Origin of the sequence: Geothermobacter hydrogeniphilus (genome assembly GCF_002093115.1) — a bacterium.
GTDB lineage: Bacteria > Desulfobacterota > Desulfuromonadia > Desulfuromonadales > Geothermobacteraceae > Geothermobacter_A > Geothermobacter_A hydrogeniphilus.
This window is the reverse complement of the sequence record NZ_NAAD01000021.1, coordinates 1-54,353: the sequence shown is the minus strand read 5'-3', so window position 1 is coordinate 54,353 and position 54,353 is coordinate 1. Positions and strand designations below refer to the sequence as shown.

Here is a 54,353-nt window from a genome sequence, read left to right as displayed (position 1 = left end):
TCTCACATCTCACATCTCACATCTCACATCTCACATCTCACATCTCACGTCTCACATCTCACATCTCACATCTCACATCTCACGTCTCACGTCTCACGTCTCACGTCTCACGTCTCACGTCTCACGTCTCACGCGTCACCCCAACCCCTGGCTGGCCTGGAAAATCGGCAGCAGGATGGCGAGGACGATGAAACCTACCGCGCCGCCCATCAGCAGGATCATGATCGGCTCCAGCAGCGAGAGCAGGCGACCGATGGCGAGGTCGACCTGGTGCTCGTAGGTGTCGGCGACGCGGAACAGCATCTGTTCCATTTCCCCGCTGCGCTCGCCGACCGCGATCATCTGGACCAGCATGGTCGGAAAAACTTTCAGCCGCTGCAGCGGGACCGCCAGTCCTTCCCCTTCCCGCACCTGGGCGGTGGCGATGGTGACGGCCTGCCGCAGCACCCGGTTGCTGAGCAGGTTGCTGGCGATGTCGAGGGCGCGCAACAGTGGCACGCCGCTCTGCAGCAGGGTGCCGAGAGTGCGGCTGAAACGGGCGGTGGCGATCAGCAGGTTGAGCCGGCCGATCAGCGGCAGCCGCAGCGCCAGCCGGTCGATTCTGGTCCCCCCCTGTTCACTTCGGGCCCAGCGCCGCAGCAGCAGGGCCGCGGCGGCCAGCAGCAGCAGCACCAGCCAGCCGTAACTCTGCAGCAGGCCGCTGACGGCGATCAGCAGGCGGGTCGGCAGCGGCAGGACCTGGTCGAGGTCGGTGAGCATCCGCGTCACCTTCGGCAGCACGTAGCTGACCAGGAAGAAAAGCACTCCGCAGCCGACCAGCGCCATCAGTATCGGGTAGGCCAGCGCCGCGCTGATCTTGCCGCGCAGGCGGGCCTGTTCTTCGAGAAAGTCGGCCAGCCGCTCCAGCACCTGGTCGAGGGTACCGCTGTTTTCGCCGACCTGCACCATGTTGATGAAGATCGGCGGGAACAGCCGCTCCTGCATCGCCAGCGCCTGGTGCAGGGTCTCGCCCTGGACGACCTGGTCGCGGGCACGGTTGAAGGCGGTGGCCAGCTGGGCTTTTTCCAGCTGGCCGGCGACGCTTCCCAGGGCCTCGTCCAGCGCCAGCCCGGCGCCGAGCAGGGTGGCCAGCTGGCGGGTGGCGATGGCCAGCTCCTCGATCGGCACCCCGGAGCGCAGCTGGAAGCTTCTTTGCCAGATGGGCTTGCGCCTGCTCCCCTCGGGGTGGATCTCGGTCGGGTAAATCCCCTGTTGCCGCAGGGCGGCCATGACTGCTCTCCGGCCGCTGCCCTCGTGGGTGCCGCTGATCTTTTTGCCCCTGGCATCGAAGCCGCTGTATTCGTAAGTCGGCATGCGGATGATCCTAGTGTCCCGTGCGGTTAATTCTACCTTCTGATTCTGGCCCTTTTGGCCGTGGTCTGCGTTTCGCTTCCTCGGTTTAACTCAGGCTAGACCTGCGTCAGCGTGCCTTGACCACAACCAAAATGACTCAGAATTCATTGGCACAACTAACCGCACGGGACACTAGCTTTCGTCCTGGGTGACGCGCAGCACCTCTTCCAGCGAAGTCTCCCCGGCCAGCACCTTGTTCAGGCCCGAATGCCTGAGACTGAGCATCCCCGCCCGCTGGGCGGCATGACGGATGCTGGTGGCGTCCTTGCCCTGCATCAGCAGGTCGCGGATATGGTCATCCATGACCAGCAGTTCATAGATTCCGGTGCGGCCGCGGTAGCCGATCTGCAGGCATTCATCGCAGCCGCGCCCCTGGTAGAATTTCACGTTCGGCGGCAGGCTGATGCCGCTGCCGATCTCGGCCAGCACCTCGGGGGTCGGTGTGTAGGCCTGGCGGCAATGGGGGCAGAGCTGCCGTACCAGGCGCTGGGCGAGGATCCCGCTGATCGAGCTGGCGGCGAGAAACGGTTCGATTCCCATTTCGGTCAGCCGGGTGAGGGCGCCGGCGGCGTCGTTGGTGTGCAGGGTCGAGAAGACCATGTGGCCGGTCAGCGCCGATTGCACGGCGATCTCGGCGGTTTCGCCGTCACGGATTTCACCGACCATGATGATGTCCGGATCCTGGCGCAGGATCGAGCGCAGCCCGGCGGCGAAGGTCAGGTCGATCTTCGGGTTGACCTGGATCTGGCTGATGCCGGTGAGCTGGTACTCGATCGGGTCTTCGACGGTGATGATGTTCTTTTCGCGGTTGTTGAGCCGGGTCAGGGCGGCGTAGAGGGTGGTGGTCTTGCCCGAGCCGGTCGGCCCGGTGACCAGGAAGATGCCGTGCGGTTGCGTAATCAGACCGCCGAGCTGCTGCAGCAGTTTCCGGTCCATGCCGATGTCGGCCAGGTCGAGGACGCTGGAACTCTTTTCCAGCAGCCGCAGTACCAGTCGTTCGCCGAAGGCGGTCGGCAGGGAGGAGACGCGCACGTCGAGGTCCTTGCCGGCAATCCGTACCCGGAAGCGACCGTCCTGGGGCAGGCGTTTTTCGGCGATGTCGAGCCCGGCCATGATCTTCAGTCGCGAGATGATGGCGGCATGCGCCCGCTGTGGTGGTCGCAGTACCTCGTAGAGGATGCCGTCGATGCGGTAGCGGACCACCAGTTCGGTTTCGAAAGGTTCGAGATGGATGTCGCTGGCGCGCTCGCGGTAGGCCTTGGTCAGCAGGCTGTTGACGAAGCGGATGATCGGCGCCTCGTCGCTGGTGTCGAGCAGGTCGGCCGGTTCCAGTTGCGGATCGAGGCCGTCATCGCTGCTGCCGATGTCGGGCGCCAGGTTGTCGGTTTTGTCGGCCTGCTGTTCGTAGGCGCGGTTGACGGCGCCGAGGATTTCCTCCTCGGTCGCCAGGCAGATTTCCACCTGGTTGCCGGTCAGGGCGACCAGGTCGTTGACCGCCCTGCCGTTGCCGGGGTCGGCGACGGCGAGCAGCAGTCGCCCCTTGTCCTGCTCAAGGGGAAAGATGCGCTGTTCGCGAACATAGCCGAGCGGCAGGCGGTCGATCAGTTCCCCGACCCCGGTCGGTTCGGGCAGGGTCTCGAAAAAGGGAAGGTTGAACTGTTTCGCCAGGGCCGCGCCGAGGATCTTTCCCGACAGGCCGAAGCGTTCGCTGAGGATGTCGCCGAGCCGGCCGCCCTGGTCGGTCTGCACCTGAAGGGCGGCGGCGATGGTCTCTGCCTCGATGCCGAACTGCTGCTGCAGCAGTTCGCCGAGTCGCGTCCACTGGATCATGGCCGCGGGGTTTCCTCGTCCGCGTCATCGCTGCCGCGGATATTGGTGATCAGGGCGTTGCGCGGCACCGATTTGCGCAGCGCCTCGGTCTGGAATTCCTCACCGGTCATCTGCGCCTTGAGGGTGATGTCGGTCAGGTCCTTGGAGGTGCGGATGATTTTCGGCGTGATGAAGACCAGCAGGTTGGTTTTCTGTTCCGAGGTGCCTTCGGAGCGGAACAGGCGGCCGAGGAAGGGGATGTCGCCGAGCAGCGGAACCTTGGATTCGGTCGCCTGGATATTGGTGCCGATCAGCCCGCCGAGAACGATGGTCTTGCCGTCTTCGGCCAGGACCGTGTTGCGCAGCTGACGCTTGGTGAAGGTCGGTCCGACCTCGGCCGGGTCGCCGATGGCCGGGTTCGCGGGAGCGATATCGGTGATTTCCTGGAAGACATTGAGCCGCACCAGGTTGCCCTCGGTCACCTGGGGGGTGAAACGCAACGTCAGGGCGACGTCCTGACGTTCCACCGCCACCGACTGGGCCAGCCCGGTGCCGCCGGTGTCGGTCAGACGGCTGGTGATGATCGGCACATTGGAGCCGACAATGATCTCTGCTTCTTCGTTGTCGGAGGTCAGCAGCCGTGGCGCCGAGAGGATGTTGACATCGGTGCTGGTTTCGGAGAGCCGGATCAGGGCGGAGAAGGCCGGGATGGTGATCTCGTTGCCGTCCGGGCCGGTGGTGGTGATCGGGCTGAACAGCCCGCCGAGCAGCAGGCCGTTGATGGTCTGGGTCAGCAGGCTCGGCACCTGGCTGCCGGATGCCGGGGAGAGGCTGCCGAAGTTGGCCGTTCCGGAGTTGAGATTGCTGGTGCCGAGGACTACGCTGTTGTTGCCGATCTGGAGCGCGCCCTGCAGCGAGGCGCCGACCTCGCGGGTGGCATCCATCGAGAGTTCAAGAATCAGGGCCTCGACGTAGACCTGTTTGCGCTTGATGTCGAGCTGCTTGATGATCCCCTTGATGGTGGTGTAGGCCTCGGGACTGGCGTTGATCAGCAGGGCGTTGGTCGGCTTGTCGGCGGTGATCGACACCGGTCCCCTGGCGATCGGGTTGCCCCCTTTGCCGCCCTTGGCCGTCGGTTGGGTGCGGGCCTGGGTGCGCATGCCGGTGATGATTTCATTCAGGGTCTTGGCCAGGGTTTCGGCGTCGGCGTTCTCCAGGTAATAGACATTGATATGGGCCCGCTCGTCACCCGATTCGCCGTCCAGTTGGGCGATCAGGCCGCGCAGGGTTTCCATCTCTTCGGCATCGGCGATGGCGATCAGGGCGTTGGTCCGCGGATAGGCGATCACCCGGCTGGCAACCGCGCTGCCGGCGGTCTTGACATTGCGCGCGGCGCGCGCCCGGCGGCCGGTGGCGCCGCCGGCCTGGCCGATAATGCTGTTGGCGATCTTGGCGATCTCTTCGGCGTCGCCGTTCTTGAGGGTGAAGATCTCCATCTGGCCGAGGTTGCCCGGGACATCGAGCTGCTTGATGATCTTGACCAGCCGTTCGATATTGGCGGCGCTGTCGGTGATGACCAGGGTGTTGGACGGGGCGAAGGCGACAATGTTGCTGGTCTTCGGAATCAACGGCGTCAGGATCGTCGAGGCCAGGTCGGAGGCGTTGGCGTAGGTCAGGGTGATCAGCCGGGTGACGTAGGCTTCGTCACTGCGCCGGCTGGTGACCGGCAGGTTCTCCTGCCGGGCGGACTTGATCGGGACGATCTTGTTGACCTTGCCGCTTGGCACCACCGTGTAACCCTTGACCTGCAGCACGCTGAGAAAGAGCTGATAAGCGTCTTTCAGCTTCATGCCGCGGGGAGAGACGATGGTGACCTTGCCGCGGACTTTTTCGTCGTAGAGGAAGTTGCGGCCGGTCAACTCCGACATGGTCTGGATCAGGTCGGTCAGTTCGACATCCTTGAAGTCGAGGGAGATCTGGTCGTCCCGGGGAGCTTTTGTCGGCGCGGCCCACAGGGGGGCAGTCGACAAAAACAGTGACAGCAGGATCAGCAGGGTCGGGAAAAACACCCGCGCCTGCCATTGGTGATATCGGGAAGTGTTCATCATTATCATCGTTTTCATCGCGTCAATCGATTTCGTAGCTGAAGGTCATGGGATTGCCTCGGCGCTCCAGGGAGACATTGATCTGCCTGGCCTGGCGCAGCTGCTGAAAGACCTGCAGGGCCTTTTCCGGGGAATCGAGGGGAACCCCGTTGATTTCGTGGAGAACATCACCGACCCGCAGTCCGATCTGGTTGAAGAGACTGCCGGGTTTGATCATCTTGATCACAAAGCCTTCGGTGCTGCCGTTGACGACGTAGGGTTCGACCCGGGCCTGTTTGAGCAGTTCGCCGATGTTGGAGCGGGCTTTTTCCGCGGCGCTGCGGGGAATCTGCCAGCGATTTTTCCCCAGGGAACGAACCGCGTAGTCCTGTTTGCCGACCGGTCTTCTGTTCCCCGCCCGGACGGCCGCGGTCCTGGCTCGGGGGCGGGAGGGCGCGCTCTTTTTCGGCAGTTCGAGGATCTGCTGCCGGCCACCCGCCAGGGTCAGGGTGACTTTGCTGCGTTCGATTTTCGTCAGCTGCGCCCCCCCGGGCAGCTTGGCGCCGAGCCGGTAGGTTCTGGTTTTGCCGTTGCCGGCCAGGGCCGCCAGTGGTTTGCTGCCGCCGCTGACGGTGCCGACCAGGGTCCAGTTGCCCCCGGCGGAGGTCGTTGCCGTCGGCGTGCCGCGGGTCGGGGTCGAGGGAGCGAAGCTCAGTTTGCCGCCGGCCGAATTGAAGATATTGCGCTGCAGGATCGCCTGGTAGTCATTCAGGACCGGTTTGCGTGCCGGTCGCGTCATGCGGGTCGGCTGCCGAACCGGCTCCGGCGCTCCCGGTTGCAGCAACAGCCCGAGCAGAACCGCACAGAAATAACCTGTCGCGAGGCCGAGCAGAATGCTCAGCAGCAGAAAGATCCCCCTGGTGTTTTTCTGTAGGAACGTCAATATCATCGGTGTCGCCCGCGGGCCACCTAGTCAATGAATCAGGAAAATGTTTTGCCGGACCAGTGAGCTTCGGGACTGAACTCACGGGTTCAGGGTGTTCTAAGAATAGGCGTAAGATGCTGAAAAAGCAAGCTGCTAAGCGCGGTTTTTGATCTGTGCAAATGACGGGTTTCAGCTCCGGCCAGGGTAAAGTCACGGCAAGGGTTGGACTGTTGCCGTCAATGGTTTACAGTGAGCATTCGTGTCGTTTTTTTCGATTCCGTCCTGACCCCGCGGGTTCAGGACTGTTCAAGGAGGATTCATGTCCAGCCCCCGTCTCTACCTGATTGACGGCTCCAGTTATATCTATCGCGCCTATTACGCCATCCGCCACCTGAGCAATTCCAGGGGCATGGCCACCAATGCGGTGTACGGTTTCACTTCGATGCTGCTGAAGATCATTCGTGATGAGCAGCCCGACTACCTGGCGGTGGTTTTCGACAGTCGGGGGCCGACCTTCCGTACCGAGATCTATCCCGAATACAAGGCCAACCGTGCCGCCATGCCGGAGGATCTGGTGCCGCAGATTCCGCTGATCAAGCGGGTGGTGCAGGGTTTCCGCCTGGCCGCCTTCGAAGAGCCCGGTTACGAGGCGGATGATATTATCGCCACCCTGGCGCGCAAAGCCTCGGCGGAGGGCCTGGAGGTGACGGTGGTGACTGGCGACAAGGACCTGATGCAGATCGTCGACGAGCGGGTCAGCCTGCTCGATACCATGAAGGACAAACGTTTCGGTCCGGCGGAGGTGGGCGAGCGTTTCGGCAGTCCGGACAAGGTGGTCGAGGTCCAGGCGCTGGCCGGTGACAGCTCGGACAATGTTCCGGGGGTGCCGGGCATCGGCGAGAAGACGGCGAAGCTGCTGATCGATCAGTTCGGTGATCTTGAGAGTCTGCTCTCCCGGCTCGACCAGATCAGGCAGCCGAAGCGGCGCGCCAATCTCGAACAGTTTGCCGACCAGGCGCGGCTCTCGCGGCGACTGGTCACCCTGGTCGATGACCTGCCGCTGGAACTGGACCGCGAGGTCCTGACTCCCGGTGAGCCCGATCGCGAGCAATTGACCGAGCTGTTCAGGGAATGTGAGTTCCAGCGCCTGCTGGATGAGTTCTCCAGCGACCCGCAGGCGGTTGCCGGCAGTTACCGGGCGGTGCTGAGCGAGGCCGATTTCGAGCAGCTGCTGCAGCGGCTGGAAGCGGCGGAGCGTTTCTGCTTCGATACCGAGACCACCGGCCTCGATCCGCTGCGCGACGAACTGGTCGGTCTCTCCTTTGCCGTCGAAGCCGGGCAGGCCTGGTACCTGCCGCTCGGCCATTACTATCTTGGCGCTCCGCCGCAGCTCGACCGGGAACTGGTGCTGAAGCGCCTGGCGCCGCTGTTCGCCGATCCGGAGAAGGGCAAGATCGCCCAGAACGCCAAGTTCGACGCGTTGGTGCTGCACCATGCCGGGCTGACCCTCGAAGGGCTGGTCTTCGACCCGATGCTTGCCTCCTACCTGGCCCGTCCGGCCGCCAAGTCCCACGGCATGGACGCCATGGCCGCCGAACTGCTCGGCTACCGGCCGATCAAGTTCGAGGAGGTCTGCGGCAAGGGCAAGAACCGGATCAGTTTCGCCGAGGTCGAAATCGAGCGGGCGGTGACCTACGCCGCCGAGGATGCCAACATCACCCTGCGGCTGGCCGAAATCCTGGCACCACTGCTGGAGGAGACCGGGCAGGAAAAGCTCTTCCGCGAGGTCGAACTGCCGCTGGAGCAGCTGCTGACCCGGATGGAGATCACCGGGGTGCGCATCGACGCCGACTTCATGGCCGGGCTGTCGCGGGAGTTCAGCGACAAGCTGCAGGCCCTCGAAAGCGGCATCCACCAGCTGGCCGGCGGCCCCTTCAACGTCGCCTCGCCGAAACAGCTCGGCGAAGTTCTCTTCGAACGCCTCAAGCTGCCGAAGGGAAAGAAGACCAGGACCGGCTGGTCGACCGATGTCGAAGTCCTCAACAAGCTCGCCGAAGACCATGAGATCGCCCGGCTGATTCTCGATTACCGCTCGCTGGCCAAGCTGAAAGGGACCTACACCGACGCCCTGCCGAAGCTGATCCATGAGGAAAGCGGGCGCATCCACACCTCCTTCAACCAGGCGGTGACCGCCACCGGGCGGCTCTCCTCCTCCGATCCGAACCTGCAGAATATTCCGATCCGCAGCGAGGAGGGGCGGCGTATCCGCGAGGGATTCATCCCGGAGCCGGGCTGCCTGATGCTGTCGGCCGACTACTCGCAGGTCGAGCTGCGGCTGCTCGCCCACATGGCCGAGGAAACCACCCTCAAGGAACATTTCTGCAGCGGCGAGGATATCCACCGTCGCACCGCCGCCGAGGTGTTCGGAGTTTTTCCCGAGATGGTCAGCGACGAGATGCGCCGCAGCGCCAAGGCGATCAACTTCGGCGTCATCTACGGCATCAGCGCTTTCGGCCTCGCCAAACAGCTCGGCATCGGTCGCAAGGAGGCGCAGGAGTACATCGACGGCTACTTCGCCCGCTACCCGAAGATCCGCGCCTTCATGGACAAGTGCATCGCCGAGGCCAAAGAGCACAAGTACGTGACGACCCTGCTCGGCCGCCGCTGCGCGGTGCCGGAGATCGACAGCAAAAACGGCGCCATCCGCGGCTACGCCGAGCGCAACGCCATCAACTACCCGGTGCAGGGTTCGGCCGCCGACCTGATCAAGCTGGCGATGCTCAGGGTGCAGCGGCGCATCGACGCTGAAGAACTCTCATCCCGCATGGTACTGCAGGTGCATGACGAACTGGTGTTCGAGGTGCCGGAAGGGGAACTCGAGGAGATGCGGACGCTGGTGAAGGAGGAGATGGAGACGGCGCTGGAGCTTGACCTGCCGCTGGTGGTGGATGTGGGGGTAGGGAAGAACTGGCGAGAGGCGCATTAAAACGGTGTATGTGAGATGTGAGATGTGAGAACAGGCGGAGAAGCACGAGGCGAGAACAAGTTTGTTCGAACCTTGAACCTTGAACCTTGAACCTTGAGCCTTGAGCCTTGAGCCTTGAGCCTTGAGCCTTGAGCCTCGAACCTCGAACCTCGAACCTCGAAGGAGCCCCCCATGCCCGATCCAACCACCACCCGCGATAAATACCAGCGCTTCGTCAGCGAATACAATCGGGGTGTCGACCGCTCAGTGCTGTGCGCCGGTTACGGCATTCCCGAGGAGCGGTTTTCGGCCTTCCTCGACTTCCTGCGCCGCAAGGGGTTCCATCTCCGGCGGCCGGCCCGGGACGGCTTCGCCCCGGCGCACGAGATCGATTTCGAGATCTTCGGTGACGACCTGCAGTTCGTCGAGATCGAGCTCGATCCGGGGGAAACCGCCGTCGCCGAGGCCGGGGCGATGATGTACATGGACGGCGCCATCGAGATGGCGACCATCTTCGGTGACGGCAGCCACGCGTCGGGTGGGGTGATGGAGAAGATCTTCGGCGCGGGGAAAAGGGTGCTGACCGGCGAGAGTCTGTTCATGACCGCCTTCAGCAACCGTGGCATCGGCAAGCAGCGGGTCGCCTTCGGCGCCCCCTATCCGGGCAAGATCGTTCCCCTTGACCTGACGGAGATGGGCGGCGAGATGCTCTGCCAGAAACAGGCTTTTCTCTGCGCCGCCAAGGGAGTGGCGATCGACATCGCCTTCCAGAAGAAGATCGGTGTCGGCCTGTTCGGCGGCGAGGGGTTCATCCTCCAGCGTCTGAAGGGGAACGGGCTGGCTTTCGCCCACGCCGGCGGCATGGTGATCCGCCGCGATCTGTCCCCCGGCGAGACCCTGAAAGTCGATACCGGCTGCCTGGTCGCCCTGCAGCCGCGGGTCAGCTACGACATCGAGTTCGTCGGCGGCATCCGCAATGCCGTGTTCGGCGGTGAGGGGATCTTCTTTGCTGCCGTCACCGGGCCCGGTACGGTCTGGCTGCAGTCGCTGCCCTTCTCCCGTCTGGCCGACCGGGTGATCGCCAGTGCTCCGGCGATGCGCGGCGGCCGCAAAGGTGAGGGGTCGCTGCTGGGGGCACTGGGAGATCTCCTGGACGGGGATAATCGGTAGCAGAGGCGGATTTGTCCGGCGGACTTTTGGGCGGTTGCCTGTGGATTGAGGTTTCCAGGGTCGGCAGGAAAATCTGGAAGGTCGTTCCGACACCGACCTGGCTGTCGACGGTGATCCAGCCATGATGGTCTTTCACGATGCCGTGTACGATCGACAAGCCGAGCCCCGACCCCTTGCCGATTCTCTTGGTGGTGAAGTAAGGGTCGAAGATTCTGTCGAGGATATCCTCCTCGATGCCGTGACCGGTATCCCTGATCTGCAGCCGCATGTACTGTCCCGTGGGAAAACTGCTGCCCTTGGGCAGGTGGTTCCGGGTGACTTCGACGGGAGAGATCTCGATGGACAGGGTGCCGCCTTCGGGCATGGCGTGGCCGGCGTTGATGCAGAGATTCATCAGCACCTGGTGGATCTGGGTTGAGCTGCCGTGGATGATCTTCTCATCCTCATCGATATGCTCTTCGATGGTGATTGTTGCCGGAATGACCTCGCGCAGCAATTCGACGGTTTCCTTCAACACCGGGGACAGGCTCATGGGGGTCAGTTCGGTTTCCTGATTGTTGCTGAAGGTGGAGATCCGTTTGATAAGATCTGCCGCCCGCTCACCCGCCCTGAGGATTTCTTCGATGCTTTTTTTCGCGGTCGGGTTGTCCTTGATACAGGTCAGGGCGACTTCGCTGTAGCCGATGATGGCGGACAGGATATTGTTGAAATCATGGGCGATGCCGCCCGCCAGCAGGCCGAGGGCTTCCATCTTCTGTCCATGCCGCAGCTGTCTGAGCAGTTCGTTGTTTTCGGCCTCCAGGCGTTTTCTGGCACTTATGTCACGGGCGACGCAAAGTCTGTTCCAGTCGTCACTGAAACCGACCACGGAGGTCGAGAGTTCGACCGGGAATTTTTCTCCACCCGGCCTTTCGGCGATGGCTTCGACCGTTTTCCAGCTCCCTCTGCTGCTGTCATCGCGCAGGGCGTTAAAGCCTTCGGTGGCTTTCCGGTCTGTGCCGGAGGGTGAGAACACCGAGTTGAAGGACAGGGGGTGAGCTGTTCCGTCGTTATGGGAAAACAGCCTGGTCGCGGCCGGGTTGCAGAAGGAAATTTCTCCCCGTCTGCTGATCATGAAGATGGCGTCGTCGATGGACGCGGTGATGGCTTCGGAGAGGTTTCCCTGGATCTGCAGTGATTGCCGGGTCTGAAACGGGACCTTGTTCTGCTCGGACAGTACTCCCCTGAGACGCTGTCGTTCCTGCAGGATGGGAAGCCATTTCCAGAATCCCCGGGCGAGGAAGGCGTAGCCGCACAGGTAAGCCGTTTTTTCAAGGAAAGCTTCGGTGGATGTGTCCCCGGCCGTAAGCAGAAAGCTCAGGCGCGTGAAATTGTCCGAGATATCCAGCAGCAGGGCGACCCCGATCAGGAGGGTTCCGGTGACGATGGAACCGAGTCCCGGCTGCCCGTGAAAGGTCGGGTCAGCATTGATCTGCAGAATCTTGTACGCCATGAAGGCAACCATCAGCAGGCTTGCGGATTCCAGGGTCACGTCCAGAAGCATCACACTCCCTCCAAGGTCACGAAATGATTTGCCTATGCCTGTGCTTGAATCAGTGACTTCATTGCCGGCAAACAGCACAAGTCATTGACCCCGCCTGCACTTTCCAAAAATCACCGGCGAACCTGTGGGTGCGGCTCAGATTTTTGAAAATCACATTCAGGTCAAGCCCTTACACTCTTTCATCCGGCCTGAACCCACTGATTCAGGTCTGATTCTACCAGACGGTTCTCAAAAAAGTCTCAAAATCAGTTTTTACTTCTGAAATTCTGTATGAGCTGTGAGAGCCCGTGGTTCTTTTTGCCCTGCGTCCCGTCATGGGGTATCCTGTTCGACGTTATGCGAACGTCTGTCGATAAAAGAATCCGTCCGCTGCGCAACCAGCATGGCATCACCCTGATGATTGTCCTGGTGATGGTGGTGATCATGGGGTTGAGCATGGGGATCGCCGGCTCGACCTGGCGCACCGTGGTGCAGCGGGCCAAGGAGCAGGAGCTGCTGTTTCGCGGGGACCAGTACCGGCGGGCGATCGAGAGCTACTTCAGCGTCAAGCACGGCGGCAAGACCGGGCTGCTGCCCTCCTCCCTCGAAGACCTGCTTAAAGACCCGCGTTTCCCCGGCACCGTCAGGCATATCCGCAAGCTGTACAAGGATCCGATGACCGGAGAGGACTTCGTGATCATTAAAGATAAACGTTCCGGCGGCCGGATCAAGGGAGTGCGCAGCGACAGCAAGCAGGTGCCGTTCAAGAAGGACGGCTTTGCCAAGGAATACGAGAAATTCGCCGATGCCGCCAGCTACCGGGAATGGGAGTTCGTTTTCGAGCCGCCCCGTTCCGGAAACCGCCGGGTGGCCCCCGGCAGGCCCGGCCAGGCCCGGCCGGGGCAGCCGCGAGGGGTACAGGTTCCGCCGCCCTCTTCAGGGGCCGGAACTCCCGGCCTGCCGCCGACCGAGGGCAATTGACAGCTCGGAGGGGTGGTGTTAGATTGACACGCTTGTGACACCGCCCCCTGAGGCTGAGGCCGGGGATCATCCCTTCTTCGAGGAGGCCTTCTTCACATGGAACCGAAACTGCAGCGACTCCTCGAAACCATCCGCCGCCTGCTGCGGCGTGGTGCCACCCAGAATATCTCCCGACTGCTCGGCAAGATTCACCCCGCCGACATCGCTCATCTCTATCGCTATCTCGACCCGAAGGAGCAGCAGGAGCTGTTCAACCTGATCCGTGAACCCGAGGTGGCGGGCGAGGTGCTGGCCGAGCTCGATCACGCCTTCAGCGCCCGGCTGCTGGAACAGCTGACCGGGGTGCAGATCAGCATCATCCTGCAGAACATGCCCTACGACGATGCCGCCGACATCGTCCAGAACCTGCCGGAGGATCTCGCCGCCGAAGTTCTCAACTTGATGAAGGATGAGGATTCGGAGGAGATCGAGGGACTGCTGCAGTACGAGGAGGACAGTGCGGGCGGCATCATGTCGACCGAGATCTTCTCGCTGCGCGAGGATCTGACCGTCAAGGAGGCGATCGGTTCGATCCAGAAGGCCGACGATGTCGAGATGGTCTTCTATCTTTATGTCACCGATGAGCACAACCACCTGGTCGGGGTGCTGTCGCTGCGCCAGCTGCTGACCGTCTCGCCCGCCACCGTGCTGCGCGACGTGATGATCCGCGACGTCATCAGCGTCCGTACCGACATGGACCAGGAGGAGGTCGCGCGGGTAGTCGAGAAGTACAACATCCTCGCCGTGCCGGTTGTCGACGAGAGCAACAAGCTGATGGGTCTGATCACCGTCGACGATGTCATCGACGTCATCCGCGAAGAGGCGACCGAGGATATCTACAAGATGGCCGGCGCCAACGAGGAGGAGCTGCTGCTCGGCAACCAGGCCTTCAAGATCGCCCGGCTGCGGCTGCCGTGGCTGATCACCAACCTCTTCGGCGGGGTCGCGACCGGTTACCTGATGTGGCTGTTCAAGGTCACCATCAAGGATGTCATCGCCCTGATCTCCTTCATCCCGGTCATCACCGGCATGGGCGGCAATGTCGGCGGTCAGTCGGCGACCATCGTTGTGCGCGGCTTCGCCACCGGCAAGATCGACATGACCACCCTGCGCAAGGTGCTCTTCAAGGAAATGCGGGTCGGCATGATCATGGGCGTGGTCTGCGGCCTGACCGTCGGCCTGGTCGCCTGGGGATGGCATCACAATCCCTATCTCGGCATGGTGGTCGGCCTGGCGATGACCGTCGCCATGAGTGTCGCCGCCACCATGGGCGTCCTCGCCCCGACCTTCTTCAAGAAAATCGGCGTCGATCCCGCCATCGCCGCCACCCCCTTCGTCCAGACCGCCAACGATATCACCGGCATCCTGATCTATTTCGCCACCGCGACGATGTTTATCCAGTATCTGAAGTAGGGGGGAGGGGCGGACAACTCTCTTTATGTTTGTTCTCAAAAAAGCTGCACGTGTTTTCTCTTGAGAACATCACAATCCTCAATCCGGACCGGTTCCCCATGCACCCGCAGAAAAGCGACGCCATCATCCTGCAGCATATCGACTACGGTGAGAGCGACCGTATCGTCACCTTCTTCACTCCGGAGCAGGGACTGCTGAAGGGGTTCGCGCGCGGGGCGCGCAAGAGCCGCAAGCGTTTCGGGGCGGCGCTGGAGCCTTTTTCCGGCGTGCGGCTGATTTGGCGGCAGCGGCCCAATTCCTCCCTGCTCAACCTGCAGGAGGCCGAACTGCTCGACCTGCGGGACGGGTTGCGGCGAGACCTGAAGGCGCTGGCGCTGGCCGCCTACGGCTGTGAACTGGTGACGGCGCTGTTCGGCGAGGGGGGCGCGCATCCGGAGGTCTATGCGATGCTGAAGTCTCTGCTCGACCAGCTCGATGTCGACGGCGGCTGCGCCGAGTACCGGCTGCTGCTGGAGCTGCGGCTGCTGCGGCTCTCGGGGCACGAGCCGCACCTGCTGCATTGCGCGGTCTGCGGCGGAGCGCTGCCGGAGCAGGTGCATTTCAGCGCCGAGCAGGGCGGCAGTCTCTGCCCGGTTTGCCGGGTGCCGGGCGCACGACCGGTCTCGCTGGCGACCCTCGGCAGCCTGGCCCGCTGCCGGGAGACACCCGCCGACCGATTCGCCGGTTTCCATCTCGGCGCCACCACCCTCGGCGAGGGGGCGCCGCTCTGTACCGCGGCCCTCGATGCGCAGCTGCCGCGGAGGATCAAAAGCCGGGAATTCCTTGATCGCCTGGAACCCCTGCCGGCGGCGCCGCGGCCGTCCGATGGGGGCGGTCATTCTTGACACCCCCCGGGGCGCGGGTTAGAATGATGCCCCCTTGAAAAACTGTATACAGTATACTATCCGGCGGTCCCGCTGCCGGCAGCACTTGGAGGAGTCGTGACCTTTCAGAATCTGATCCTCGCCCTGCAGAACTACTGGGCGGAACAGGGCTGCATCATCCAGCAGCCCTATGATATGGAAAAGGGCGCCGGAACCTTTCATCCGGCGACCTTTTTGCGTTCCCTGGGCCCCGAACCGTGGAAGGTCGCCTATGTCGAGCCGTCCCGACGGCCGACCGACGGTCGTTACGGCGAAAACCCGAACCGGCTGCAGCACTACTACCAGTTCCAGGTGATTCTCAAGCCGGCCCCGGAGGATATCCAGGAGCTCTACCTCAATTCGCTCAAAAGCTTCGGCCTCAACCCGGCCCAGCATGACATCCGCTTTGTCGAGGATGACTGGGAGTCGCCGACCCTCGGCGCCTGGGGGCTCGGCTGGGAGGTCTGGCTGGACGGCATGGAGATCACCCAGTTCACCTACTTCCAGCAGGTCGGCGGCATCGACCTGAAGCCGGTTTCGGGTGAAATCACCTACGGTATCGAGCGGATCGCCATGTACCTGCAGGGGGTCGACAACGTCTACGACCTCGACTGGGGCGGCGGCCTGAAATACGGTGATGTCCACCACCAGACCGAGGTGGAGTTCTCCCACTACAATTTCGAGCAGGCCGATACGGCGATGCTCTTCACGCTGTTCGACATGTACGAAAAGGAGTGCCTGCGGCTGGCCGAGGCGGAGCTGGTCTTCCCGGCCTACGACTTCGTCCTCAAGTCGTCGCATGCCTTCAACCTGCTCGACGCCCGCGGGGCGATCTCGGTGACCGAGCGCGCCCACTACATCGGCCGGGTGCGCAACCTCTCCCGGGCCTGCGCCGAGTGCTACGTCAAGCAGCGTGAAAAGATGGGTTATCCCCTGCTGAAAAAATAAGTTGGTCGGCATCCAGGGCTCAAGCTGCCGGTCTTCCGGTTTCAGCTCCTGGTTCCTGACTCCTGACTCCCGGAGTTTTCATACATGTCCTCTGAACTTTTTCTTGAAATCGGTACCGAAGAGATCCCGGCCGGATTTCTGAACCCCGCCCGGCGTGATCTTGAACGGCTGTTACGTAAGGAGTTCGCTGCCGCCGGGCTGGCCTGTGGTGCCATCCGCACCTTTGCCACGCCGCGGCGCATCGCCATCGCCGTTGCCGACCTGGCCGCCGAAACCCCGCGCCAGGAGCTGAAACTGACCGGTCCTTCGCTGAAGGTCGCCTTCGATGCCGACGGCAAGCCGACCAGGGCCGCGCTCGGCTTCGCCCGCAGCAACGGGGTCGATGTCTCTGATCTCGGCACCATCGAGACCGACAAGGGCGCCTACGTCGCCATCGACAAGGTGATCGAGGGCAAACCGACCTGCGACCTGCTGCCGGAGATTCTCGAACGCACGGTGACCGGCCTGCCGTTTCGCAAGTCGATGCGCTGGAAGGATCTCGACGTCCGTTTCGCCCGCCCGGTCCACTGGATCGTCGCCCTCTACGACGGCCGGGTGGTGCCTTTTGGTTTCGGCAATCTGACCAGCGGCGATCAGTCGCGCGGTCACCGTTTCATGGCCCCGGAGAGTTTCACCGTCAGCGGCTGCGAGCAGTGGCTGGCCGAACTGGAAAAGCGGTTCGTCATCGCCGACCCGGAGAAACGCCGGGCGCTGATTGCCGACGGCGTTAAGCAGGCCGCCGAGGCGATCGGCGGTGTGGTCAATCTCGATGAGAAACTGCTTGACGAGATCACCTACCTGGTCGAGGATCCGACCCCGGTGGCCGGCGGCTTCGAAGCGGACTACCTGCAGCTGCCGCGAGAACTGCTGGTGACCAGCATGCGCGAGCACCAGCGTTACTTCACCGTCAGCGATGCTGACGGCAGGCTGCTGCCGAATTTCATCACCGTTTCCAACACCCGCGCCGAGGATCTCTCGGTGGTCGCCCGGGGAAATGAGCGGGTGCTGCGCGCGCGGCTCTCGGATGCCATGTTCTTCTGGACCGAGGATCAGAAGGTCAAGCTGGAAACCCGCCTCGAAGCACTGAAGAAGGTGGTCTACCAGCAGAAGCTCGGCACCAGTTACGAGAAGGTGATGCGGTTTACCGCCCTCGCCAGAGGCCTCGCCGAGCAGTTCGAGCCGGAGGCGGTGGCGCAGACCGAGCGCGCCGCGCTGCTGGCCAAGTGCGATCTCGAGACCGGCATGGTCTACGAGTTCCCCGAACTGCAGGGAGTCATGGGTTGCGAATATGCCCGGCTTGAGGGGGAGGATGAGCGGGTCGCGACGGCCATCTACGAGCATTACCTGCCGATCGAGGCGGGCGGCGATCTGCCCACGGACTCTGTCGGCGCCTTTGTCTCCATCGCCGACAAGATCGACACCATCTGCGGCTGTTTCGGCGTCGGCCTGATTCCGACCGGCAGCGCCGACCCCTATGCCCTGCGGCGCAGCGCCATTGGGGTGCTCAACATTCTGCAGGACCGGGGTTACCGCCTGTCCCTCGCCGAGCTGATCGGCCGGGGTGTCGGGCTGCTCGGCGAGAAACTGACCCGTCCTGCGGACGAGGTCGTGAATGACGTGCTGGCGTTCTTCCGCGGCCGCTTCCAGAATATGCAGGGAGAGGTTCCGGCCGACGTGGTTGACGCGGTGCTGGCCGCCGGTTTCGATGATCCGCTCGATGCCTGGGCGCGGATCGAGGCGCTTGCCGCCCTCAAGGGACAGGCGGATTTCGAGCCGCTGGCGGTTGCCTTCAAGCGGGTGGTCAATATCATCAAGGGCGGGACCGAGGCGGCTGTCGACCCGGCCCTGTTCGAATCGCAATGCGAGGGAGATCTGCTGGCGGCGCAGCAACTGGCGGCGCAGCGGGTGGCGGAGCAGGTCGCGAATGGGGATTACGCGGCCGCCCTGCAGACTATCGCCGGGTTGCGACCGGCGGTCGACGCCTTCTTCGACGGCGTCATGGTTATGGCCGAGAACGCGGCGGTCAAGACCAATCGCCTCGCCCTGCTGACCATGGTTGCTGAACTGTTTGCCGGAATTGCCGACTTCGCCCGAATCTCCTGATTCGGGCGTTTGCCTTTAGGGGCATAATCATGAGCCGCCAAGGCACCAAGAGCACCAAGAAAGTCAAAATCGATTTTAACGGAGAGACACAGAGTCACGGAACCGGAGAGAAAAATCCGGAATCGGTTTTAAACCTTGAGCCCTGAAGGTTCCCTCTCTGTCTCTCCGCCTCTGCGTTAATAAAGTCTTTGTTTTGCTTGGTGTCCTTGGCGCCTTGGCGGCCAAAAGAATTTTTCTGATTTTGTCTGTCTGTCATGCAGGCATCTAGTTTGTTTGGGGAAATTTCTCAACCTGGGGCTTTGCCCCGTAACTTCTGGAGGAGTTGTCATGAGTACGAAGTACGTCTATTTCTTCGGCAACGGGGAAGCTGAAGGTCGCGGTGACATGCGCAACCTGCTCGGCGGCAAGGGAGCCAACCTGGCGGAAATGACCAGTATCGGGCTGCCGGTGCCGGCCGGTTTCACCCTCACGACCGAGGTCTGCACCGAATTCTACAAGAACGACCGCGCCTATCCTGCCGGATTGCGTGAGGAAGTGGCCCGCAACCTCGTCAAGGTCGAGGAGCTGATGGGCAAGAAGTTCGGTGACCCGTCCAACCCGCTGCTGGTCTCGGTTCGTTCCGGGGCCCGTGCCTCGATGCCGGGGATGATGGATACCGTCCTCAACCTCGGTCTCAACGACGAAACCGTCAAGGGGATCATCGCCCAGAGCGGCGACGAGCGCTTCGCCTATGATTCCTACCGGCGTTTCATCCAGATGTACAGCAACGTCGTCCTCGGCATGGACGGTGACATCCTCGAACATCTGCTCGAGCAGATGAAGGAGCAGCGCGGCGTCGCCCAGGACACCGACCTGACTGCCGCCGACCTGCGGGAGCTGGTGGCCCGCTTCAAGAACCGGGTCAAGGAGGAGTTGGGACATGACTTCCCGCTTGATCCGCAGGATCAGCTCTGGGGCGCCATCGGCGCGGTCTTTGGCAGCTGGATGAACCCGCGGGCGATCACCTACCGGCGGCTGAACAATATCCCCGCCGAGTGGGGAACCGCGGTCACCGTGCAGTCGATGGTGTTCGGCAACATGGGGGATGACTGCGCCACCGGCGTCGCCTTCACCCGCGATCCCTCCACCGGCGAGAAGATCTTCTACGGCGAGTTCCTGGTCAACGCCCAGGGCGAGGACGTGGTGGCCGGTATCCGCACCCCGCAGCCGATCAACAGGGACGGCGGCGACAGCGAGCTGCCGTCGATGGAAGAGGTGCTGCCGGAATGCTACGCGCAGCTGGTGAAGATCAAGAATATCCTCGAATCCCACTACCGCGACATGCAGGATATCGAGTTCACTATCGAAAAACACAAGCTCTACATGCTGCAGACCCGCAGCGGCAAGCGGACGGCCAGGGCGGCGGTCAAGATCGCCGTCGACATGGTCAACGAAGGGCTGATCAGCCAGCAGGAAGCGATTATGCGGGTCGAGCCGGAACAGCTCGATCAGCTGCTGCACCCGACCCTCGATCCGGCCGCGCCGCGCGAGGTGATCGCCAAAGGGTTGCCGGCCTCTCCCGGGGCCGCCTGCGGTGAGATCGTCTTCACCGCCGACGAAGCCGAGGAGGCGGCGAAGGGCGGGCACAAGGTGATCCTGGTACGGGTCGAGACCAGCCCCGAGGATATCCACGGCATGAACGCCGCCCAGGGGATCCTCACCGCCCGCGGCGGCATGACCTCGCACGCCGCGGTGGTGGCGCGCGGCATGGGCAAGTGCTGTGTCTCCGGTTGCGGCGACATCAAGGTCGACTACCGGGCCGAGACCCTGACCACGCTCAGCGGCCTGACCCTGAAAAAGGGCGAGCTGATCACCCTCGACGGCTCCACCGGCGAGGTGATGAAGGGCAAGGTGCCGACCGTTGACCCGGAGCTGACCGGGGATTTCTCGCAGCTGATGGAATGGGTCGACAACACCCGCCGCCTGCGGGTGCGCACCAACGCCGACACGCCCCATGACGCCCGGGTGGCGCGCGCCTTCGGTGCCGAGGGGATCGGCCTCTGCCGGACCGAGCACATGTTCTTCGAGGCTGAGCGGATCATGGCGGTACGCGAGATGATCCTTGCCGCCGATCTTGACGGTCGGCAGCGGGCGCTGGAGAAGATCATGCCGATGCAGAAGGGGGATTTCATCGGCCTGTTCCGGGAGATGAAAGGCCTGCCGGTCACCATTCGCCTGCTCGACCCGCCGCTGCACGAGTTTTTGCCGCAGACCGACGCCGAGATTGATGAACTGGCGGCCGAGATGCGGGTGTCCGCTGCCACCCTGAAGACCAAGGTGGAGTCCCTGCATGAGTTCAACCCGATGCTCGGCCACCGTGGCTGCCGGTTGGCGGTGACCTTTCCCGAGATCTACGATATGCAGGTGCGGGCGATCATGGAGGCGGCCTGCGAACTGATCAAAAATGAAGGTTTCTCGATCGTTCCCGAGATCATGATTCCGCTGGTCGGCGAAGTGAAGGAACTGGCCATCCTGCGCGCCAACGCGGTGCGGGTTGCCGACGCGGTGATCGCCGAGTACGGGGTCGAGGTCGAGTACCTGATCGGCACCATGATCGAGCTGCCGCGGGCGGCCCTGACCGCCGACGTGATCGCCGGGGAAGCGGATTTCTTTTCCTTCGGCACCAACGACCTGACCCAGACCACCTACGGCCTGTCGCGTGATGACTCGGGACGCTTCCTGCCCTTCTACATCGAGCAGGAGATCTATGCCACCGACCCCTTTGTCGCGCTTGACCAGGAGGGGGTCGGCCAGCTGGTGAAAATGGGCTGCGAAAAAGGCCGCCAGGCCCGGCCGGATATCAAGCTCGGCATCTGCGGCGAGCATGGCGGCGAGCCTTCCAGCGTCATCTTCTGCCACAATATCGGCCTCGACTATGTCTCCTGTTCCCCCTACCGGGTGCCGATCGCCCGGCTGGCGGCGGCACAGGGGGTGCTGCTGGAATCCTGATTCGGCGGCTTGCTGCCGTCCTGAAAAAAGAACCCCGGGCAGATCTGCTGCCCGGGGTTTTGTGCTTATGGTCCGGTTCTCGATGAACCGGTCGGTCCCTGAATGCTCACAGGGATTGGTTGAGAATGGCCTTGCGACGGCGGGCGCTCATGATCAATCGTTCCCGCCGGCGCCAGCGGATATTCGTGAAATCTCTTCGTGCCAGGGCATTGTCAAGAATCGACTGGACCACAGACTGCCGGGAGTAAGCGGGCGGCACCTGGAACCCGGCGACATCCGCCTGCGTGAAGGCCTTCCTCCAGTGCCGCGGGTGGTGGAATTCCAGGTAATGTTCACGGGCCGATTTGGCCTGGCCGGTAAACCACGCCGTATTCACCCCGGATAAAAGTTTGTCAATATCGGCCAGGGTGCGCCAGACAGGTGCGCCGGGATATTTCATCTGGGTTCTCGTGAGATCGAATTCCTCCCAGGGCGAATGCCATGCCATGGGCGTCCCTGAGGCCATGGTTTCGACGGAGGCTCTGGCGCCGCCGAAGGGGTAGGTATTGAAAACGAGATCAATGTGCTGCTCTTCGAGTGCCGCGGCCAGGTTGGGAACTGACTCGATCTGGATGAAGCTTGAGGGCTGAAGATTGCGGGTCTGCAATGTTTTCCTGATCTGTCGCAGCAGCGGGCTTTTTATCGGGCCGATATGCACATGCTGCCCGCCTGTTTTCGCCAGGATGGTCGCAACCAGCTCCGGATAGCCCGGATTGCTCATGCTGCTGAATTTTCCCGTGTGCCCGGTCATGGCCGTTCGCAGGGTTCCGGAACCCCTGAACTGTTTACGCGAGGGGCCGGGGTCAGGGCAGGTGAGGGGCAGCCAGGCGTTGTCAAGGCCCAGGATGTATCTGGAAAAGGCTGCGGCCCTCGGTGTCAGATCAACAATCCTGATCCCCTCGACAAAGATGCCGACAGAGGGGAACTGATCACAGTGATGGATCAGGACGACCCGGGTTCCCCGTTCCATTAAAGCGACAGCCGCCACCACGGCTATGACATCCTGCGGTTCGTGGAGCAGAAAAAGGGTTTGGGGCTCAGCCGCGGCGAGTTGCCGGATCAATTCCGCCGCTGTTTCCGGAAAGTCTTTTCCTTTGACGACCTGGGCGGAATGTAGACCGGTTCGCGCCAGGGCGTTTTTTTCCGGTGCGTCTTCTGTCAGCCACAGTTGCGGCTTGTCCGGCAACGCGTTGACAAGGTCTCCGACCAACGTCGTACAGCCGCCATAGATGGACAGCCGGGTCGCGATGATGCCTGCCGGACCTGTCGGAGGGGGGGACGCGGGCCCAGGTTTGCAGTCGGACAGAAGCATGCGGGCGATCGTCGTGAGCAGTTGATCGGCTTGCGGATGCCCCGCGGAAAAGAAGGGCAGCTCGGGCAGGTTGTGCATCTCCACGAACATCTGCTGCAGTTGCTCAAGGGCCGCGCCAGGGCGGTTGTTGTTGATCGCCTGGCGGGCCTGCTCAAGGAAAAGGCTCATAGATTCTCCACGGCGGTGAGGGTTTCCGCTGCGATTTCATCGATCTCCGCTTCCGTCAGGGCGGGGTAGAGCGGCAGGCTCAGCAGGCTGCGGGCCAGGCGGTCGGTCTCCGGCAGCTCCGGCCAGCCGCCGGCATCGTCCGCGTAGGCGCCGGAACGGTGGGGGGGGACGGGGTAGTGGACGGCGCTGCCGATGCCCCGTTCGGCCAACTGCCGGGCGACCCGGTCGCGGTCGGGAAGGCAGAGGGTGAACAGGTGCCAGACCGGGGTCGCGCGCGGCGGGATCTGCTGGCAGACAATGGTCCCGCAGTCGGCAAAATGGGTCAGGTAGCGTGCCGCCAGGTTTCGGCGTCGTTCGTTGGCGGCATCGAGCCGGTCCAGCTTGATGCGCAGCACCGCCGCGTGCAGTTCTTCCAGTCGGGCGTTTTCCCCCTTGAATCGATGCCGGTAATGATCCCGCATGCCGTAGTTGCGCAACAGGCGGATCTGCTCCGCCCGGTCCCGGTCGAAGCAGATAACGGCGCCCGCTTCTCCCAGCGAGCCGAGGTTCTTGGTGGGATAGAAGCTGAACGCGGCGGCGTCACCGAGGCAGGCGGGTTTGCTGCCGTCCCAGGCGGCACCGCAGGACTGGGCGGCATCGATGAGAAGATGCAGTTCGTGCTGATGGCAGACATCATTCAAGGCGTCCATGTCGCACGGGCTGCCGTAGAGGTGGACCGCCAGCAGGGCCCTGGTTCTGTCGCTGAGGGCCGCCTGCAGCCGGTCCGGGTCGATGTTGCGGGTCAGGGGGTCGGGTTCGACCGGAACCGGTGTCGCACCGACCCGGCTGACCGCCAGCCAGGTGGCGATATAGGTGTTGGCCGGCACCAGCACCTCGTCGCCGGGACCGATGTCGAAGGCCTGCAGCATCAGCGTCAGCGCCGCCAGGCCGCTGGAAACGCCGACTGCCACCGGGGCCCCGTGCCAGGCGGCGAATTCCGCTTCAAAGGCCTCCAGTTCGGGACCGAGAATCAGTCGACCACTGTCCAGCACCCGGCCGATGGCCGCCTCGATCTGCGGCCGGATGGCGGCGATCTCAGGGCCGAGGTCGATAAACGGGATCCGGGTAGGGCGCGGCATGGAAAAACTCCTCGGGATCGCGGATATAGTCCGCCTCATCATAATTTTGCGAGGCCATCACCAGGGTCATGGCGGCTTCGCTGTAGTCTCCGAGTTCGACCCACCAGCCGGGCGGAACGTAGGCGCCCCGCCTCGGTTGTTCGAGCCGAAAACGCAGTTCCCGTCCCTCGCGGTCATAGAGCCACAGGGTGCAGGCGCCGTGGATACAGAAGACGACTTCCCGGTTGCGGCGGTGACTGTGCCCACCGCGTGCCGCGGCGGCCGGGATGTCGCGGACGAAATAGGTCCGGGCCAGAGTAAAAGGCAGCGAATCGTCGTTCTGGGCGTAGCAGAGAGTGCCCCAGGGACTTTCAATCTCCGGCAGTTCCAGCCAGCTCGGCCGGTCAGGTGTCGATTGCATGGTCAGGGCTCCCATCGCCAGTGGTTGAGGGGAATGCCGCGGGCGCCGAAGGTTTCTTTATTGAAATGCAGGGCTGCTTCAAGCTCCCCGGTTTCCGGGTTCATGGAGGTGCCGAGATCCATCCACGGGCGTTTCATCTCCGGTTGGCAGACGGCCCAGTCCCAGAGTCGGAAAACGGTCTGGTGGCGTGCATCGTCGAGACTGCGGAATCCGTATTGAAAGCGGATCACCCGCGGGTGGAGGAAGACCACGTTGCCGACCGCCCAGCGCTGCCGGTGCCGGCCGACCAGGAAACGGATCTGTGCCGGGAAGCGCCGCTTCAGCAGGGTGATTTCTTCGAGGCTGTGAACCGGCTCCGCCTCGTGCCGCAGGCGCAGAAAAGCCTGAAGATGCTGCCAGAAGGTCGGCAGATCGTCGGTCTCGAAAAAATCAAGCGGCAGGTTTTCGGCTCCCCGTTTCATCTGCCGCCTGATTTCATGGGGGCGTTTGATGTCGGCCGGATTGGCAGCGAAGGCCGCCAGCCGGGAGCCGTCGAGGCGTGCCCCGAGGCGCTGCAGCAGGTAGCCGTCCTGCTCGCAGGGCGCATTGTGGTAGGGGTGGGGGATGGGGGTGTAGCTCAGCCGTCGCAGCTTTTGTTCCGCCATCGTGTCGGCGAGCAGGTTGAAACCGGCCTCGATATCCTGGAAGCGGCAGCCGGGAACTTGCAGCCAGCCGCCGAAACTCAGGCCGCCGTGGGAAACCAGGCTGTCGTCCCGCCGGTGCGCCGGCAGCAGGGCGACAACCTTCCGGCTGCGGCGGAGGATGAAGGAGGCATCCCGGAAACGGTCGGCATGGTAGTCCAGGTAGTCGCGCCGGAAGATGAAATGACCGTTGCAGGCGGCACTGACCGCTTCATCCCAGACCGGCTGCAGGGCCGGCTGGTAGGGGATGAGCGACCAGCGGGGGATTGTCATGTCGACTCTCCGCCGGTGTTCCCGAGGACCTTTTTCTCCCGGGCCGGGATGCCGGCCACCAGCCTGTTCGGTGCAACGTCGTGCAGCACCACCGCGCCGGCGGCGACGTAGGAGCCCTCCCCGATTTCCAGGCGTTCGATCACCGTGCAGCCGATGCCGAGTACCGCCCCGGCGCGGAGCCGGACTGCGGAGCCGGTACTGCACGACGGACCGACCACCACGCCCTCTTCGACAACGGCGTCATGGCCGATGGTCGCGCCCCGGTTGACGAGACTGAAGGCCCCGATACGGGCATGCGGGGCGATGACGACGCCTGCGCCGATGAAGACGCCTTCTTCGACAACGGCCATCGGTGAAACTGCAGCCGCGGGGTGGATCAGCGGCGGAAAGTGGAGACCGAACTCCTCCCGCAGGCGGTTGACCAGCGGCAGAACCTTCAGACCGCGGAACCCGAGCAGCGGCGTTTCGGCCAGGTCGGGCCGGTAGCGGTCGAGCCGCTCGACCCTGACCGCGGTGGTGTGTCCGTTCGCTTTCAGCCAGGTATGGTAGCGCGCGAGGCCGTCGGCAAAACGTTCTCCCTGCGGCCGCTGCGGTTCCTCGACATTCTGAATGACGCGGGCCAGGTAGCCGCCGTTGGTGTGGATGGCGTCGACATAGTCCCCGAACAGGGGGTGAACGCCGAACATGACATGGGGTTTCATGCCGGCGTCCTGCCGTAGCGGCCGTTTCCGGGCAGCAGGTTGAGGCGCTGCCGGCATTCGGCCGGGGACATGAGCGGGCGTTCCAGTTCCGCGGCCAGGCGGTGGACGCGCTTCACCAGTTCGAGGTTGGTCGCCAGCTTCTTCCGCGCGTCATCGTAATGCAGGTTGTCCTCCAGGCCGATGCGTACCCCGCCGCCGGCCGCCAGTCCCATCATGACGGCCCGGGTCTGGCTGCGGCCGATGCCGGCGGCGGCCCAGACGCTGTCCCGGGGGAGCTGGGCCAGCATGGCGCCGAGGCTGAGCGGGTCGGCCTGGGCGTTGGCCGGATTGCCGAGCAGCAGGTTGAAATAGCAGGGTGGCTGCAGCAGTTTTTTGTTCAGCAGATAATCGGCATAGTTGATCATGCCGCCGTCGAAAGCCTCCAGTTCCGGAAGGATCCCCTTGGCGAACATTTTTCGCGCCAGACCCTGGACCATCTCCGGCGCGTTCATGCTCGCCTGGCGGCTGAAGTTCAGTGACGAGAGGGTCAGTGAACCCATGTCCGGCTTGGCTTCGCCACTCAGGTCGAGGGGGGCGGAACGGGATTCGAAATCGGGGCGCAGGCGGCCGCTGAGGGAGACGCAGATGACCAGTTCGGGGGCGAAGGAACGGATGCGGCGGATGATCTCGGCGTAGAGATCACGGTCATGGCTCGGGGTGCCGTCGGGGTCCCGGGCATGCAGGTGAACCATGGTGATGCCGACTTCAACCGCCTGGGCAACCTGGTCGGCAATCTCCTCGGGACTGATCGGGACGTGGGGGGTGTCGTGACGGCGGGGGACCATGCCGGTTGGAGTGAAGTTCAGGATAAAAGGATTCATGTTGTCCCTCCTGATGGCAACCAATAGATCAAGCTGTAAAGATGAAATCTATTAATGACATAACATTGGACAATGATAAACAAAAGAAATCCATAACCCGGCGTTGTTTTTATTGGTGTTCATGAGGTGGCCATGGTTGAACCTGAACCCGGATTACTCTAGAATAACCGGATTCAGGGTCATTTCAATTTCAACAATCGGACGACTATTATGAAAATTGTCTACCTCGATGCTTATACCGCCAATCCCGGTGACCTCAGCTGGGAACCCCTTGAACAGCTCGGGGACCTCAGCGTTTATGATCGCAGTGCCGAAGCGGAGGTGCTGTCCCGGATCGGCGATGCCGAGATCGTGCTGACCAACAAGGTCACGTTCGACCGGGCGCGTTTCGCCGCTCTGCCGAACCTCAGGTATGTCGGCGTGACCGCCACCGGCTACAATATCATCGATCTCGAGGCGGCCCGCGAACACGGCGTGACGGTGACCAACGTGCCGGCCTATTCGACCGCTTCGGTGGCGCAGATGACCTTCGCCCTGCTGCTGGAGTTGACCCAGCAGGTCGGCCATCACAACCACCTGACCTCCTGGGGGCACTGGACCGATGCCCCGGACTTCTGCTTCTGGGATCGGCCGCAGGTGGAGTTGGCCGGATTGACCTTCGGTCTGGTCGGGTTCGGCCAGATCGGCCAGCGGGTGGCGCGCATCGCCGCCGCCTTCGGCATGAAGGTTCAGGTCTTTACCCGCAACCCGGACCGTTATCACGGAAATCTCGATTATGCGCGGGTGCATTTTGTCGTGCTTGAGGAGCTGCTGAAAACCAGTGACGTGGTCTCTCTGCACTGCCCCCTGACGGAAGAAACGAGCCGATTGATCAACGCCGAGCGCCTGGCGCTGATGAAACGCGGCGCCTACCTGATCAACACCAGCCGCGGCGGGGTGATCGACGAGGAGGCGCTGGCGGACGCGCTGAAGGAAAAGCGGCTGGCCGGGGCCGGGCTTGATGTGCTGACTCTGGAACCGCCCGAACACGGCAACCGGCTGCTGGCAGCGCAGAACTGTTTCGTCACGCCGCATATCGCCTGGGCGACCAGGGCCTCGCGGCAGCGGTTGTTCGACACCCTGACGGCCAATATCGAAGCCTTCCTGGCTGGCAAACCACAGAACGTGGTGAGTTGAGGATGGATGTGAGATGTGAGATGTGAGATGTGAGATGTGAGATGTGAGATGTGAGATGTGAAGGGGACTGTCCCCTTTTGCGGTTCAGACCCGGGCGGCTTCCGCTTCTCTGCGCAGCCGGTTGGTTTCCAGGTGCGCCAGGCGGGTCGGTTCCGGCATCCGGTAGCGGCCGGTACAGTCCAGGGTCAGGCGTGCCGCGGTGGGGATGTCGAGCCGGTGCCCCGGCGAGATGTAGAGCGGTTTGACCCGCGCCCGGCTGCGCAGCAGCGTGCCGATCAGCTCTCCCTTGTCAGTCAGAGGGCTGGTCGCGCCCTTGTCCTCTTCCGGCATCTGTGCCATGCTGGTCAGACGGCTCTTGGCGCAGCCGATGGTCGGCAGGTCGAGCCACAGGCCGAGATGCGAGGCCAGGCCGAAGCGGCGCGGGTGGGCGATCCCCTGGCCGTCGACCAGCACCAGGTCGGGTACCGTCCGCAGGCGGCGGAAGGCCTGCAGCAGCACCGGCAGTTCACGAAAGGAGAGCAGGCCGGGGATATAGGGGAAGTTCACCCGGGCGCTGAAGTCCGCCACCTCGATCGGTTCCAGGTGCGGAAAGCTGAGCACCACCACCGCGGCGAAGAACTGGTCGCCATGTTTGCGGTAGGAGACATCAACGCCGGCGACGTGACTCAGCGGCCGGCGCAGCCGGTTGCGCAGCTCGACCCTTGTGGCCAGATCCTTCTGCAGGGCGATAGCAGCGCTGTAGGTGAGATCCCAAGGATGCAGGTCGGGGAAATTCATAGGGCGAGTCGGACGTCAGTTTTCCGTTGACAGCTTTCAGTCGGGGGGTGCGAGCAGTCGGGATAACATTCCGGCTGTTTTTTTATCCAGGCTGCCCCGTTCCAGGCCGATCTGCACCGCCTTGCGGCCCAGAACGCGGTAGATCTGCTGCAGGTCGTCGGGCAACTTGGCGAGGGCGTCGAGATGGGCGGTTACGGTCTGGATGTCGCCGCGTGAGAGGGGACCGGTCAGGGCCAGGTCGGGGCCGAGGGTGGTCAGGCTGCGCAGGGTCCCGCTCAGCAGCGGTTTGAGCAGTTCGAAGGCCTGCTCCCGTTCGAAGCCGCAGGCGGCGAATATTTCACAGGCGGCCCGGGTGTTGGCGACCAGGTTGTTGGAAAGGACGCAGGCCGCGGCGTGGTAGAGGGCCTTCTGTTCGCCGCGCAGGCGGAAGGGGATACCGCCCAGCGCCTCGACCAGTTCTTCGCCCCGGCTCAGCGCCTCCGGGCTGCCTTCGACGGAGCAGGGACTGCCGGGCAGGTTGTGGGTGCCCATCACCGCGTCGGCGAAAGTCTGCAGGGGGTGGATCGCCAAGGCCTGCAACTGCTGTTCGGCATCGGTGAGCAGGATATCCGCCGGGTGAAAACCGCTGAAGTGGATCAACAGGGTGCCTGGTTGCAGGCCGAGCCGGTGCAGCCGGGCCGCCAGCGGCCGCAGCTGATCGTCCGGGACCGCCAGCATGATCAGCCGGGCGGCGGTTGCCCGTTGCAGGTCGGTGCTGGCGGCTTGCGGACAGCCGGCAAAACGTGCCGCCTGCCGAGCCCGGGTTTCATCCCGGCTGACCAGGGCGAGCAACGGATAGCCGGCTTCTACCAGCAGCCGGGCTACGGCCTGGCCGACCCGGCCCGGTCCGATCAGGGCGAAGCTCTCCTTCATGCCACGCTGACTTCCAGGCGGCCGACCTGTTCGATTTCGACGGTCACCCGGTCGCCGCTTTTTACCGGGCCGACACCGGCCGGGGTTCCGGTCAGGATCAGATCCCCCGGTTCGAGGGTGAAAATGGCCGATATCTCCTCGATGATCTGGGGAATCCGGCGCATCATCTGTTCGGTGTTGCCGTCCTGGCGCAACTCGTCGTTGACCCGGAGCCTGATCCGCAGCTTGTGGGGATCGTCAACCCGGTCGGCGGGGATGAAATCCGACAGCGGGCAGGCGGTATCGAAGCCCTTGGCAATATCCCAGGGGAGCCCCTTGCTTTTCAGCTCGCTCTGTACGTCGCGCAGGGTCAGGTCGATGGCGACCCCGTAGCCGGCCACCACCGCCATGGCTTCGGCCGCGGGGACGGCGCGGGTCCGACGGCCGATCAGCACCGTCAGTTCAGCCTCGTGGTGGCAGTCCTTCGCGTAGCCGGGGATGCGGATCTGTTCACCATTGCCGATGATGCTGGTTGCCGGCTTGGTGAAGATAACGGCGCGGTCGGGGATGGCGTTGTTCAGTTCCCGGATGTGGTCGACATAGTTGCGGCCGAGGCAGATGATCTTGCCGATCCGCCAGGGATTCGGGTCGCCCTGCAGGTTGATGGTAGACATGCTGTTGCTCCTTGTGACAGGTTCTATTGCGGAGCATAGCGACGCCGGGAAGAAATAGCAAGAGCCCGCGGGGAAGCTGTGGTAAGCTTGGTTATCCGTGAGACGTGAGACGATGGGGACTGGCTCCTGCGGTGCCCGTCCCCCTGGATGTTGACCCCGGACTCCTGATTCCTGAACTGTTCCCATGTTCCTGCCCATCGGCGATACTCCCAATCCACGCAGTACCCCCTATGCCACCTGGCTGCTGATCGGCCTGAACGTGGCGGTTTTTCTGCTGGTCACCCTGCCGTTGTCGGGCTCGCGGGTCGATCTCAACGATCCGCTGCTGCTCGATTACCTGCACAGCATCGGCGCCCGCGGCAGCATCCCGGTCGAAGCGATTCTGCAGCAGGTTTCGGCTTATGATCTGACCGTGTTCCGCTTCGGTTACCGGCCGGCGGCGCCTTCGCTGCTGAGCATGTTCAGCGCCATGTTTCTGCATGCCGGCTGGATGCACCTGCTCGGCAACATGCTCTTCCTCTGGATTTTCGGCGACAATGTCGAACACCGCCTCGGTCCGGTTCGCTTTCTGCTCGCCTACCTTGCCACCGGGGTGGCGGCAACCCTGTTCTTCGCTTTTTTCGAGCCGGGCTCCCAGGTGCCGATGATCGGCGCCTCGGGTGCCATCTCCGGGGTGCTCGGACTCTACTTCATCTGGTTTCCGCGCAACAAGGTCAAGGTCTTCATTTTCTTCATCATCATTGTCCAGGTGGTTGAAATTCCGGCCCGGCTGGTACTCGGTTTCTACCTGCTGGTTGACAACCTGCTGCCGTTCCTGTTCGCCGGCGCGGGTGGTGGCGGGGTCGCTCACGGGGCGCATATCGGTGGCTTTGTCGGCGGTCTGGCCCTGGCCTGGGGGATTGACCGGCTGCTGCCGGCCTGGAAGGGTCGGCGGCTGCGTGAGGCCCGACCCGAGCCCACCGTTAAGAGTGAACAGCCTGAAACCCCGGCCGAAGAGATTCGCCGGCTGCTGGCCGAGGGGCGTCCGGAGCGCGCCGTTTCCCGTTACCTGTCGCTGGAGACCCGTGAGCAGCGGCGGCAGGTCGATGGTGACCAGGTGCTGGCGATCGGTGATTTTCTGCTCGCCGGCGGGGCCCATGACGAGGCCCTGTCGGTGTTCCGGCGTTTCATCGCCGACCGCGGCAACGATTCGCGCCTGTCCAGAGCCTATCTCGGTGCCGGGCGCGCCCTGATGAACAAGCCGCGCTGCATGACCAGCGCCTATCATTATTTTCTCGGCGCCCTTGACGTGGCCGAGGACCCGAACGATATTGAGGCGGCGCGGAGGTATATCGCCGCCATTCAGAAATCCGGTCGGTCGCAGTAATGATTGCGCTTGCCGGAGCATCAGCTTCGGGCGTTACCGCAAGGGCCGCAAAGAAAACCGCAAAAACGTAACTGGGATATTCAGGACGTTCAGGATTTTGTTTAGCCCCGAAAACAAGAATCTTCAGTTGTTATGTTCAGCGGCAAAAAGGATCTTTCCTTTTTCCAGAACATGTCGATGCTCTTCTTCCGGAACGTATCTGCCGCCCGTCGTCCAGAGAATATGGGTGATGTCTTCAAAGTGTCGCGAAAAGTCATGCCCAAGCGTCAACTTCGGCCCGGCAAAGCCAGCAGCTGCCGAGGGCTCGATGCTCATCCCTTCAAGCTGATGGGCAGCATAGACATATTTCAGCATGTCATGATCGTTGATTGTCAGGGCGCCGCTTAAGAGCGGTGCTATCAATTTGCCGACAAAACCGGAAGGACGGGCGACGGCCAGGCCGTCGGCGTTGGTTCTGACTTCGAGGCCGATATCGTAAACGCTTATATCCGCATGTTTCCCGGTCACCAGTCCCAGGGTCATGCAGGGTGCCTCAGTGGGTTCGGCAAAAAAACAGTGGACGGCATCGCCGAAGAGCTGTTTCAGCCCGAAGGTTATGCCCCCCGGTGCGCCGCCGATGCCGCACGGCAGGTAGACAAACAGCGGTCGTTTTTCACTTACCTCAATTCCGAGGTTGTCCAGCTGGACTTTCAGGCGGAAGGCCGCCACGCTGTAACCGAGAAAGAGCTGGATGGAGTTTTCATCGTCGACAAAGAAATTGAAAGGGTCGTTCGCAGCGTCTGCTCGCCCCGCGGCAACGGCGGAGCTGTAGTCCGCCTGGTGCTCGACGACATTCACCCCTCTTTTCCGCAGTCGTTCCTTCTTCCATTGTCTGGCTTCGTGGGACATGTGGATATCCACCTTGAATCCCAGCGCCGCCCCCATGATGCCGATGCTCAATCCCAGGTTGCCGGTACTGCCCACCGAAATCGTATAGTGGGAGAACAGCTCTTTGACCTCATCTTCCAACAATCGGGTGTAATTGTCACCGGGGTTGAGGTGGCCGTTTTTTTCAGCCAACTGCTCGGCCAGACAGAGGACTTCATAGATTCCGCCCCGCGCCTTGACCGATCCGGCGACAGGTAAATCGTGGTCTTTTTTGATCAAAACCGGGCCTGCTCCCTGGAGGAGATAGTCGCCCAGTCGGGGAGCACGGACCAGTTCCGACTCGATCAGGCCTCCCGAGGTTCCGGTCTCGTCGGGGAACAGTTCCATGATGAGAGGGGCAAAGCGGCACAACCGTGCCTGGGCGTCGCGCATGTCCGGCAGGCCCAGGGATATCCCGGACAGTGCCGGGCCGGTTTTCTCAAGGTGATCGTTGAGCCATAAAAAAGGGACTTTTTTCGCCAGACAGTCGATGGCATCCATCTTTAATCTCCTCCCGGTCAGGCGGTTTGGCGGCTCATGATAACACGATGACAAGACAACCGGACATTCACCGCCCGCTCGCTTCGCTCCCTCAAGATGCAAAGGCCGCTGAGAAAACCGCAAAAGCAGGCCAACGGGGATGAAGGGGAGGGGGCCTTAATCCAAATACAAAACCTTGACCTGTCCTGTGCATCCCCTTCATCCCTGTTGAAAGAGTTGGTTTGCTTTGCGTTCTTTGCGCCTTTACGGTGAGGTCTCGCCTGTGTTGTTAAGGGGTTTGGTTTTTGTTTTGTTCGACGAACGCCTCTGCGGCCCGATAGGAGGTGCGCACCAGCGGCCCGGCGGCAACGAAATCGAATCCCATCTCCCGGCCCCGTTCAGCCCATTGGTCGAATTTTTCCGGCCGGATGTATTCGAGGACCGGAACATGTTTCCGGGTCGGACTCAGGTACTGACCCATGACCAGGATTCGCACTCCGACATCGATCAGTTTTTGCATCGCCATTTCGATTTCTTTGTCGGTCTCACCGAGCCCCAGCATGAGCGAGGATTTGGTGAGTATCCTGTCCCCATCCCTGTTGACTCTGGCCAGGACCTCGAGGGAACGGTCGAAGTCGAAGCCTGGATGGCGATACTCTCCCGAGAGTCGTTCAACCACCTCGATATTGTGGGCGATGACGTCGGGTCTGGCGGCGATGATCGTGTCGAGGGCATCACCTAGGTAGTCAGGTATCAGGACTTCCACGCCGGGAGTGGGGTTCAGCTGTTTGATGCGACGGATAGTTGCGGCGAACAGCTCCGCCCCGCCGTCGGGGAGGTCGTCGCGGGTCACCGAGGTGATGACGACATATTCGAGTCCCATCGCACTGGCGGCATCAGCCACGCGTTGTGCCTCATCAGGGTCAAAACGGCCTTCTGGATTGCCGCGCTTGACAGCGCAGAAGGCACAGCCGCGGGTACAGGTATCGCCGAGAATCATGAAGGTGGCGGTCCCGGTACTCCAGCATTCGGTTTTGTTGGGGCAGTTGGCTTCCTCGCAGACGGTGTGCAGCGATTGCCGCGCCAGAGCCTGGCGAACACTGCGAAACTGCCGGCCGGCGGGAAGCTTCACCCGCAGCCAGTCCGGTTTTTTTCTATTGACAGCCCGCATCGGGATAATTCTCCTTCATCAATTGGGTCGATTTCGCTTGGCGGCCGATTGGGTGCGCTGGTGGTAGGCCTGGGCGATGCCGCCATTCGAGGTCTCGCGGTAGAGCGACGGCAGGGCCTGGCCGGTCTCTTTCATCACGGCAACGATTTCGGTGAAGCTGATTTTATGCACCCCGTCCGAGAGCAGGGCAAAGTGACAGCAGCTCAGTGCCCGGGCCGCGGCGTGGGCATTGCGTTCAATGCAGGGGATTTGAACCAACCCCTTGACCGGATCGCAGGTCAGTCCGAGATGGTGTTCAAGGCCCATTTCGGCGGCATACTCAATCTGGCGGATGGTGCCGCCATAGAGTTGGGTGGCTGCCGCTGCCGCCATCGCGCAGGCGGTTCCAACCTCACCCTGACAGCCGACCTCGGCGCCGGAGATGGAGGCGTTGTGCTTGACCAGGTTGCCGATCAGACCGGCGGTGGCCAGGGCGCGCAACAGATTTTCGGGGCCGCAATTGAGGATCTCGTCGAGGTGTCGGAGTACCGCCGGCAGGACTCCCGACGCGCCGCAGGTCGGTGCGGTTACGATGACGCCGCCCGCCGCGTTTTCTTCCGATACGGCGTGGGCATAGGCGCAGAGCAGGCCGCTCTGTTTGAATTCGGGACCATAGAGGGAGGCTTTACGGAAGAACGGGTGGGCCTTGCGGGCCAGCCCCAGTCCTCCGGGAAGCACGCCTTCAGCATGCAGGCCCCGCTCGAGGGAGGCGCTCATGGCCTGCCAGACCTGTTCGAAAAAGGACCATATCTCCTGTCCTTCGCAACCTTCAACATATTCCCAGAACGACTCTCCACTGTTGGCGCAGTGTTCCAGAATCAGGTCCATGGTGGGCAGGTAATTGATAGCGTGACTGGGGTCGGAGCCCCCCGGTTCCTGGAGAGCTCCGCCGCCGACACTGTAGACTTCCCAGTTGCCCTGGATTTCGCCAGCCGCGGACAGGGCCTCGAAGCGCAGGGCATTGGGATGCAGCGGCAACTCTTCTTCTGGCTTCCAGATCAGGGTCAAATCCCGCGAACCGAATGTTTTTTCGAGGATTTTATCGGTCAGGTGGCCTTTGCCGGTGGCGGCTAGGCTGCCGAACAGCGTGACCTGGTAGCGGGCGGCATTCGGCTGCTGTTGAAGAAACCTTTCGGCTGCCTTGCAGGGGCCCATGGTATGGCTGCTGGATGGACCGGTGCCGATGCGGAACAGTTCTCTTATCGATTCCATCGGGAAACCTTCTGCTGCCGGATTGCAGTTGTAACGCCCCGGCCCGGGGGCATCCTCCGGGCCGGGAGCTCGGGGGTGATCATGACTGCAGACGGTCTGGGTAGAGGGGGAACTCCAGGCACAGTTCCTTGACCTCGGCCCGGATGCGGGCCAGTTCGTCCTGATGCTCGATATTGTCGATGGCGCGCTTGATCCAGGCCGCCACCTTGACCATCTGTTCTTCCTTGAGGCCGCGGGTGGTGGCCGCCGGGGTGCCGATACGGATGCCGCTGGTGACGAAGGGAGAGCGGGTGTCGTAGGGGACCGAGTTCTTGTTGACCGTGATGCCGGCTTCTTCCAGGGCCTTTTCGGCCATTTTTCCGGTGATCTCGCTGCCGCAGAAATCGACCAGGATCAGATGGTTGTCGGTGCCGCCGGAGACCAGCTTGAAGCCATGCTGAACCAGTTCGGTGGCCAGGGTCCGGGCATTGCTCACCACCTGCGCGGCGTACTCCTTGAACTCCGGCGCCAGGGCCTCCTTGAAGGCCACCGCCTTGGCGGCGATAACGTGCATCAGCGGGCCGCCCTGGATGCCGGGGAAGATGGTGCTGTTGATTTTTTTGCCCCACTCCTCGGTGCAGAGGATCATCCCGCCGCGCGGACCGCGCAGGGTTTTGTGGGTGGTGGTGGTGACAAAATGGGCGTGGGGGACCGGGCTGGGATGCTGACCACCTGCCACCAATCCGGCAAAATGGGCCATGTCGACCATCAGCAGGGCATCGACCTCATCGGCAATGCGTCTGAAGGCGGCAAAATCGAGACTGCGCGGATAGGCGCTGTAACCGGCCACGATCAGTTTGGGCCGGTGTTTCCTGGCCAACGCTGCGACCTCTTCATAGTCGATGATACCGGTCTCCTCGCTGATGCCGTAGGGGACGATATTGAACAGCTTGCCGGAGAAGTTGACCGGGGAACCGTGGGTCAGGTGTCCGCCGTGGGAGAGGTTCATGCCCAGGACCGTGTCTCCCGGTTGGCAGACCGTCAGGTAGACGGCCATGTTGGCCTGAGACCCGGAATGGGGTTGGACGTTGACGTGCTCGGCGCCGAACAGTTCCCGGGCCCGGTCGATGGCCAGCTGCTCGGCGACATCAACCACCTCGCAGCCGCCGTAGTAACGCTTGCCCGGATAACCCTCGGCATATTTGTTGGTCATGACCGAACCCTGGGCTTCCATCACCGCTTCGCTGACAAAATTTTCTGAGGCGATGAATTCGAGACCATATTCCTGGCGTTCGGTTTCTCGACTTATGCTGGTGGCGATAGCCGGATCAAGGATAGATAGTTTGTTGCGTGACATAGCTCAATCTCCATCGTATCTGAGGGTCCCGGCGGCGGTTGCGACGGCGCCGGGACGAAAAATATCGGGACTTGAAATTATTCGGCCGGTTTGTAGCAGAGTTGCGGCTTGCGTGCCGCCGCTGTTTCGTCGAGCCGACCCACCGCGGTCAGACCCGGTGCCTGCAGCAGCAGTTCGGGATGGCTGTCCGCCTCGCGGGCGATGGCCAGCATGGCATCACAGAATTCATCCAGGACCTCCTTGCTTTCAGTTTCGGTCGGCTCGATCATGATCGCGCCGTGAACCACCAGCGGGAAGTAGATGGTTGGTGGATGGTAGCCGTAATCGATCAGACGTTTGGCCAGGTCAAGGGTATGGCAGTCGCCGGCGAGTTGTTTATCGGAAAACACCACCTCGTGCAGAGAGCGGTTGGGATAGGGCAGATGGTAGGTATCCTCGAGCCGGGCGCGGATGTAGTTGGCGTTCAGTACCGCCATCTCGCTCGCGTGTTTCAAACCGGCGCCGCCCATGGTCAGGATATAGGCCCAGGCGCGCAGCATGATACCGAAGTTGCCGTAGAAGGAACGCATCCGGCCGATGGACTGTGGCCGATCGAAGTTGAGGCGATACTGTCCCGCATCACTTACCACCAGCGGTTTCGGCAGGAAGGGGATCAGCTTTTCAGTCACCCCGACCGGTCCGGCACCGGGACCGCCGCCACCATGCGGGGTGGAGAAGGTCTTGTGCAGGTTGAAATGCATGACATCCATTCCCAGGTCACCGGGACGGGCGATTCCCATCAGGGCGTTGAGATTGGCGCCATCGCAATAGACCAGCCCTCCCCCCTGGTGGACGATGTCGCAGATGGTGCGGATATTCGATTCGAACAACCCCAGGGTGTTGGGATTGGTCACCATCAGCGCGGCGACATCATCATCCATGTACTCGGCCACCGTGGCCGCACTCAAAATGCCCGATTCCCCGGAAGCGATGGGCACCACCTGGTAGCCGCAGAGCGCCGCTGTCGCCGGGTTGGTGCCATGGGCAGTGTCGGGAATCAGGATCTTTTTCCGCGACCGGCCCTGCGCCTGATGCCAGGCACGGATCATCTGCACTCCGGCCAGCTCGCCATGGGCTCCGGCGGCCGGCTGCAAGGTCACGGCGTCGAATCCGGAGATTTCAGCCAGCGCCTGCTGCAGCTCAAACATCAGGCCCAGGGCCCCCTGGCTGAGGTGCTCAGGGGTATGGGGATGGCATCCGCTCATTCCCGGCAACCGTGCCGCGGCTTCATTGACCTTGGGGTTGTATTTCATGGTGCAGCTGCCGAGGGGGTAAAAGCCGCTGTCCAGCCCGTAGTTCCAGGTGGACAGACGGGTGAAGTGGCGCACCACATCCACCTCGGAGACTTCGGGAAAGCCGACGATGTCTTCTCGATTCAAGGCCTCGGGCAGTTCCACCGCCGGGACATCGAGGGCCGGCAGGCTGTAGCCTTGTCGCCCGGCAACGCTGTGTTCGAAGATCAATTTTTCGCGCAGCGCCAGGCCGCCCGTGCCGATGCGGTTGATGGTGGCCCGTTCAGCTTCTGTCGGTGGCGGGCAGTTGTTGAGCCGGGTTACCGTTTCTGTCTGACTCATGCCGCAGCTCCTTTCAATGCTTCGACCAAGATATCGATCTGTTCTCTGCTGTTCTGCTCGGTGACGCAGATCAGCAGACGTTGTTCCATTGTCGCGTCATAACGTTTCAACGGCAGTCCCGCCAGGATCTGCTGCTGCTCCAATTTCAGCAGCAGGACATCGATATCGCCGGGCACCTCGACAACGAACTCATTGAAGGTCGGGCCGCTGAAGGGGATGCTGAAACCGGGCAGGGCGCCGATCGCCTGCTTGGCGTACTCGGCCTTGGCCAGGTTCTGGGCCGCCACCTCGCGCAGCCCCCGCCGACCGAGCAGGGAGAGATAGATGGTTGCCATCAGCACACACAACCCCTGATTGGAGCAGATGTTGGACGTTGCTTTTTCGCGGCGGATGTGCTGCTCACGGGTTGCCAGGGTCAACACATAGCCGGTCCTGCCGTCTTTGTCCCGGGTGGCGCCGACCAGTCGACCGGGCATGGAACGGACAGTCTTCTGGCGGGCGGCGAAGAAGCCGACCCCGGGGCCGCCGTAGGAAACCGGCATGCCGAAGCTCTGGCCTTCACCAACGACGATGTCGGCGCCCAGTTCTCCGGGTGACTTGATTTGGCCCAGTGCCACCGGTTCGGCGACAGCTGTTACCAGCAGGGCGCCGACCTGGTGGGCGGCAGCGGCCAGCGGGGCCAGTTCTTCGATGACGCCGAAGAAGTTTGGGTAGCCGGCGACCACCGCTGCCGTTTCGGTATCGAGCAGGGTCGCGAGGGCTGCCTGGTCGATTCTGCCACTTGGCAGATAGGGGAGGTCGAGCAGTTCGATATCAAGATGGCGGCAGTAAGTGGCGACGGTTTCCCGGTATTCCGGATGCAGGCTGGCGGCCAGCAGCATCTTTTTCCGCCGGGTGGCGCGGGCCGCCATCAGCACCGCTTCGGCGCAGGCCGAAGCACCGTCGTACATGGAGGCATTGCTGACATCCATGCCGGTGAGTTGACAGATCAGGGTCTGGTATTCGTAGATGGCCTGCAGGGTCCCCTGGCTGATTTCCGGCTGATAGGGGGTGTAGGCGGTATAAAATTCGCTGCGGGAGATCAGCTGGTCAATCACCGTCGGGATGAAATGATTGTAGGCGCCGCCACCGAGAAAGATGGTGTGGGTTTCGGTGGTGGCGTTCTGGGCCGCCAGCCGTTTCATTTCGGCCAGGACCTGGCTTTCTGACATCGGCTCTGGCAGTTCGAGAGGCCGGTCCAGGCGGACGGCCTCCGGAACCTCGACAAACAGGTCGGTGACGCTGTCGACACCGATAGTTGCCAGCATCTGCCGGACATCGTCATCGGTATGGGGGATGTAGCGCATTTCTATCTCCTCAATAGGCTGTTCAGTACCGTTACAGGGCCATCTTCTGCGGCCCGGGATACATCAGTTGTTTGCGGGGACGCTGCCAGACCGGGGCACTGTTGTGGGCTTCGATGCGGTCGGCTATCACCTGCGCCCGTTGTGACGGTTCCAGCGCCCGGTAGCTGCCGAAGCGTGCCGTCGGCTGCTGGTTCTGCATCGCGCAGCTGCCGTCGACACTGGCCAGCGGCAGGGCGGTGAAGATGTCGGGCGCCATCATCCCGGTTCCGTGCAGTTTGCACGGCGGTCTGCCGTCCTGGTCACAGATGATATCCAGAATAGCCGCCATGCGGCTCCACCAGCCACTGGTTCCCGGTGTTGACCAGGCCCGGGCGTTGCTGCCCAGGGCCACCAGCGGATACTGCTCGGCGAGCCGCAGCAAACGCTGCGGATCTTCATGCAGATGGTAGATGGGGACCCCGCAGATCTTCTTTGGCCAGGCCCGCAGCAGGGCATCGTTGTCGGCTTCATCGCCGGCATCGGGGATCAGAGCCCAGTCGAACCCGGGATGGCGGTGCCATTCTTCGCACCAGCGGATATACTCTTCCGGGTTCAGGGCGGCGCCGTGTTGACTGCGCTCCGCGCAACCATGATCCAGAATGACCGAACGGCGGACCTCGAAGGCGAGGGGGGCTTCCTCGGGACAGGAGAAGGGAAGCAGGGCGTGTCGCTGATGCAGAAAGCGGGCGATGTTTTGGCCTTTTTCTGCGAGTGGTAGCCGGTGATAGTGCCGCATCGATTCCTCCCTTCTCCCTTCGACCGTTATTGTTCGGCGATGCAGGCGCGATAGGCTTCGGCATCCATCAGTTCGCCGTCTGCGGGACTGTCGGCAAGTTTGATTTTTACCAGCCAGCCATCTTCGTAGGGGGAGCTGTTGATCTGGTCAGGGGTGTCCGGAAGTTCTTCGTTGATGCTCACCACCTCACCCGCTACCGGGGCGTAGATATCGGAGACCGCTTTCACCGATTCCACCACACCGAAGGTCTGTCCGGTGCTCAGGGTGGTGCCGATTTCCGGCAGTTCGACGAAAACCACATCACCGAGAGCCTGCTGGGCGAAATCACTGATGCCGACGGTGGCGATGCCGTCTTCGATTCGTACCCATTCATGATCTTTGGAATATTTCAGTTCGTTGCGGATGTCCATGGTCTGTTCTCCTTGAAAAGGTTGCTGTGGTTTTCGGTCGTCGGAGGCGATTGAAGTTGTTTTTCAGACAAAGGGGGTTTTGACGATTTCGGCGGCCACCTGGCGATTGCGGATGCCGATGCTCACCTCGGTGCCGATGCTATGGTGCCCGGTGGAGATAAGCGCCAGGGCAATCCCGACCCGCAGTGACGGAGACATGGTGCCGCTGGTGACGATGCCGACCTCCTGGTCGCCGATAAAGACCGGGTAGTGTTCCCGCGGTACGCCCGGCTCGGTCATGCGCAGGCCGACCAGTCGTCGGGGAACACCGGCATTTTTCATCTGGCAGAGCGGTTCCTTGCCGATGAAGGAGGGTTTGTCGAGCTTGGTAATCCAGGCGATTCCGCCCTCAAGGGGGGTGATCTGGGACGAGAGTTCATGGCCGTAGAGGGCGTATTTCTTCTCCAGTCGCAGGGTGTCGCGGGCACCGAGGCCGATGGGTAGCAGCCCCTCGGGAGCCCCTGCTTCCATCAGGGCCTGCCAGATGGTTTCGGCCTGTTCGGGGGCGAAATAGAGTTCAAAGCCGGCCTCTCCGGTGTAGCCGGTGCGGGAGATAATGGTGGCGGCGCCCGCCACCTCGCCTTCGGCAAAACGGTAGTATTCAATGGCTTCGAGATCGGTATCGGTGAGCTTGGCCAGAATAGCGTCGGCGCGCGGACCCTGCAGCGCCAGCTGGGCAAAAGAATCGCTGCGGTTGGTCAGGCTGACATCGGTGTATTCCCCGTTGTTCAGCACCTCCTGCATCCATGCGAAGTCTTTTTCGATGTTGGAGGCGTTGACGCAGAACAGGTAATGGTCGGCGGCAAAACGGTAGAGGGTCAGGTCATCGACCACGCCGCCGTTTTTGTAGCACATGGCCGAGTATTGAACCTGACCATCGCTCAGTTTCGAGGCATCGTTGGTGGTCAGTTGCTGGATGTAGGCGAGGGCGTCGGCACCTCGTACTTCGATTTCTCCCATGTGGGAGACATCGAACAGGCCGGCAGCAGTGCGGACGGCAAGATGTTCGGCTATGACACCGGAATACTGTACCGGCATGTCCCAGCCGCCGAAATCGACCATACGGGCGCCCAGTTGCCGGTGAATTTTGTTCAGGGGAGTTGTTTTCAACATGGTTCCTCTCTTGGTAAGGGGTGGTTCTCAGATGTGAATCGCTTTTTCAAAAGCCGCGAGCACTGATTCGTGCATCATCTCGGAAAGGGTCGGGTGAGCGAAAATGGTGTGGCTCAATTCCTGCTCGCCGGCTTCGAGGTTGAGGGCGATGCCGAAACCCTGGAGCATTTCCGTAACCTCGGCGCCGATCATGTGGGCACCCAGCAGTCTGCCGCTGTCGGCATCGAAGACGGTTTTGATCAGTCCCTCGGTTTCGCCGAGAGCAATGGCCTTGCCGTTGGCGGTAAAAGGGAATTTGCCGACCCGGACAGGCCCGCGTTCCCTGGCCTGGGCTTCGGTCAGCCCGACGTTGGCGACTTGGGGGTGACTGTAGGTGCAGTAAGGGATCTGCTCTCTCTTCAGCGGACGGACGGTTTTGACTCCGGCGATCTTCTCGACACAGATGACCCCCTCGTGACTGGCCTTGTGAGCCAGGCAGGGAGCGCCGGTGACATCGCCGATGGCGTAGATTCCCGGTTCGTCGGTCTGCAACCACTGGTTGACCCTGATGACACCTCTTTCAACCTGCACCTTGGTGTTTTCAAGCCCCAGGTTTTCAACATTGCCAACCACGCCGATGGCCAGCAGGACCCGGTCGAAGCTGAACTGTTCAGTTTCTCCTTGGCTGTTGATGCCGACCGTGACAGCATCGGGTTGCCGGTCGATGGTCTGGACACGGCAGTCGGTGCGGATGGCGATTCCCTTGCGCTGCAGTTCCCTGGTCAGCAGGGTTGAAATCTCCGTGTCGCCGGCCGGCAGAATCTGTGACAAGGCTTCAACCACGGTGACCTCGGTGCCGAGGTCATTGTAAAAGCTGGCGAATTCAAGGCCGATGGCACCGGCGCCGATCACCAGCAGGCGCTGCGGAATCTGGTCCGGGGTCATGGCTTCTTTGTAGGTCCAGACCTGTTGGCCGTCGGACTCAAGCCCGCCCGGTTGCAACGGACGGGCCCCGGTGGCGAGGATGATGTGACGGCCGCGAAGTTCGCGACTCTGCCCCTCTTTTTCCACCTGCAACAGGCCGGGAGCAGCAATGGTTCCGGTTCCCTCGATGAGAGTGACGGCGTTTTTTTTCAGCAGGAAACCGACGCCCTTCTGCAGCCGACTGGCGATACGGCGTGAGCGTTTGACCACTTCGTTCAGGTCGACGCTGATATCAGCTGCTTTCAAACCATAACGGCGGGCGTTTTTCAGGGTCCGGAAGGCTTCGGCGGAACGCAGCAGCGCCTTGGTCGGGATGCAGCCCCAGTTCAGGCAGATACCGCCCAGATGCTCAGCTTCGACAAGGGCGGTTTTGAGTCCCAGTTGGGAGCCGCGGATGGCGGCGACGTAGCCGCCGGGGCCGCCGCCAACAACAATCAGATCAAATTTCTGCTCATGCACCATTCTGCTCCTGTTGATTCATTCGAACCGATATCAGTGGCGGTTCGGCGTTGCTTTGCTGCTGTTCTGCGCCTCTTTGAGCAAGGCCTTTGCCAAGCCGGGGGGGATATCGTTCAGTCGTAGCCGTGAGGGATTGTCCGGGAGAAATAAAACAGCGTTAAAGCCTGAAAAAGAAACAACTTTGCAACACCGCCGGGGAGGAGATATTTTTTTCCACCGGACGTTGCGGAGGGGCGGAGTTGGCTTCGGGGGCGGGGAGAGATGGTGCTGCAGGTGGAACGATATCATTCCACTTATTTCATGTTAATGGTTTAACTTATTGAAACTCTTGTTGAATTCAGACCAGTGGAACGAAATTGATCCAATGGAACGATATCAATCCAGATCGGGGCCGTATTTCTTCAGTCGGTTGATCAGGGCCGTGTGGGTGATGCCGAGGAAACGGGCTGCCTGACGCTTGCTGCGGGTCTGTTTCAGGGCGGCGGAAATATAGTGTTTCTCCCAGCGCTCGATCAGGGTCGGCAAGGGCGTGGTTGCCAATTCTCCGGTATCGATTTCCGGGGTGCCCTGAATCGCCCGCCCGACCTCCTTCCCCAGCAGGATATATTCGCTTTCGATGCGTGGGGAGTCGCTCAGAATGGCGGCCCTTTCAATGACGTTTTTCAGCTCTCGGATATTGCCCGGCCAGGGATAGCGGAGCAGTTTCTCCATCGCCTCAGGCGCCAGGGACTGCCAGTTCTTCTCCAGGCGCGAGTTGAGGTGGAAGAGGAAATGCTCGACCAGAAGCGAGATATCTTCCTGTCGTTCCCGCAGTGGCGGGGCGTAGATCGGAAAGACGCAGATGCGATAGTAAAGGTCTTCGCGGAAGAGTTTTTTTTCCACCATCTCCGCCAGATTTTTGTTGGTGGCGGTGATGATGCGGGCGTTGACCGGAATCTCCTTGCTGCCGCCGATGCGACGGACCTTTTTCTCCTGCAGGACGCGCAGCATCTTGGCCTGCAGCGGCAGGGGCATCTCGGCAATTTCGTCGAGAAACAGGGTGCCTTTTCCGGCCACTTCGAAGAGCCCGGCTTTGCCATCTTTCTGGGCTCCGGAAAAGGCTCCGCCGACATAGCCGAACAGTTCGCTTTCGAGCAGGTTCTCCGGCAGTGCCGCGCAGTTGATGGGCACAAAGGGACCGTTGCGGCCGCTCTCGGTATGAATGGCGCTGGCGAAGAGTTCTTTGCCGGTGCCGCTTTCACCATAGATGGACACCACCGCATCGGTGCGGGCAATTTTCTGCGCGAAGGTGATGGCCTCGGTGAGGGCCGGACTGCGCCCGATCATGTCGCTGAAGCTGAACTGTCCGGAGGGCGCGACGACGGTGGAGAGTTCTTTCAACTCTTCCATGTCTTTCATTATTTCCACCGCGCCGACAATGCGCCCGGCGGCATCCCGGATCGGTTTGCCGGTGGCGAGAAACTGAAAGCGTCCCCCGGGGGCAATCAGGTTTTTTTTGACGTTGGTGAAGGATTCACCCGTCAGGCATTTTTCCAGGCGCTGATCGGCCTGATCCAGCTCTCTGATGTTGGTGCCGGTCACTTCGCGGCCGTCACAGCCGAGGATATGTTTGGCCACCCGGTTGATGATGGCGACATTTCCCTGGCTGTCAATGCCGAGAATGCCGTCGCCAATGCTGTCGAGGGCCACCTGCAGCCGTTTGGCCCGTTCTTCCTGGGGAAGAGTTTCAATGGTGGACACCTCCTTCAGGTCGGCAAGGGTTCGCAGTTGGTCGAGAAAAAATTCCCAGTCGGTGTCCTGTGACCCCTCGGCGTCGAGGTAGATGATGGCCTGGTCGGCGCGCACATCCATCTCGAAGAAGGCGATGTTGACCCCCTGCCGGGAAAGCAGGGAGGCGACATCGGCGGCGATTCCGACCCGGTCGGTAAAGATGAGCTGTAGTTTGAGATTGGACTTCATGGACTAAGCTTTCTGTCTCCTGGCGGCGACGTCTTGAGTCGTACTCTCCCGGTGATTGAATTGCCGCGGCGGGATCTGACCCGGTGGCTCATCAATCCCAGTTCCGCCGACTGCTGATAGTGTTGTACCCCAGTTTTCTACTGAGCTGTTCAGCCAGTCGCGCCGCGACCTCCGACTGTTTGACGGGGCCGACCAGTTCTTTGAGCTGGGTCATCTGCAGCCCCTGGTAGCCACAGGGATTGATGCGGGCAAAGGGTTCCAGGTCCATGTCGAGATTCAGCGCCAGACCATGAAAGCTGCAGCCGTGTTGAATCCGCAGTCCCAGTGAGGCAATCTTGGCTGTGCCGACATAGACCCCCGGGGCACCGGGGCGGGTGTCGGCAGCCACGCCATAGTCGGCCAGCAAGGCGATGAGCGCCTTTTCGATGGCCGTCACCAGGGTGCGGACCGTCAGTCGCCGCCGTTTCAGGTCGATCATCAGGTAGGCCACCAGCTGGCCGGGGCCATGGTAGGTCACCAGCCCGCCGCGGTCGACTGAGACGACGGGAATCGTGCCGGGGGCGAGAAGATGCTCGGTTTTGCCGGCCCGCCCCAGGGTAAAAACCGGTGGGTGTTCCAGCAGCCAGATCTCGTCGCAGGTCGGGGCCTCTCGTTCGTTGGTGAAGGACTGCATGCGTTGCCAGACCGGCAGGTAGGGCTGGAGACCGAGGTGGCGGATTATCAGCTGTTGGTTCATCGTCTGCGGGTCATGGTTTTCGGTACGGGAGCTGTTTTCAGTCGAGCTGTACGGTCCGAGGGTAAATCAAAACCGCTCCCGGTGGTTAATGAAATTATCGGGTGTACGTTTGCTGACGGCAGGCGGCCGGGTTGCTTGCTGATGGTTCAAGACAGCAAAGGGTGTGCCAGCAGCGGGTCCGCAGGTGGGAAATCAGCGGCCGACAGGGCGTCAAGGCCTTGGCAGCGGTATTGCCTCCGTTTTTCAGAATCGGTGGCTGCGGTTTTTCAGGGACCATGATGTCCGGGTTATTATAGTGAAAAACAGTTCGCGTCGGGGTCCGGTCATTGACAATGGCCCGGGGAGACTGCATGCTCCCCTTTTTTGCCGGCCACCTGGCTGCAAAACAGGAGTCGCGTCATGTCGACAAGCGTCAAGTTAAAGTTGAATTTCATCGATCGGGTCGGAATTGTTGCCGATATTGCTTCGCTCATGACCCGGCAGTCAGTCAATATAGTTTCCATGGAGGTCGAGGTGGAGGGTCGTCACACCACCGTCTACCTTGAGGCGGAAACCGCCCGGTCCATTGACTGGGAACTCTTCAATCGAGAGCTGCAGACCATTTCCGGGCTGAGGGAGAAATCCAGCATTCAGACCCTGCCGCAGGAAAAGCGGGAAAAACAGCTGCAGGTGGTGTTGAACAATATCAATAACGGCATTCTGGGGGTCGATGATCAGGGCAAGGTGGTGATTATCAATAAGGTGGCCGAAAATATCCTCGGTTGCGACGCCCGAGCGGCCACCGGCAAGACGATTCGCGAATTGAATCTGGCGGATCAGAGTCTGCTGGAATGTCTGCAGGGGAAAAGCTTCAGCAATCGCAAGCGCAACCTGATTGCCGACCATGGCCGGTTTCGCTACCTGGCCACCGGCAAGCCGATTTACAATGCCTCGCAGCGCATTGTCGGGGCCATAGAAATCATGAAGGAGATGCAGGAGGTCAAGGAGCTCTCCAATGCGGTGGCGCTGCCATCCGAGTTCAGCTTCAGTGATATGATCGGGGAAAGTCCGGCGCTGATGAAGGCCATTCTGTTTGCGCAGAAGATTGCCGATACCGATGCGGTGGTTTCAATCCACGGTGAAAGCGGTACCGGCAAGGAGCTTTTTGCCAATGCCATTCACACCGAGAGCGGTCGTCGGGGGCCTTTTGTCGCTCTCAATTGTGCCGCCCTGCCGGAGGCGCTGCTGGAGAGTGAGCTGTTCGGATATGTTGGCGGAGCTTTTTCGGGGGCGCTTCGGGAAGGGAAGGCGGGGCTGTTTGAGAACGCAAAAGACGGCACTCTCTTTCTCGACGAAATTGCCGAGATGCCTCTGTCGCTGCAGGCCAAAATGCTGCGCGTCCTGCAGGAAAAAAAGGTTCGCCGGGTCGGCGGCAGCGGCGAACTGCCGATCAACGTCCGCATTATTACCGCCACCAACAGAGATCTCGGCCGGATGGTGGAGGAAAAAAACTTCCGTGAAGATCTCTACTACCGGATCTGTGTCTTCCCTATCCATATCCCGCCGTTGCGGGAGAGGCGGGAAGATATCCGCCCCCTGGTCGATTCCTTCCTCTTTCACCTCAATGCGCGTCTCGGTCGCAACCTGCGCAACCTCTCGCTGCAGGCCATGGAAAAGCTCTGTAGCTACTCCTGGCCCGGTAATGTCCGTGAATTGAGAAATGTGATCGAACGGGCTGCGATCCTCAGTCCCACTGAGACCATTGAGGCCGACTCCATTTTTCTCGGTGCCGACTTTAATCGACCTGCCGGGGATGTCGCCCGGTCGTTGCCGGGCAGCCCGGAAGAGAGATCGCTGGCGACCCTGGTCAGTCGTTACGAACAACAGATTCTGACCCGTACCCTGCAGCAGACCCGCAGCAAGCGGCAGGCTGCAAGGCTGCTGGGCATCTCCCATACCACCCTGCTCAACAAACTTAAGAAGTACCGCCTCTAAGTGTTGCAGAAGTGCTGGCAACGGTCGTCGCTGAGGTCGGTGGAACGAAATCGAACCGCTGGAAGCAGATCGTTCCAGGCGGGTGTTTTCCTTGTGATTCCGGAGTGTTGGAAAAATACGTTCTCCTTGGTGGAAAGTTTTCGTGCCATTCCTGCCGCTGTTGCTGTGTTGCCCCTCGGCTTTGCACTGCTCCGGATCCGCCTGTTTGGGGATATTGGAAAAAATAATTTCTTTTTTTTCAATCACCAAAACCACGTTCTTTTCAGGTGATGTCGCTGGTTTGTCTCCCTTTTTACTCCTTGCCGCAGAACCCTCAGCCATTCATCGCAACCTCTTTGGCAAGCCCCTTGCTCTTTCCGCCGACTGAATAAAACACCGTTAGCGTGACAGTGCCTGGTGGCAGCTAAATCATTCACGAGATGAAAAGAAAGGTTGCGGAAATGATCGTAGGAATTCTGAAAGAAATCAAGATTGAGGAAAACCGGGTCTGCATGACCCCGGCCGGTGTCGAAGTGATGCGGGGGCGTGGTCATGAGGTGCTGGTTGAGACCGACGCCGGGGTCGGCAGCGGCTTCGGTAATGATGCCTATCTGGATGCCGGCGCCGAGATTGTTGCCAGTGCCGAAGAGATTTATGCCCGTGCCGACATGGTCATGCATGTCAAGGAGCCGCAGCCCTCGGAGTACCCGCTGATTCGCACCGGACAGATCGTTTTCACCTATTTTCACTTCGCCGCCTCGGAGCAGTTGACCCGGGCGTTTATGGAAACCGGAGCGGTGGCGGTCGCATATGAAACCATTGTCGGCAAGGACAACAGTCTGCCGCTGTTGACGCCGATGAGTGAGGTTGCCGGGCGGATGGCTGCTCAGCAGGCGGCCAAGTATGTAGAGCGTGCCCAGGGCGGCCGCGGCATTCTGCTCGGTGGTGTTCCCGGAGTGCAGCCGGCAACGGTGCTGGTCATCGGCGGTGGTGTGGTCGGCACCCATGCCGCGCAGATGGCCTGTGGCCTCGGGGCCAAGGTTTACCTGCTCGATACCAGTCTTGAGCGCCTGCGTCACCTGTCTGAAGTGATGCCCAAAAACTGCTTTCCAATGATGTCTTCACCGGCGGTCATTCGCGAACTCGCCCGGGAAGCGGATGTTGTGATCGGGGCGGTGCTGGTCCATGGAGCCAAGGCTCCGAAGCTGATCACCCGGGAGATGCTGGCGACCATGAAGCGGGGCGCGGTTCTGGTTGATGTCGCCATCGACCAGGGCGGCTGCTTTGAGACCTCACGGCCCACCACGCATACCGAGCCGACCTTTGTGGTTGACGGAGTGCTGCACTACTGCGTTGCCAACATGCCCGGCGCTGTTCCTCTGACGTCCACCGTGGCCTTGACCAACGCCACTCTTCCCTACGCAGTGGAAATTGCCGACAAGGGTTGGCACCAGGCCGCCCGGGACAATGACGGCATCAGGGCAGGACTCAACATTGTCGCCGGTCAGGTAGTCTACCAGGGGGTCGCCGAAGCATTCGGGATTGACTGCCTTCCCGTCGAAGAGCTGATTTCCACTGACGTTGCTCGGGCCTGCGCCTGAAGCTGAGGATGACTGTCAGTCGATTTTCATTGCGGATAAGCAAACCATCAAAAGGAGTGGAGCATGGAAGGCGTTATTAATTTTATCAATTTCATCGATGGCTGGGTCTGGGGCCTGCCGCTGATTATCCTGCTGGTCGGCACCGGTCTTTACCTGACCATCGCTCTGCGCGGCATTCAGTTCAGCAAGTTGGGTCATTCCCTCTATCTCGGCCTGATTAAACGGAAGGAAGAGGATGCCGGCCCGGGGGATATCTCTCACTTTCAGGCACTGATGACCGCCCTCTCGGCAACGGTCGGAACCGGCAACATCGCCGGGGTCGCCACCGCCATCGCCATCGGTGGTCCCGGGGCTTTGTTCTGGATGTGGGTGACCGGACTGGTCGGCATGGCCACCAAGTACGCCGAGGCGGTACTGGCGGTCAAATACCGGGTCAAGGATGAGTTGGGCAACATGTGCGGGGGCCCCATGTATTACATCGAGCATGGCCTTGGTTGGAAATGGCTGGCCAGTGCCTTCGCTCTGTTCGCAGCGGTTGCCGCCTTCGGCATCGGCAACATGGTTCAGTCGAATTCGGTCGCCGCCTCGGTGGAAGCGACCTTTCATATCCCGGGTCCGATTACCGGCATCATTCTCGCCATCGCCACCGGTGCCGTGCTTATCGGTGGTATCAAAAGTATCGGCCGGGTCACCGGCGTACTGGTGCCGCTGATGATCGTTTTCTACATGCTCGGTTCCATCGCCATCCTGATTCTGCACATGGATCTGATTCCCGGCGCCCTGGCGCTGGTATTCGAAAAGGCTTTCTCCGCGACTGCCGCCTCCGGCGGATTTGCCGGCGCCGGCGTCATGCTGGCCATCCGCATGGGGGTCGCCCGTGGCATCTTCTCCAACGAGTCCGGTCTCGGCAGTGCCCCGATTGCCGCTGCCGCCGCCAAGACCAAGCATCCGGTCACCCAGGCGTTGGTTTCCATGACCCAGACATTCATCGATACCCTGGTTGTCTGCACCATGACCGGCCTGGTGATTCTCATCTCCGGGGTCTGGGACAGTGGTAAAAACGGTGCAGAGTTGACCAGCGCGGCTTACTCCAATACCGCCCTCGGCAGTTTTGGCGGCCTGGTGGTCACGATCGGTCTGATCCTGTTTGCCTACTCAACAATCATCGGCTGGTCCTACTATGGTGAGAAGGCGATTGAGTATCTCTTTGGCGAGATGGCGATCAAGCCCTACCGCGTTCTCTGGGTGGTATTTGTCGCGGTCGGTGCCTTTCTCAAACTGGACCTGGTCTGGGCCCTGTCCGATTGTTTCAACGGCCTGATGGCCTTCCCCAACCTGATAGCGCTGATTATGCTCTCGCCGGTTATCATCAAGGAGACTCGCAACTACTTCAGTGGCGAAGGGGAGCCAGAGCGGGTCAGGGTTGACGGCGACCTGTAATCCTTTGGCAACAACATCTTTTGTCTCCCTGCGGTCCTCCCCGCAAGGTGGCTGCATGCAGCCCGGAGCGGACCCTCTCTCCCGCTCCGGGCTGCTCCTGTCTGAGAGGATCCGCGCCATGGAAGCACATTCCGTCTGGGCTGAAATCGATCTGCAGGCTATTGCCCACAATCTCGGCGAAATCCGGCGCCTGGTCGCCCCACAAACCGAAATCATGGCCGTGGTCAAGGCTGACGGCTATGGTCATGGTGCGCTGCAAGTGGCACGTACGGCTCTCGAGCATGGGGCGACCCGGCTGGCGGTCGCCAGGGGGGATGAGGCGCTGTCGCTGCGAGAGGCCGGTATCGATGCTCCGATTCTGGTGTTTGGTGGCGTCCCCGCTGGCCAACTCCAGCGCCTTATCGGCTACGATCTGACCTTCACCATCTTTTCCCGGACAATGGCTGAAACTCTCTCTGCGGCCGCCCTGCAGGCGGGTCGTGCCCTGTCGGTACACCTCAAGGTCGACACCGGCATGGGCAGGCTTGGTTTTAATCGGGACCCATTGGCTCTCGATGACAGGCCGGAGCGCCGGATACAGCGGGAGATCCTTGCCGTGGCGGCGATGCCCGGCCTGGAACTCGAGGGTATCTACACCCACTTCGCCTCCGCGGATGCCAGCGACAAGACTTTTGCCCACTGGCAGTTCCGGTTGTTTATGGAATTACTGGAAATGCTTTCCCGAGATGGTCTGCATTTTCCGCTGCGGCATGCCGCCAACAGTGCCGCCATCCTCGACCTGCCTGATGCCCATCTCGATCTGGTTCGGGCAGGAATCATGCTTTACGGACTCTCCCCCACCAGTGATCGGGGGCGGCCCGACATCGATTTACGTCCCGCCATGCAGTTCAAGACACGGATCTCCCAGATCAAGGAAGTCCCGGCCGGTTTTCCGGTCAGCTACGGTTCAAGTTACCGAACCATGCAATCCACGCGTCTTGCCACCGTCAGTGTCGGTTATGCTGACGGTCTCAACCGCCTGCTCTCCTCCCGTGTCAATATGCTGGTAAAGGGCGTCAGGGTCCCGGTGGTCGGGCGGATCTGTATGGATCAGTCGGTACTTGATGTCGGTGCGGTTCCCGGCGTCAGGTGTGGAGATGAGGTGGTTGTTTTCGGTCGTCAGGGGGCGGCGGAACTTCCGGTCGGTGAACTGGCAGCGTTGCTTGACACCATCAATTATGAAATCGTATCAACACTCACTGCACGCGTTCCGCGCATCTATCCCGGCTGACCTCAATCCATCCGTACCGTCTGGCGAAAAACCTGAAGAGTTGGGGCCGCAGGTCAGGGTTGAATGGAAGACGGATTCGGGATAGTTTCCAGAATGGGTTCTATGAAAAAGCAATTGCGCAAGAATGTTCTGCGGGAGCGCATGGAGTTGAATTCGCACGAGGTCGCCGCCCGCAGCAGGGCGGTCTGTGAACGCCTGTTGCAGATGCCCGAATTCTGTCGGGCGGAGACGGTAAAGTTTTTTATCAGTTTCCGTAATGAGGTCGCTACCGGAGATGTGATTCGGCAGGCTCTGGACTTTGGCAAAAGGGTGGTTGTGCCGGTCACCGATGTTGTCGGGCGTAAAATGGTCCCCTCCCGAATTGAACGCTATCCTCAGGACCTGCATCCCGGGGCTTTCGGGATTCTCGAGCCGGCCGCAGAAAAGGTTTGTCCCGTTTCGCCACGGGAAATTGATTTCGTCGCGGTGCCCGGCGTGGCTTTTGATCTTGCCGGGAATCGGTTAGGATATGGCGGTGGTTTTTATGACCGCTTTTTGCCGGGGCTGAAACCGGAGGCAACCCTGGTCGGCCTGGCTTTTGAATTGCAGATTAAAGAACATGTGTATCCTGAACTCCATGACTGCCCGGTCGATTGGATTATTACCGAGAAACGGTTGATCCGGTGCCTGGCCGATTAACACGGGGCTTTTGTTGGACTCCAGGAGTCAGGATGGAAAGACGCATGACCAGCAGGGGAAAAGAATATGCTCTGGTATTTCGATTATGTTGAACCGGTGTTCAGACCGCCGTCGGAGGCCCGCTCGCTGATCCTGCAGGCCACCATTGGCTGCAGTCAGAACGGCTGCACCTTCTGCGGCATGTACAAGATGAAACGTTTTCACTGCCGTCCGGTAGAAGACCTGGTGGCCGAGATGCGGAGCATCCCGCTGCCGCATCGGGCGCAGATCCAGCGGGTCTTTCTCGCCGACGGCGATGCCCTGGTCTATCCGCAGGACGGACTGCTGCAGATTCTCGACGCCCTGGCCGAACATTTTCCCGCCCTGACCCGGGTCGCCTGCTACGCCTCTCCCAACAGCCTCACCACCAAGACGGTGGACCAGTTGCGGCAGTTGCGCGCGAAGAAGCTGCGCATCCTCTATTTCGGGCTGGAAAGTGGAGATGACGCGACCCTGGAGCTGATCAACAAGAAATTCACCGCCGCGCGGATGCTGGAACTCTGCCGCCTGGCGCAGCAGGCCGGGATGAAGCTGTCGGTGACCGCCATTCTCGGCCTGGCCGGGACCGAGCGCTCGGCGGAACATGCCGCCGCCACCGCCGACTGGATCAATGCCCTGTCGCCGGAGTATTTTTCCCTGCTGACCATGTTTCGCCGCCACAACGACATCCATTTCGAGCGCATCAACCAGCTTAGCAACGGCCAGGTTCTCGAAGAGGCGCTGGCCATTGTCCGCCGCCTCAACCCGCAACGCACCATCCTGCGCTCCAACCACGTCTCCAACAGCCTCAACCTGGCGGGCAGTTACCCGAAGGATCGGCAACGGCTCATCGCCCAGGCCGAGGTGGCCCTGGAGCAGGCACGGCGGAGTCCGGAGTGGTTTGAGCTGGTGCCCGAATACGAAGAAACTCACTACTAGGGCGGCCGATATCCGCACATCTGCTACGTTGCTCGCGCCTTCAGTCGCTGCGGAGTAGCTGCCGCTACACCTCATGCTGCGAGGGCGGCCGATACGCACCCGTCTGCGGCGTTGCCCTCAGCCTTTAATCCTCGATGTAGCTGCCGCTACACCTGCGGTTTCAGTCTTCGCGCGCCTTGCAT

General features: G+C 61.6%; 42 protein-coding genes and 1 pseudogene. 17 read left to right on the top strand and 26 right to left on the bottom strand.

Annotated features, from left to right (window positions below; translation table 11 throughout):
- Positions 1-135 precede the first annotated feature (135 nt).
- The 4 genes from gspF to gspC form a co-directional block, all read right to left on the bottom strand.
- The gene (gspF, locus tag B5V00_RS14195; protein WP_085011479.1) at positions 136-1,353 is read right to left on the bottom strand and encodes a type II secretion system inner membrane protein GspF; all 1,218 of its coding nucleotides are present in this window, start codon (positions 1,351-1,353) and stop codon (positions 136-138) included.
- Positions 1,354-1,524: 171 nt separating this feature from the next.
- A complete protein-coding gene (gene gspE / locus B5V00_RS14190; RefSeq protein WP_085011478.1) occupies positions 1,525-3,222 on the bottom strand; it encodes a type II secretion system ATPase GspE in 1,698 nt (565 codons plus the stop codon).
- Positions 3,219-5,306, bottom strand: a complete 2,088-nt coding sequence (gene gspD / locus B5V00_RS14185) for a type II secretion system secretin GspD (RefSeq protein ID WP_172399767.1) — start codon at positions 5,304-5,306, stop codon at positions 3,219-3,221. The genes gspE and gspD overlap by 4 nt, the downstream gene beginning before the upstream one ends.
- A 22-nt stretch (positions 5,307-5,328) precedes the next feature.
- Complete coding sequence (gene gspC, locus B5V00_RS14180; RefSeq protein WP_085011476.1) at positions 5,329-6,234, bottom strand: type II secretion system protein GspC; 906 nt, start codon at positions 6,232-6,234, stop codon at positions 5,329-5,331.
- 295 nt (positions 6,235-6,529) lie between these two features.
- On the opposite strand from gspC, the gene polA reads away from it, so the two are divergent.
- Positions 6,530-9,196: a DNA polymerase I gene (polA, locus tag B5V00_RS14175; RefSeq protein WP_085011475.1), complete on the top strand. Its 2,667-nt coding sequence runs from the start codon at positions 6,530-6,532 to the stop codon at positions 9,194-9,196.
- 171 nt (positions 9,197-9,367) lie between these two features.
- Positions 9,368-10,345: a TIGR00266 family protein gene (locus tag B5V00_RS17475; RefSeq protein ID WP_085011474.1), complete on the top strand. Its 978-nt coding sequence runs from the start codon at positions 9,368-9,370 to the stop codon at positions 10,343-10,345.
- A 70-nt stretch (positions 10,346-10,415) separates the two neighbouring features.
- On the opposite strand, the pseudogene B5V00_RS17470 reads toward B5V00_RS17475, so the two are convergent.
- Positions 10,416-11,837, bottom strand: a pseudogene (locus B5V00_RS17470) (two-component system sensor histidine kinase NtrB); the annotation flags it as partial.
- Between the two features lie 387 nt (positions 11,838-12,224).
- On the opposite strand from B5V00_RS17470, the gene B5V00_RS14160 reads away from it, so the two are divergent.
- From B5V00_RS14160 to ppdK, 6 genes are all read left to right on the top strand, one after another.
- A complete protein-coding gene (locus tag B5V00_RS14160) occupies positions 12,225-12,848 on the top strand; it encodes a type II secretion system protein (protein WP_085011472.1) in 624 nt (207 codons plus the stop codon).
- Positions 12,849-12,944: 96 nt separating this feature from the next.
- Positions 12,945-14,300, top strand: coding sequence for a magnesium transporter (gene mgtE / locus B5V00_RS14155; RefSeq protein WP_085011471.1), 1,356 nt, complete (start codon positions 12,945-12,947; stop codon positions 14,298-14,300).
- A gap of 98 nt (positions 14,301-14,398) precedes the next feature.
- Entirely contained in the window at positions 14,399-15,184 is a 786-nt protein-coding gene (recO, locus tag B5V00_RS14150; RefSeq protein WP_139800789.1) for a DNA repair protein RecO, read from the top strand.
- Between the two features lie 96 nt (positions 15,185-15,280).
- Positions 15,281-16,150 carry a glycine--tRNA ligase subunit alpha gene (gene glyQ, locus B5V00_RS14145; RefSeq protein WP_085011469.1) on the top strand — a complete coding sequence of 290 codons (870 nt, stop codon included), beginning with the start codon at positions 15,281-15,283 and terminating at the stop codon, positions 16,148-16,150.
- Between the two features lie 84 nt (positions 16,151-16,234).
- The gene (glyS, locus tag B5V00_RS14140) at positions 16,235-18,292 is read left to right on the top strand and encodes a glycine--tRNA ligase subunit beta (protein WP_085011468.1); all 2,058 of its coding nucleotides are present in this window, start codon (positions 16,235-16,237) and stop codon (positions 18,290-18,292) included.
- Between the two features lie 327 nt (positions 18,293-18,619).
- Positions 18,620-21,280, top strand: coding sequence for a pyruvate, phosphate dikinase (gene ppdK / locus B5V00_RS14135; protein ID WP_085011467.1), 2,661 nt, complete (start codon positions 18,620-18,622; stop codon positions 21,278-21,280).
- Positions 21,281-21,386: 106 nt separating this feature from the next.
- On the opposite strand, the gene B5V00_RS14130 is transcribed toward ppdK, so the two are convergent.
- Genes B5V00_RS14130 through B5V00_RS14105 form a run of 6 tightly spaced genes read right to left on the bottom strand, consistent with a single transcriptional unit; the run spans position 21,387 to position 26,831 of the window.
- Positions 21,387-22,799, bottom strand: coding sequence for a hypothetical protein (locus tag B5V00_RS14130; RefSeq protein WP_085011466.1), 1,413 nt, complete (start codon positions 22,797-22,799; stop codon positions 21,387-21,389).
- A complete protein-coding gene (locus B5V00_RS14125) occupies positions 22,796-23,917 on the bottom strand; it encodes a DegT/DnrJ/EryC1/StrS family aminotransferase (protein WP_085011465.1) in 1,122 nt (373 codons plus the stop codon). Before B5V00_RS14125 ends, B5V00_RS14130 begins: the two co-directional genes overlap by 4 nt.
- Complete coding sequence (locus tag B5V00_RS14120; protein WP_172399766.1) at positions 23,874-24,317, bottom strand: sugar 3,4-ketoisomerase; 444 nt, start codon at positions 24,315-24,317, stop codon at positions 23,874-23,876. Before B5V00_RS14120 ends, B5V00_RS14125 begins: the two co-directional genes overlap by 44 nt.
- Before the next feature lie 2 nt (positions 24,318-24,319).
- Positions 24,320-25,270 (bottom strand): GNAT family N-acetyltransferase, encoded by a 951-nt coding sequence (locus B5V00_RS14115; protein ID WP_085011463.1) that lies wholly within the window; start codon positions 25,268-25,270, stop codon positions 24,320-24,322.
- Positions 25,267-25,971 carry an LbetaH domain-containing protein gene (locus tag B5V00_RS14110; RefSeq protein ID WP_172399765.1) on the bottom strand — a complete coding sequence of 235 codons (705 nt, stop codon included), beginning with the start codon at positions 25,969-25,971 and terminating at the stop codon, positions 25,267-25,269. The genes B5V00_RS14115 and B5V00_RS14110 overlap by 4 nt, the downstream gene beginning before the upstream one ends.
- Positions 25,968-26,831 carry a beta-keto acid cleavage family enzyme gene (locus B5V00_RS14105; protein ID WP_085011461.1) on the bottom strand — a complete coding sequence of 288 codons (864 nt, stop codon included), beginning with the start codon at positions 26,829-26,831 and terminating at the stop codon, positions 25,968-25,970. Before B5V00_RS14105 ends, B5V00_RS14110 begins: the two co-directional genes overlap by 4 nt.
- Before the next feature lie 210 nt (positions 26,832-27,041).
- Here B5V00_RS14105 and B5V00_RS14100 point away from each other — a divergent pair, with 210 nt between their 5' ends.
- Positions 27,042-28,007, top strand: a complete 966-nt coding sequence (locus tag B5V00_RS14100) for a D-2-hydroxyacid dehydrogenase (RefSeq protein WP_085011460.1) — start codon at positions 27,042-27,044, stop codon at positions 28,005-28,007.
- Positions 28,008-28,091: 84 nt separating this feature from the next.
- Here the strand turns inward: B5V00_RS14100 and nfi are convergent, their stop codons facing one another.
- Genes nfi through B5V00_RS14085 form a run of 3 tightly spaced genes read right to left on the bottom strand, consistent with a single transcriptional unit; the run spans position 28,092 to position 30,349 of the window.
- The gene (gene nfi / locus B5V00_RS14095; protein ID WP_085011459.1) at positions 28,092-28,784 is read right to left on the bottom strand and encodes a deoxyribonuclease V; all 693 of its coding nucleotides are present in this window, start codon (positions 28,782-28,784) and stop codon (positions 28,092-28,094) included.
- 36 nt (positions 28,785-28,820) lie between these two features.
- Positions 28,821-29,696, bottom strand: coding sequence for a Rossmann-like and DUF2520 domain-containing protein (locus tag B5V00_RS14090; protein WP_085011458.1), 876 nt, complete (start codon positions 29,694-29,696; stop codon positions 28,821-28,823).
- Positions 29,693-30,349, bottom strand: coding sequence for a fumarylacetoacetate hydrolase family protein (locus B5V00_RS14085; protein ID WP_085011457.1), 657 nt, complete (start codon positions 30,347-30,349; stop codon positions 29,693-29,695). The genes B5V00_RS14090 and B5V00_RS14085 overlap by 4 nt, the downstream gene beginning before the upstream one ends.
- A gap of 184 nt (positions 30,350-30,533) precedes the next feature.
- Between B5V00_RS14085 and B5V00_RS14080 the strand changes: the two genes are divergently transcribed.
- Positions 30,534-31,715 (top strand): rhomboid family intramembrane serine protease, encoded by a 1,182-nt coding sequence (locus B5V00_RS14080; RefSeq protein WP_085011456.1) that lies wholly within the window; start codon positions 30,534-30,536, stop codon positions 31,713-31,715.
- 123 nt (positions 31,716-31,838) lie between these two features.
- Here the strand turns inward: B5V00_RS14080 and B5V00_RS14075 are convergent, their stop codons facing one another.
- The 12 genes from B5V00_RS14075 to lipB form a co-directional block, all read right to left on the bottom strand.
- Entirely contained in the window at positions 31,839-33,122 is a 1,284-nt protein-coding gene (locus B5V00_RS14075; protein ID WP_085011455.1) for a D-serine ammonia-lyase, read from the bottom strand.
- Between the two features lie 268 nt (positions 33,123-33,390).
- Positions 33,391-34,272, bottom strand: a complete 882-nt coding sequence (gene lipA / locus B5V00_RS14070) for a lipoyl synthase (protein ID WP_085011454.1) — start codon at positions 34,270-34,272, stop codon at positions 33,391-33,393.
- An 18-nt stretch (positions 34,273-34,290) separates the two neighbouring features.
- Positions 34,291-35,523, bottom strand: coding sequence for an L-serine ammonia-lyase, iron-sulfur-dependent, subunit alpha (locus B5V00_RS14065; protein WP_085011453.1), 1,233 nt, complete (start codon positions 35,521-35,523; stop codon positions 34,291-34,293).
- Positions 35,524-35,602: 79 nt separating this feature from the next.
- A complete protein-coding gene (glyA, locus tag B5V00_RS14060) occupies positions 35,603-36,859 on the bottom strand; it encodes a serine hydroxymethyltransferase (RefSeq protein WP_085011452.1) in 1,257 nt (418 codons plus the stop codon).
- A gap of 77 nt (positions 36,860-36,936) precedes the next feature.
- A complete protein-coding gene (gcvPB, locus tag B5V00_RS14055; protein WP_085011451.1) occupies positions 36,937-38,472 on the bottom strand; it encodes an aminomethyl-transferring glycine dehydrogenase subunit GcvPB in 1,536 nt (511 codons plus the stop codon).
- Positions 38,469-39,818 (bottom strand): aminomethyl-transferring glycine dehydrogenase subunit GcvPA, encoded by a 1,350-nt coding sequence (gene gcvPA / locus B5V00_RS14050; RefSeq protein WP_085011450.1) that lies wholly within the window; start codon positions 39,816-39,818, stop codon positions 38,469-38,471. Before gcvPA ends, gcvPB begins: the two co-directional genes overlap by 4 nt.
- A gap of 31 nt (positions 39,819-39,849) precedes the next feature.
- Positions 39,850-40,593, bottom strand: coding sequence for a hypothetical protein (locus B5V00_RS14045; RefSeq protein ID WP_085011449.1), 744 nt, complete (start codon positions 40,591-40,593; stop codon positions 39,850-39,852).
- Between the two features lie 26 nt (positions 40,594-40,619).
- The gene (gene gcvH, locus B5V00_RS14040; RefSeq protein WP_085011448.1) at positions 40,620-41,003 is read right to left on the bottom strand and encodes a glycine cleavage system protein GcvH; all 384 of its coding nucleotides are present in this window, start codon (positions 41,001-41,003) and stop codon (positions 40,620-40,622) included.
- A 63-nt stretch (positions 41,004-41,066) separates the two neighbouring features.
- Entirely contained in the window at positions 41,067-42,155 is a 1,089-nt protein-coding gene (gene gcvT / locus B5V00_RS14035; protein WP_085011447.1) for a glycine cleavage system aminomethyltransferase GcvT, read from the bottom strand.
- A gap of 27 nt (positions 42,156-42,182) precedes the next feature.
- Positions 42,183-43,577, bottom strand: a complete 1,395-nt coding sequence (gene lpdA, locus B5V00_RS14030) for a dihydrolipoyl dehydrogenase (RefSeq protein ID WP_085011480.1) — start codon at positions 43,575-43,577, stop codon at positions 42,183-42,185.
- Positions 43,578-43,952: 375 nt separating this feature from the next.
- Entirely contained in the window at positions 43,953-45,536 is a 1,584-nt protein-coding gene (locus tag B5V00_RS14025) for a sigma 54-interacting transcriptional regulator (RefSeq protein WP_085011446.1), read from the bottom strand.
- Positions 45,537-45,627: 91 nt separating this feature from the next.
- Positions 45,628-46,272, bottom strand: a complete 645-nt coding sequence (gene lipB / locus B5V00_RS14020; RefSeq protein ID WP_085011445.1) for a lipoyl(octanoyl) transferase LipB — start codon at positions 46,270-46,272, stop codon at positions 45,628-45,630.
- Between the two features lie 399 nt (positions 46,273-46,671).
- Between lipB and B5V00_RS14015 the strand changes: the two genes are divergently transcribed.
- The 7 genes from B5V00_RS14015 (at position 46,672) to B5V00_RS13990 (ending at position 54,171) form a co-directional block, all read left to right on the top strand.
- Positions 46,672-48,246 (top strand): sigma-54 interaction domain-containing protein, encoded by a 1,575-nt coding sequence (locus B5V00_RS14015; protein ID WP_085011444.1) that lies wholly within the window; start codon positions 46,672-46,674, stop codon positions 48,244-48,246.
- Positions 48,247-48,388: 142 nt separating this feature from the next.
- The gene (locus B5V00_RS17025) at positions 48,389-48,613 is read left to right on the top strand and encodes a hypothetical protein (protein WP_139800788.1); all 225 of its coding nucleotides are present in this window, start codon (positions 48,389-48,391) and stop codon (positions 48,611-48,613) included.
- 73 nt (positions 48,614-48,686) lie between these two features.
- On the top strand, positions 48,687-49,826 hold the full coding sequence (gene ald / locus B5V00_RS14010; protein WP_085011443.1) for an alanine dehydrogenase: 1,140 nt from the start codon (positions 48,687-48,689) through the stop codon (positions 49,824-49,826).
- A gap of 63 nt (positions 49,827-49,889) precedes the next feature.
- Complete coding sequence (locus B5V00_RS14005) at positions 49,890-51,266, top strand: alanine/glycine:cation symporter family protein (RefSeq protein WP_085011442.1); 1,377 nt, start codon at positions 49,890-49,892, stop codon at positions 51,264-51,266.
- Positions 51,267-51,384: 118 nt separating this feature from the next.
- Positions 51,385-52,536 (top strand): alanine racemase, encoded by a 1,152-nt coding sequence (alr, locus tag B5V00_RS14000; protein WP_085011441.1) that lies wholly within the window; start codon positions 51,385-51,387, stop codon positions 52,534-52,536.
- Positions 52,537-52,638: 102 nt separating this feature from the next.
- Positions 52,639-53,214 carry a 5-formyltetrahydrofolate cyclo-ligase gene (locus B5V00_RS13995; protein ID WP_085011440.1) on the top strand — a complete coding sequence of 192 codons (576 nt, stop codon included), beginning with the start codon at positions 52,639-52,641 and terminating at the stop codon, positions 53,212-53,214.
- 66 nt (positions 53,215-53,280) lie between these two features.
- Positions 53,281-54,171: a radical SAM protein gene (locus tag B5V00_RS13990; protein ID WP_085011439.1), complete on the top strand. Its 891-nt coding sequence runs from the start codon at positions 53,281-53,283 to the stop codon at positions 54,169-54,171.
- The last annotated feature ends 182 nt before the right edge of the window (positions 54,172-54,353 follow it).

What these genes read in the sequence shown, in the direction of transcription:
- gspF (WP_085011479.1), bottom strand. Translation starts at nt 1,353, where the DNA reads ATGCCGACTTACGAATACAGCGGCTTCGATGCCAGGGGCAAAAAGATC.
- gspE (WP_085011478.1), bottom strand. Translation starts at nt 3,222, where the DNA reads ATGATCCAGTGGACGCGACTCGGCGAACTGCTGCAGCAGCAGTTCGGC.
- gspD (WP_172399767.1), bottom strand. Translation starts at nt 5,306, where the DNA reads ATGAACACTTCCCGATATCACCAATGGCAGGCGCGGGTGTTTTTCCCG.
- gspC (WP_085011476.1), bottom strand. Translation starts at nt 6,234, where the DNA reads ATGATATTGACGTTCCTACAGAAAAACACCAGGGGGATCTTTCTGCTG.
- polA (WP_085011475.1), top strand. Translation starts at nt 6,530, where the DNA reads ATGTCCAGCCCCCGTCTCTACCTGATTGACGGCTCCAGTTATATCTAT.
- B5V00_RS17475 (WP_085011474.1), top strand. Translation starts at nt 9,368, where the DNA reads ATGCCCGATCCAACCACCACCCGCGATAAATACCAGCGCTTCGTCAGC.
- B5V00_RS14160 (WP_085011472.1), top strand. Translation starts at nt 12,225, where the DNA reads ATGCGAACGTCTGTCGATAAAAGAATCCGTCCGCTGCGCAACCAGCAT.
- mgtE (WP_085011471.1), top strand. Translation starts at nt 12,945, where the DNA reads ATGGAACCGAAACTGCAGCGACTCCTCGAAACCATCCGCCGCCTGCTG.
- recO (WP_139800789.1), top strand. Translation starts at nt 14,399, where the DNA reads ATGCACCCGCAGAAAAGCGACGCCATCATCCTGCAGCATATCGACTAC.
- glyS (WP_085011468.1), top strand. Translation starts at nt 16,235, where the DNA reads ATGTCCTCTGAACTTTTTCTTGAAATCGGTACCGAAGAGATCCCGGCC.
- ppdK (WP_085011467.1), top strand. Translation starts at nt 18,620, where the DNA reads ATGAGTACGAAGTACGTCTATTTCTTCGGCAACGGGGAAGCTGAAGGT.
- B5V00_RS14130 (WP_085011466.1), bottom strand. Translation starts at nt 22,799, where the DNA reads ATGAGCCTTTTCCTTGAGCAGGCCCGCCAGGCGATCAACAACAACCGC.
- B5V00_RS14125 (WP_085011465.1), bottom strand. Translation starts at nt 23,917, where the DNA reads ATGCCGCGCCCTACCCGGATCCCGTTTATCGACCTCGGCCCTGAGATC.
- B5V00_RS14120 (WP_172399766.1), bottom strand. Translation starts at nt 24,317, where the DNA reads ATGCAATCGACACCTGACCGGCCGAGCTGGCTGGAACTGCCGGAGATT.
- B5V00_RS14115 (WP_085011463.1), bottom strand. Translation starts at nt 25,270, where the DNA reads ATGACAATCCCCCGCTGGTCGCTCATCCCCTACCAGCCGGCCCTGCAG.
- B5V00_RS14110 (WP_172399765.1), bottom strand. Translation starts at nt 25,971, where the DNA reads ATGAAACCCCATGTCATGTTCGGCGTTCACCCCCTGTTCGGGGACTAT.
- B5V00_RS14105 (WP_085011461.1), bottom strand. Translation starts at nt 26,831, where the DNA reads ATGAATCCTTTTATCCTGAACTTCACTCCAACCGGCATGGTCCCCCGC.
- B5V00_RS14100 (WP_085011460.1), top strand. Translation starts at nt 27,042, where the DNA reads ATGAAAATTGTCTACCTCGATGCTTATACCGCCAATCCCGGTGACCTC.
- nfi (WP_085011459.1), bottom strand. Translation starts at nt 28,784, where the DNA reads ATGAATTTCCCCGACCTGCATCCTTGGGATCTCACCTACAGCGCTGCT.
- B5V00_RS14090 (WP_085011458.1), bottom strand. Translation starts at nt 29,696, where the DNA reads ATGAAGGAGAGCTTCGCCCTGATCGGACCGGGCCGGGTCGGCCAGGCC.
- B5V00_RS14085 (WP_085011457.1), bottom strand. Translation starts at nt 30,349, where the DNA reads ATGTCTACCATCAACCTGCAGGGCGACCCGAATCCCTGGCGGATCGGC.
- B5V00_RS14080 (WP_085011456.1), top strand. Translation starts at nt 30,534, where the DNA reads ATGTTCCTGCCCATCGGCGATACTCCCAATCCACGCAGTACCCCCTAT.
- B5V00_RS14075 (WP_085011455.1), bottom strand. Translation starts at nt 33,122, where the DNA reads ATGGATGCCATCGACTGTCTGGCGAAAAAAGTCCCTTTTTTATGGCTC.
- lipA (WP_085011454.1), bottom strand. Translation starts at nt 34,272, where the DNA reads ATGCGGGCTGTCAATAGAAAAAAACCGGACTGGCTGCGGGTGAAGCTT.
- B5V00_RS14065 (WP_085011453.1), bottom strand. Translation starts at nt 35,523, where the DNA reads ATGGAATCGATAAGAGAACTGTTCCGCATCGGCACCGGTCCATCCAGC.
- glyA (WP_085011452.1), bottom strand. Translation starts at nt 36,859, where the DNA reads ATGTCACGCAACAAACTATCTATCCTTGATCCGGCTATCGCCACCAGC.
- gcvPB (WP_085011451.1), bottom strand. Translation starts at nt 38,472, where the DNA reads ATGAGTCAGACAGAAACGGTAACCCGGCTCAACAACTGCCCGCCACCG.
- gcvPA (WP_085011450.1), bottom strand. Translation starts at nt 39,818, where the DNA reads ATGCGCTACATCCCCCATACCGATGACGATGTCCGGCAGATGCTGGCA.
- B5V00_RS14045 (WP_085011449.1), bottom strand. Translation starts at nt 40,593, where the DNA reads ATGCGGCACTATCACCGGCTACCACTCGCAGAAAAAGGCCAAAACATC.
- gcvH (WP_085011448.1), bottom strand. Translation starts at nt 41,003, where the DNA reads ATGGACATCCGCAACGAACTGAAATATTCCAAAGATCATGAATGGGTA.
- gcvT (WP_085011447.1), bottom strand. Translation starts at nt 42,155, where the DNA reads ATGTTGAAAACAACTCCCCTGAACAAAATTCACCGGCAACTGGGCGCC.
- B5V00_RS14025 (WP_085011446.1), bottom strand. Translation starts at nt 45,536, where the DNA reads ATGAAGTCCAATCTCAAACTACAGCTCATCTTTACCGACCGGGTCGGA.
- lipB (WP_085011445.1), bottom strand. Translation starts at nt 46,272, where the DNA reads ATGAACCAACAGCTGATAATCCGCCACCTCGGTCTCCAGCCCTACCTG.
- B5V00_RS14015 (WP_085011444.1), top strand. Translation starts at nt 46,672, where the DNA reads ATGTCGACAAGCGTCAAGTTAAAGTTGAATTTCATCGATCGGGTCGGA.
- ald (WP_085011443.1), top strand. Translation starts at nt 48,687, where the DNA reads ATGATCGTAGGAATTCTGAAAGAAATCAAGATTGAGGAAAACCGGGTC.
- B5V00_RS14005 (WP_085011442.1), top strand. Translation starts at nt 49,890, where the DNA reads ATGGAAGGCGTTATTAATTTTATCAATTTCATCGATGGCTGGGTCTGG.
- alr (WP_085011441.1), top strand. Translation starts at nt 51,385, where the DNA reads ATGGAAGCACATTCCGTCTGGGCTGAAATCGATCTGCAGGCTATTGCC.
- B5V00_RS13995 (WP_085011440.1), top strand. Translation starts at nt 52,639, where the DNA reads ATGAAAAAGCAATTGCGCAAGAATGTTCTGCGGGAGCGCATGGAGTTG.
- B5V00_RS13990 (WP_085011439.1), top strand. Translation starts at nt 53,281, where the DNA reads ATGCTCTGGTATTTCGATTATGTTGAACCGGTGTTCAGACCGCCGTCG.